Annotated in this window: 56 protein-coding genes, 6 tRNA genes, 1 rRNA gene, 1 other RNA gene, 1 pseudogene and 1 riboswitch; of the genes and pseudogenes, 48 read left to right on the top strand and 17 right to left on the bottom strand. The window is 36.1% G+C overall.

What is annotated here, in order from left to right:
* From J0N78_RS26585 to vrrA, 3 genes are all read right to left on the bottom strand, one after another.
* The coding region (locus J0N78_RS26585) for a transposase (RefSeq protein WP_209125410.1) at nucleotides 1-150 on the bottom strand (150 nt) is incomplete at its 3' end.
* A gap of 98 nt (nucleotides 151-248) precedes the next feature.
* Nucleotides 249-1,190 (bottom strand): 4-hydroxy-3-methylbut-2-enyl diphosphate reductase, encoded by a 942-nt coding sequence (locus tag J0N78_RS22885; protein ID WP_209125403.1) that lies wholly within the window; start codon nucleotides 1,188-1,190, stop codon nucleotides 249-251.
* Nucleotides 1,191-1,272: 82 nt separating this feature from the next.
* On the bottom strand, nucleotides 1,273-1,896 hold the full coding sequence (gene vrrA, locus J0N78_RS22880) for a VrrA/YqfQ family protein (RefSeq protein WP_209125402.1): 624 nt from the start codon (nucleotides 1,894-1,896) through the stop codon (nucleotides 1,273-1,275).
* Nucleotides 1,897-2,086: 190 nt separating this feature from the next.
* Between vrrA and J0N78_RS22875 the strand changes: the two genes are divergently transcribed.
* Together J0N78_RS22875 and J0N78_RS22870 are read left to right on the top strand one after the other, a co-directional pair.
* Nucleotides 2,087-3,400, top strand: a complete 1,314-nt coding sequence (locus J0N78_RS22875; RefSeq protein ID WP_209125401.1) for a DEAD/DEAH box helicase — start codon at nucleotides 2,087-2,089, stop codon at nucleotides 3,398-3,400.
* A gap of 27 nt (nucleotides 3,401-3,427) precedes the next feature.
* On the top strand, nucleotides 3,428-4,318 hold the full coding sequence (locus J0N78_RS22870; protein ID WP_209125400.1) for a deoxyribonuclease IV: 891 nt from the start codon (nucleotides 3,428-3,430) through the stop codon (nucleotides 4,316-4,318).
* Between the two features lie 185 nt (nucleotides 4,319-4,503).
* Here J0N78_RS22870 and J0N78_RS22865 read toward each other — a convergent pair whose 3' ends face one another.
* Nucleotides 4,504-4,776, bottom strand: coding sequence for a DUF2624 family protein (locus J0N78_RS22865; protein ID WP_209125399.1), 273 nt, complete (start codon nucleotides 4,774-4,776; stop codon nucleotides 4,504-4,506).
* A 324-nt stretch (nucleotides 4,777-5,100) separates the two neighbouring features.
* Between J0N78_RS22865 and J0N78_RS22860 the strand changes: the two genes are divergently transcribed.
* On the top strand, nucleotides 5,101-5,856 hold the full coding sequence (locus J0N78_RS22860) for a metal ABC transporter ATP-binding protein (protein WP_209125398.1): 756 nt from the start codon (nucleotides 5,101-5,103) through the stop codon (nucleotides 5,854-5,856).
* Nucleotides 5,856-6,722 (top strand): metal ABC transporter permease, encoded by an 867-nt coding sequence (locus J0N78_RS22855; protein ID WP_209125397.1) that lies wholly within the window; start codon nucleotides 5,856-5,858, stop codon nucleotides 6,720-6,722. The genes J0N78_RS22860 and J0N78_RS22855 overlap by 1 nt, the downstream gene beginning before the upstream one ends.
* Before the next feature lie 80 nt (nucleotides 6,723-6,802).
* On the opposite strand, the gene J0N78_RS22850 is transcribed toward J0N78_RS22855, so the two are convergent.
* Nucleotides 6,803-8,917: an RNA degradosome polyphosphate kinase gene (locus tag J0N78_RS22850; protein WP_209125396.1), complete on the bottom strand. Its 2,115-nt coding sequence runs from the start codon at nucleotides 8,915-8,917 to the stop codon at nucleotides 6,803-6,805.
* Between the two features lie 85 nt (nucleotides 8,918-9,002).
* Nucleotides 9,003-10,541, bottom strand: a complete 1,539-nt coding sequence (locus tag J0N78_RS22845) for a Ppx/GppA phosphatase family protein (protein ID WP_209125395.1) — start codon at nucleotides 10,539-10,541, stop codon at nucleotides 9,003-9,005.
* Between the two features lie 212 nt (nucleotides 10,542-10,753).
* On the opposite strand from J0N78_RS22845, the gene J0N78_RS22840 reads away from it, so the two are divergent.
* From J0N78_RS22840 to J0N78_RS22825, 4 genes are all read left to right on the top strand, one after another.
* On the top strand, nucleotides 10,754-11,536 hold the full coding sequence (locus J0N78_RS22840; RefSeq protein ID WP_209125394.1) for a metal ABC transporter ATP-binding protein: 783 nt from the start codon (nucleotides 10,754-10,756) through the stop codon (nucleotides 11,534-11,536).
* Entirely contained in the window at nucleotides 11,529-12,395 is an 867-nt protein-coding gene (locus J0N78_RS22835; RefSeq protein ID WP_209125393.1) for a metal ABC transporter permease, read from the top strand. The genes J0N78_RS22840 and J0N78_RS22835 overlap by 8 nt, the downstream gene beginning before the upstream one ends.
* 80 nt (nucleotides 12,396-12,475) lie before the next feature.
* A complete protein-coding gene (locus J0N78_RS22830) occupies nucleotides 12,476-13,333 on the top strand; it encodes a metal ABC transporter permease (protein WP_209125392.1) in 858 nt (285 codons plus the stop codon).
* Nucleotides 13,330-13,761, top strand: a complete 432-nt coding sequence (locus J0N78_RS22825) for a Fur family transcriptional regulator (RefSeq protein WP_209125391.1) — start codon at nucleotides 13,330-13,332, stop codon at nucleotides 13,759-13,761. Before J0N78_RS22830 ends, J0N78_RS22825 begins: the two co-directional genes overlap by 4 nt.
* A 41-nt stretch (nucleotides 13,762-13,802) precedes the next feature.
* Here the strand turns inward: J0N78_RS22825 and J0N78_RS22820 are convergent, their stop codons facing one another.
* Nucleotides 13,803-14,378 (bottom strand): hypothetical protein, encoded by a 576-nt coding sequence (locus J0N78_RS22820; RefSeq protein WP_209125390.1) that lies wholly within the window; start codon nucleotides 14,376-14,378, stop codon nucleotides 13,803-13,805.
* A 118-nt stretch (nucleotides 14,379-14,496) separates the two neighbouring features.
* Here J0N78_RS22820 and J0N78_RS22815 point away from each other — a divergent pair, with 118 nt between their 5' ends.
* Nucleotides 14,497-14,895, top strand: coding sequence for a DUF4190 domain-containing protein (locus J0N78_RS22815; RefSeq protein WP_247747498.1), 399 nt, complete (start codon nucleotides 14,497-14,499; stop codon nucleotides 14,893-14,895).
* A gap of 120 nt (nucleotides 14,896-15,015) precedes the next feature.
* Here J0N78_RS22815 and ispG read toward each other — a convergent pair whose 3' ends face one another.
* Nucleotides 15,016-16,095: a flavodoxin-dependent (E)-4-hydroxy-3-methylbut-2-enyl-diphosphate synthase gene (ispG, locus tag J0N78_RS22810; protein ID WP_209125408.1), complete on the bottom strand. Its 1,080-nt coding sequence runs from the start codon at nucleotides 16,093-16,095 to the stop codon at nucleotides 15,016-15,018.
* A gap of 100 nt (nucleotides 16,096-16,195) precedes the next feature.
* Nucleotides 16,196-16,564, bottom strand: coding sequence for a hypothetical protein (locus J0N78_RS22805; protein WP_247747496.1), 369 nt, complete (start codon nucleotides 16,562-16,564; stop codon nucleotides 16,196-16,198).
* A 104-nt stretch (nucleotides 16,565-16,668) separates the two neighbouring features.
* Here J0N78_RS22805 and J0N78_RS22800 point away from each other — a divergent pair, with 104 nt between their 5' ends.
* Together J0N78_RS22800 and J0N78_RS22795 are read left to right on the top strand one after the other, a co-directional pair.
* On the top strand, nucleotides 16,669-17,892 hold the full coding sequence (locus J0N78_RS22800; protein WP_209125389.1) for an MFS transporter: 1,224 nt from the start codon (nucleotides 16,669-16,671) through the stop codon (nucleotides 17,890-17,892).
* Nucleotides 17,893-18,025: 133 nt separating this feature from the next.
* A complete protein-coding gene (locus J0N78_RS22795; RefSeq protein WP_209125388.1) occupies nucleotides 18,026-18,898 on the top strand; it encodes a DUF1002 domain-containing protein in 873 nt (290 codons plus the stop codon).
* 172 nt (nucleotides 18,899-19,070) lie between these two features.
* On the opposite strand, the gene J0N78_RS26280 is transcribed toward J0N78_RS22795, so the two are convergent.
* Complete coding sequence (locus J0N78_RS26280; RefSeq protein WP_280637268.1) at nucleotides 19,071-19,193, bottom strand: hypothetical protein; 123 nt, start codon at nucleotides 19,191-19,193, stop codon at nucleotides 19,071-19,073.
* A gap of 94 nt (nucleotides 19,194-19,287) precedes the next feature.
* On the opposite strand from J0N78_RS26280, the gene J0N78_RS22790 reads away from it, so the two are divergent.
* Complete coding sequence (locus J0N78_RS22790; RefSeq protein WP_209125387.1) at nucleotides 19,288-19,923, top strand: NfeD family protein; 636 nt, start codon at nucleotides 19,288-19,290, stop codon at nucleotides 19,921-19,923.
* Nucleotides 19,924-20,118: 195 nt separating this feature from the next.
* On the opposite strand, the gene J0N78_RS22785 is transcribed toward J0N78_RS22790, so the two are convergent.
* Entirely contained in the window at nucleotides 20,119-20,922 is an 804-nt protein-coding gene (locus J0N78_RS22785) for a DUF1189 domain-containing protein (RefSeq protein WP_209125386.1), read from the bottom strand.
* Nucleotides 20,923-21,423: 501 nt separating this feature from the next.
* Here J0N78_RS22785 and J0N78_RS22780 point away from each other — a divergent pair.
* From J0N78_RS22780 to J0N78_RS22760, 5 genes are all read left to right on the top strand, one after another.
* Nucleotides 21,424-21,499: transfer RNA gene (locus J0N78_RS22780), tRNA-Asn, on the top strand.
* Nucleotides 21,500-21,507: 8 nt separating this feature from the next.
* Nucleotides 21,508-21,584: transfer RNA gene (locus tag J0N78_RS22775), tRNA-Met, on the top strand.
* Between the two features lie 20 nt (nucleotides 21,585-21,604).
* Nucleotides 21,605-21,680, top strand: a tRNA-His gene (locus tag J0N78_RS22770).
* A 5-nt stretch (nucleotides 21,681-21,685) separates the two neighbouring features.
* Nucleotides 21,686-21,762: transfer RNA gene (locus J0N78_RS22765), tRNA-Ile, on the top strand.
* Nucleotides 21,763-21,825: 63 nt separating this feature from the next.
* Nucleotides 21,826-21,918 (top strand) — tRNA-Ser (locus J0N78_RS22760).
* Between the two features lie 58 nt (nucleotides 21,919-21,976).
* On the opposite strand, the gene J0N78_RS22755 is transcribed toward J0N78_RS22760, so the two are convergent.
* On the bottom strand, nucleotides 21,977-22,801 hold the full coding sequence (locus J0N78_RS22755) for an undecaprenyl-diphosphate phosphatase (protein ID WP_209125385.1): 825 nt from the start codon (nucleotides 22,799-22,801) through the stop codon (nucleotides 21,977-21,979).
* Between the two features lie 363 nt (nucleotides 22,802-23,164).
* On the opposite strand from J0N78_RS22755, the gene sodA reads away from it, so the two are divergent.
* The 4 genes from sodA to J0N78_RS22735 all read left to right on the top strand — a co-directional run bounded on the left by sodA (nucleotide 23,165) and on the right by J0N78_RS22735 (nucleotide 27,639).
* On the top strand, nucleotides 23,165-23,776 hold the full coding sequence (gene sodA, locus J0N78_RS22750; RefSeq protein ID WP_209125384.1) for a superoxide dismutase SodA: 612 nt from the start codon (nucleotides 23,165-23,167) through the stop codon (nucleotides 23,774-23,776).
* A gap of 157 nt (nucleotides 23,777-23,933) precedes the next feature.
* Nucleotides 23,934-25,220 (top strand): MFS transporter, encoded by a 1,287-nt coding sequence (locus tag J0N78_RS22745; protein ID WP_209125383.1) that lies wholly within the window; start codon nucleotides 23,934-23,936, stop codon nucleotides 25,218-25,220.
* Between the two features lie 83 nt (nucleotides 25,221-25,303).
* Nucleotides 25,304-25,481, top strand: a non-coding RNA gene (gene ssrS / locus J0N78_RS22740) — 6S RNA.
* A 133-nt stretch (nucleotides 25,482-25,614) separates the two neighbouring features.
* Nucleotides 25,615-27,639, top strand: coding sequence for a peptidoglycan D,D-transpeptidase FtsI family protein (locus J0N78_RS22735; RefSeq protein WP_209125382.1), 2,025 nt, complete (start codon nucleotides 25,615-25,617; stop codon nucleotides 27,637-27,639).
* A 168-nt stretch (nucleotides 27,640-27,807) separates the two neighbouring features.
* On the opposite strand, the gene J0N78_RS22730 is transcribed toward J0N78_RS22735, so the two are convergent.
* Both J0N78_RS22730 and J0N78_RS22725 read right to left on the bottom strand, forming a co-directional pair.
* The gene (locus tag J0N78_RS22730; protein WP_209125381.1) at nucleotides 27,808-28,293 is read right to left on the bottom strand and encodes a hypothetical protein; all 486 of its coding nucleotides are present in this window, start codon (nucleotides 28,291-28,293) and stop codon (nucleotides 27,808-27,810) included.
* A 20-nt stretch (nucleotides 28,294-28,313) separates the two neighbouring features.
* Nucleotides 28,314-28,667: a hypothetical protein gene (locus tag J0N78_RS22725; RefSeq protein WP_209125380.1), complete on the bottom strand. Its 354-nt coding sequence runs from the start codon at nucleotides 28,665-28,667 to the stop codon at nucleotides 28,314-28,316.
* A gap of 336 nt (nucleotides 28,668-29,003) precedes the next feature.
* Between J0N78_RS22725 and J0N78_RS22720 the strand changes: the two genes are divergently transcribed.
* The 9 genes from J0N78_RS22720 (at nucleotide 29,004) to J0N78_RS22680 (ending at nucleotide 37,747) form a co-directional block, all read left to right on the top strand.
* Nucleotides 29,004-30,980, top strand: coding sequence for a glycoside hydrolase family 15 protein (locus J0N78_RS22720; RefSeq protein ID WP_209125379.1), 1,977 nt, complete (start codon nucleotides 29,004-29,006; stop codon nucleotides 30,978-30,980).
* An 83-nt stretch (nucleotides 30,981-31,063) separates the two neighbouring features.
* The gene (gene rpmG / locus J0N78_RS22715; RefSeq protein WP_209125378.1) at nucleotides 31,064-31,213 is read left to right on the top strand and encodes a 50S ribosomal protein L33; all 150 of its coding nucleotides are present in this window, start codon (nucleotides 31,064-31,066) and stop codon (nucleotides 31,211-31,213) included.
* Between the two features lie 395 nt (nucleotides 31,214-31,608).
* Nucleotides 31,609-32,172: a 5-formyltetrahydrofolate cyclo-ligase gene (locus tag J0N78_RS22710; RefSeq protein WP_209125377.1), complete on the top strand. Its 564-nt coding sequence runs from the start codon at nucleotides 31,609-31,611 to the stop codon at nucleotides 32,170-32,172.
* On the top strand, nucleotides 32,169-32,954 hold the full coding sequence (locus J0N78_RS22705; RefSeq protein ID WP_247747495.1) for a DUF92 domain-containing protein: 786 nt from the start codon (nucleotides 32,169-32,171) through the stop codon (nucleotides 32,952-32,954). The genes J0N78_RS22710 and J0N78_RS22705 overlap by 4 nt, the downstream gene beginning before the upstream one ends.
* A gap of 36 nt (nucleotides 32,955-32,990) precedes the next feature.
* Nucleotides 32,991-34,001: a ThiF family adenylyltransferase gene (locus J0N78_RS22700; protein ID WP_209125376.1), complete on the top strand. Its 1,011-nt coding sequence runs from the start codon at nucleotides 32,991-32,993 to the stop codon at nucleotides 33,999-34,001.
* Nucleotides 34,002-34,121: 120 nt separating this feature from the next.
* Nucleotides 34,122-35,081 (top strand): L-lactate dehydrogenase, encoded by a 960-nt coding sequence (locus J0N78_RS22695; RefSeq protein ID WP_209125375.1) that lies wholly within the window; start codon nucleotides 34,122-34,124, stop codon nucleotides 35,079-35,081.
* A 56-nt stretch (nucleotides 35,082-35,137) separates the two neighbouring features.
* Entirely contained in the window at nucleotides 35,138-35,335 is a 198-nt protein-coding gene (locus J0N78_RS22690) for a hypothetical protein (RefSeq protein WP_247747494.1), read from the top strand.
* A 114-nt stretch (nucleotides 35,336-35,449) separates the two neighbouring features.
* Nucleotides 35,450-36,199 (top strand): HAD family hydrolase, encoded by a 750-nt coding sequence (locus J0N78_RS22685; protein WP_209125374.1) that lies wholly within the window; start codon nucleotides 35,450-35,452, stop codon nucleotides 36,197-36,199.
* 6 nt (nucleotides 36,200-36,205) lie between these two features.
* Nucleotides 36,206-37,747 carry a rhomboid family protein gene (locus J0N78_RS22680; RefSeq protein WP_209125373.1) on the top strand — a complete coding sequence of 514 codons (1,542 nt, stop codon included), beginning with the start codon at nucleotides 36,206-36,208 and terminating at the stop codon, nucleotides 37,745-37,747.
* On the opposite strand, the gene J0N78_RS22675 is transcribed toward J0N78_RS22680, so the two are convergent.
* On the bottom strand, nucleotides 37,736-38,611 hold the full coding sequence (locus J0N78_RS22675) for a hypothetical protein (RefSeq protein ID WP_209125372.1): 876 nt from the start codon (nucleotides 38,609-38,611) through the stop codon (nucleotides 37,736-37,738). The two genes, J0N78_RS22680 and J0N78_RS22675, sit on opposite strands and share 12 nt — an antisense overlap.
* 111 nt (nucleotides 38,612-38,722) lie before the next feature.
* On the opposite strand from J0N78_RS22675, the gene J0N78_RS22670 reads away from it, so the two are divergent.
* Nucleotides 38,723-39,778 (top strand): M42 family metallopeptidase, encoded by a 1,056-nt coding sequence (locus J0N78_RS22670; RefSeq protein ID WP_209125371.1) that lies wholly within the window; start codon nucleotides 38,723-38,725, stop codon nucleotides 39,776-39,778.
* A gap of 126 nt (nucleotides 39,779-39,904) precedes the next feature.
* Nucleotides 39,905-41,368, top strand: coding sequence for a spore germination protein (locus tag J0N78_RS22665; RefSeq protein ID WP_247747493.1), 1,464 nt, complete (start codon nucleotides 39,905-39,907; stop codon nucleotides 41,366-41,368).
* A gap of 60 nt (nucleotides 41,369-41,428) precedes the next feature.
* Here J0N78_RS22665 and J0N78_RS22660 read toward each other — a convergent pair whose 3' ends face one another.
* Nucleotides 41,429-41,830: a YueI family protein gene (locus J0N78_RS22660; protein ID WP_209125370.1), complete on the bottom strand. Its 402-nt coding sequence runs from the start codon at nucleotides 41,828-41,830 to the stop codon at nucleotides 41,429-41,431.
* A 108-nt stretch (nucleotides 41,831-41,938) separates the two neighbouring features.
* Between J0N78_RS22660 and J0N78_RS22655 the strand changes: the two genes are divergently transcribed.
* The 13 genes and pseudogenes from J0N78_RS22655 to J0N78_RS26440 all read left to right on the top strand — a co-directional run bounded on the left by J0N78_RS22655 (nucleotide 41,939) and on the right by J0N78_RS26440 (nucleotide 52,306).
* Nucleotides 41,939-42,451 (top strand): hypothetical protein, encoded by a 513-nt coding sequence (locus J0N78_RS22655; RefSeq protein WP_209125369.1) that lies wholly within the window; start codon nucleotides 41,939-41,941, stop codon nucleotides 42,449-42,451.
* Between the two features lie 72 nt (nucleotides 42,452-42,523).
* Nucleotides 42,524-42,742: a YqgQ family protein gene (locus J0N78_RS22650; RefSeq protein WP_209125368.1), complete on the top strand. Its 219-nt coding sequence runs from the start codon at nucleotides 42,524-42,526 to the stop codon at nucleotides 42,740-42,742.
* Between the two features lie 4 nt (nucleotides 42,743-42,746).
* Nucleotides 42,747-43,709: an ROK family glucokinase gene (locus tag J0N78_RS22645; RefSeq protein ID WP_209125367.1), complete on the top strand. Its 963-nt coding sequence runs from the start codon at nucleotides 42,747-42,749 to the stop codon at nucleotides 43,707-43,709.
* Between the two features lie 140 nt (nucleotides 43,710-43,849).
* The gene (gene aspA / locus J0N78_RS22640; RefSeq protein WP_209125366.1) at nucleotides 43,850-45,265 is read left to right on the top strand and encodes an aspartate ammonia-lyase; all 1,416 of its coding nucleotides are present in this window, start codon (nucleotides 43,850-43,852) and stop codon (nucleotides 45,263-45,265) included.
* 219 nt (nucleotides 45,266-45,484) lie between these two features.
* Nucleotides 45,485-46,606: a YqgU-like beta propeller domain-containing protein gene (locus J0N78_RS22635; RefSeq protein WP_209125365.1), complete on the top strand. Its 1,122-nt coding sequence runs from the start codon at nucleotides 45,485-45,487 to the stop codon at nucleotides 46,604-46,606.
* A 72-nt stretch (nucleotides 46,607-46,678) separates the two neighbouring features.
* Nucleotides 46,679-46,783: riboswitch (TPP riboswitch) on the top strand.
* An 81-nt stretch (nucleotides 46,784-46,864) separates the two neighbouring features.
* The gene (gene thiE, locus J0N78_RS22630; RefSeq protein ID WP_209125364.1) at nucleotides 46,865-47,497 is read left to right on the top strand and encodes a thiamine phosphate synthase; all 633 of its coding nucleotides are present in this window, start codon (nucleotides 46,865-46,867) and stop codon (nucleotides 47,495-47,497) included.
* Complete coding sequence (gene thiS, locus J0N78_RS22625; RefSeq protein ID WP_209125363.1) at nucleotides 47,497-47,694, top strand: sulfur carrier protein ThiS; 198 nt, start codon at nucleotides 47,497-47,499, stop codon at nucleotides 47,692-47,694. The genes thiE and thiS overlap by 1 nt, the downstream gene beginning before the upstream one ends.
* 4 nt (nucleotides 47,695-47,698) lie before the next feature.
* Entirely contained in the window at nucleotides 47,699-48,481 is a 783-nt protein-coding gene (locus J0N78_RS22620) for a thiazole synthase (RefSeq protein WP_209125362.1), read from the top strand.
* A gap of 16 nt (nucleotides 48,482-48,497) precedes the next feature.
* Complete coding sequence (thiO, locus tag J0N78_RS22615) at nucleotides 48,498-49,607, top strand: glycine oxidase ThiO (RefSeq protein WP_209125361.1); 1,110 nt, start codon at nucleotides 48,498-48,500, stop codon at nucleotides 49,605-49,607.
* 64 nt (nucleotides 49,608-49,671) lie between these two features.
* On the top strand, nucleotides 49,672-50,469 hold the full coding sequence (thiD, locus tag J0N78_RS22610; RefSeq protein WP_209125360.1) for a bifunctional hydroxymethylpyrimidine kinase/phosphomethylpyrimidine kinase: 798 nt from the start codon (nucleotides 49,672-49,674) through the stop codon (nucleotides 50,467-50,469).
* A 150-nt stretch (nucleotides 50,470-50,619) separates the two neighbouring features.
* Entirely contained in the window at nucleotides 50,620-51,210 is a 591-nt protein-coding gene (locus J0N78_RS22605) for a hypothetical protein (protein WP_209125359.1), read from the top strand.
* 16 nt (nucleotides 51,211-51,226) lie between these two features.
* A pseudogene (locus tag J0N78_RS26445) lies at nucleotides 51,227-51,907 on the top strand (DUF1385 domain-containing protein); the annotation flags it as partial.
* A 72-nt stretch (nucleotides 51,908-51,979) separates the two neighbouring features.
* A complete protein-coding gene (locus tag J0N78_RS26440; RefSeq protein ID WP_307794993.1) occupies nucleotides 51,980-52,306 on the top strand; it encodes an MTH1187 family thiamine-binding protein in 327 nt (108 codons plus the stop codon).
* Between the two features lie 84 nt (nucleotides 52,307-52,390).
* Here J0N78_RS26440 and J0N78_RS22595 read toward each other — a convergent pair.
* Nucleotides 52,391-52,465: transfer RNA gene (locus J0N78_RS22595), tRNA-Gln, on the bottom strand.
* A gap of 128 nt (nucleotides 52,466-52,593) precedes the next feature.
* On the opposite strand from J0N78_RS22595, the gene comGA reads away from it, so the two are divergent.
* The 3 genes from comGA to J0N78_RS22580 all read left to right on the top strand — a co-directional run.
* Nucleotides 52,594-53,652 (top strand): competence type IV pilus ATPase ComGA, encoded by a 1,059-nt coding sequence (gene comGA, locus J0N78_RS22590; protein WP_209125357.1) that lies wholly within the window; start codon nucleotides 52,594-52,596, stop codon nucleotides 53,650-53,652.
* Nucleotides 53,652-54,689, top strand: coding sequence for a competence type IV pilus assembly protein ComGB (comGB, locus tag J0N78_RS22585; RefSeq protein WP_209125356.1), 1,038 nt, complete (start codon nucleotides 53,652-53,654; stop codon nucleotides 54,687-54,689). Before comGA ends, comGB begins: the two co-directional genes overlap by 1 nt.
* 469 nt (nucleotides 54,690-55,158) lie before the next feature.
* Nucleotides 55,159-55,234: ribosomal RNA gene (locus J0N78_RS22580) — 16S ribosomal RNA — on the top strand; the annotation flags it as partial.

Raw genomic sequence — 55,234 nt, 5'->3', positions numbered from 1 at the left:
CTCAATGCCATGATATTCAAATTGCTTAACCCAGTTCATAATCACACTTTCAGATGTCCCAATCGATCTCCCAATAGAAACAAAACTTTCTACACCCTCCAAATAGCGTGTAACTGCTGAAATTTTTACCTCAAGGGTATATTTAGCCATAGAAAAACTGCACCTCCAATTGTTAGATAGTGTCCAACAATTGGGGTGCAGTTCAAATCCATGCGTTTTTTATCTAAGAATAAGAAAGTAAAAATATCTTATTTAGATTTTACTTTTGGCAAGATTTTTTGCAGAGTAACTTTGCGTTCTTTTTCCCAAGTAGTTTCATCTGTAGGATCATACTTTTCTAAGAAATCAATAACCTCTTTTGTAATAGGAGTTGGTGTCGAAGCACCAGATGTTACACCGACAACGTTCACTCCCGCTAGCCATTCTAGATTTAATTCAGATAGGTCAGAAATTCGATATGCTTTTGTACCCGCAATTTGTTCAGAGACTTGTGCTAAGCGATTAGAGTTATTACTTTTTGGATCGCCGACCACTATAACAAGGTCAGCTTCTTTTGCTTGTTTAGCAACAGCTTCTTGTCGTACTTGCGTAGCTAAACAAATTTCATTATGAATCTCTGCATGGGGATATTTTTTTAGTGCATGATTCATAATATCAGCAACGTCCCATTGGCTCATAGTTGTTTGGTTCGTAATAATAATTTTTTCATTAGCTATTTGAAGTTTTTCCACATCGTCAGTAGATTCAACTAAATGAACGATATCGGGTGCGACACCGAGTGCTCCTTCAGGTTCTGGATGGCCTTTTTTTCCGACGTAAATAACGTGATACCCTTCAGCCTTTTTCTCTAAAATTAAGTCATGAGTCTTTGTTACGTCTGGACATGTTGCATCTACAACTGTCAAACCTTTTTCTTTTGCAAGTTTCCGAACCTCTGGGGAGACTCCGTGAGCTGTAAAGATAACAGTACCTTTCTCAACTTGCTTTATGATCTCTAATCGATTTGGACCGTCTAGGGAAATTATGCCTTCTTCTTCAAAGGCTTCTGTAACATGTTTATTATGAACGATCATACCTAATATATATATAGGGCGAGGTAAATCAAGGTTCTGGGCGGCTTGTCTAGCGAGTACCATCGCATCGACAACACCATAACAATAGCCTCGCGGTGATATTTTTAATACTTTCATGCTTGGCCTCCTATCAATTGTGTACTACATAACATTATAATAGAGGAAGGAAGCATATACAATGAACATCACTTTAACACATTTAGATATACATTTTAGGTGCTGGGATTCCGCCAACGGTTGACTTAGCTTTTGATTGTCCTTTTGCTTTAGATTTTGATCCATTCATAGGTGATGGATTTGTTGTACTTTCTGTATTTGTGGACGGATTGTCCTCACTGTTTGGCATAGTTGTATCTTCTTCACTACCAGAATCACTTTTTAAAATTTGATATATTTGAGGCATGCTTCGTAAGAGTGGACCATACTGTTGGATCATTGGGGTAACTTGTTGCACGACACCCATTACACGCTGAGCGTTTTGAAGAATACCCATTAAGTTCATTCCTCCACCTAACGCTCCAGTGCCGGCCCCCATACCTGTACTCATTCCAGCAGCCCCCATACCACCAAACATATTTCCACCGGTACCAGCTCCAAAACCTGGACCGAATCCAGCCCTACCAAAGCCTGAACTAAATCCGGTTGCTCCTCTTCCGAATAATCTCGCTAAAAAATTACCGCCGCCAGTTGGTGCCATCATATTGGGAGCACCAGATGCCATTCCAAACATCCCGGGATTCGCAGATGGAGAAAAGGAAGGGAAATTGAAGGGGCTTGGTGTTGTTGGTGGCATCATCATTTGTTGTTGGTAAGGAAAAAACATCGTTTTCATCCTTTCGTACAATATTTCACTCTCTATGATTAGGTATATGCATGTTAGACGTTTTGGTGCAACGCGTCCTTGTTAGCTTCAAGATGTATGATATAAATTAGCTTTTACACTTTGTTTTTGGTAGAATAAACAATTGCATAGAAATATAACCTTTACAAGGTAAAAGAGGTAGGAGACAGTCATGACAAATTCAAATTTTGCTCGCTTTGATTTACAAGCATTTTTAATAGACGCAATTACGGCCCAAGGTTTTACATTACCGACGGAAATTCAGGAACGCTTAATTCCGGCTATTCGTAATGGCAAGGATGTCATTGGTCAATCACAAACAGGTTCTGGTAAAACGTTAGCATTTTTATTACCAATTGTCGATGTAATCAATTCAGACAATGAAGAAGTACAAGCAATTATTACTGCACCGACGAGAGAGCTTGCTACTCAAATCTTTAATGAATTAAAAAAATTGTTAGATTACCAAGAAGAACAAACGGTTCAAGCAAAGCTTCTTGTTGGAGGAACCGACCGTTCGCGAATGATTGATAAACTAGAAAAAACACAGCCTCATATCGTGGTTGGTACACCTGGTCGCATTAATGACTTAGTTGCTGAACAAGCATTATTTGTTCAAAATACACCCATACTTGTCGTGGATGAAGCAGATCAAATGCTAGATATGGGATTTATCGAAGATGTTGATAAATTAGCATCAAGGATGGCTGTTGATCTTCAAATGCTCGTTTTTTCAGCAACCATCCCAGAAAAGCTACAACCCTTCTTAAGAAAGTATATGAATAACCCGAGACATGTACATGTGAAACCTGAACATGCTACTGCTCCGACGATTGAACACCGATTAATTTCATTAAGACATCGCAATAAAGTAGAGGTGGTTATTGAAGTCGCAAAAGTTGTAAATCCTTATCTTGCGATTGTTTTTACAAACACGAAAGAACAAGCAGATGAGGTAGCGGACGCGATGTTATCTGCAGGGCTAAATGTGGGCCGTTTACATGGGGGATTACAGCCTCGTGAAAGAAAGCAGATTATGAAGCAAGTGAATGATGTTAAAATTCAATATTTAGTGGCGACAGATTTAGCCGCGAGAGGAATTGATATTAAAGGTATTACTCATATTATTAATTATAATTTACCGAAGGACTTGGATTTCTATATTCACCGTGTTGGTCGAACGGCACGTGGCGGTAATGAAGGACTAGCGGTTACGATATATGAGCCTCATGAACAAGAAGCAATTGAGAAGCTTATGAAAAGAGGTATTACTTTCACTTTTACTGATATTAAAAATGGTGAGTTAATTACGTTAGAAAAACCAAAGTTTGGTGGGACTAAACAGAAAAGTAAAAGCACAGTAAGTAGTGGAAAGGCGATAGCAAGGCCGAAAAAGGTAAAACCCGGTTATAAAAAGAAAGCCAGGTATTTACAAGAAAAGCAAGAGAAGAGAGAACGTAGATTAAATCGTAGAAAGAGTAAATAAATCATTGGTTTAAGAGGAGTGGAGAAGATGATTTTAGGATCACATGTTTCAATGAGTGGAAAGAAAATGTTATTAGCCTCAAGTGAAGAAGCAGTTTCTTACGGTGCAAATACTTTTATGATTTATACGGGTGCACCTCAAAATACAAGACGAAAGCCGATTGAAGAATTAAATATTGAAGCAGGTTTAGCGCATATGAAAGAAAACGGTATAAGTGAAATTATCGTTCATGCACCTTATATTATCAATATTGCCAATACGGAAAAACCGGCTACTTTTCGTTTAGGTGTTGACTTTTTACGAAGTGAAATTGAACGAACCGAGGCGCTAGGAGCTAAACAAATTGTTCTTCATCCAGGTGCTCACGTTGGAGCTGGAGCAGAAGCTGGCATTAAAAAAATTATTGAAGGCTTAAATGAAGTGCTAGATAAAAATCAAAATGTCCAAATTGCCCTTGAAACGATGGCTGGTAAAGGCTCTGAATGTGGACGTTCATTTGAGGAATTAGCGATGATCATCGATGGTGTAACTCATAACGATATGTTATCTGTCTGCTTTGATACATGTCATACACATGATGCTGGGTACGATATTGTTAATGATTTTGATGGTGTTTTAGAGGAATTTGATCAATTAATCGGATTAGATCGACTCAAAGTGCTTCATATTAACGATAGTAAAAATGAACGTGGTGCAAGAAAAGACCGTCATGAAAATATCGGATTTGGTCATATTGGTTACGATGCGCTTCACCATATTGTTTACCATCCACAATTAAAGGATGTTCCGAAAATTTTAGAGACACCTTATATTGGGGAAGATAAAAATAATAAAAAAGCACCATATAAACATGAAATTGATATGTTGAAAAGTTCAAACTTTAATGAGCAATTAAAAGAAGTTATTATGAGTTCATAATTAAATGAATGTAAAGAGAGACTGTTGCTAAGGATCTGAAATCTCCAGCATTAAGGAGAATAGAGAACCTATGGAACAGTCTTTTTTAAAATTTAAAGAAAGGATGTCTAGCTGCAGCGCCCAGCGACTAGCGAGACTTCCCTTACCGCCGTACGATAAATCAACATCGACTCAGCGAATGGCATTTATATTTGATTGAGAAGGTGTCCATATTGATTAAGTAGCTGAGAAATTAACCTGGAAACATATGGATCTACCTCGGTTTGTAATCTGTGGATCATCCGATCGAGTTGTTGGCGATTGGCGATGTCGATTGGTTCAGATTGAATCACTTTAATAACTTTACTAGCTTGTTCATCATTAATAGGCATTTGGTGTTGATGAGCTAAAGCCATTAATTCCTTTTTCGTTAGGGAATTAATTTTAAGGTTAATCATTTGTTGAATAAAAGGATTCACGTTGCCTTCCTCCTCCTATAGCACTAATACATTTAATGTATGATCGATTCATAAATGTGTGAAAATTAGTAAACAAAACCAAAATAATTAATTATTAGGCATGTATAGAAAGAAATTTTAAAAAAAATCATTTACAACGTTTCCCCTTAGCTAATATAATTGGTTATAGTATAAAAAGTTTACCAGAGGAAACTTTTTATCACGAATCCGAATTTTTTTCATAAAATGGTTTAGGTGAATTACGGATATTAGTTATTTGACTTAGCCTTTATTCTTTAAAGGTACGGTAGAAACAAAAGACTAAAAATAGAGAGGGGTTTTTAGATGGAACGAATGTTAGAGGTAAACAATCTCTCCGTTTATTACGATAATCTACAAGCCATTAATAATATAAGCTTTAGTGCTGATTCAGGGAACTTAATTGGAATTGTTGGGCCAAATGGCGCTGGGAAATCATCTTTAATTAAAGCAATATTAGGTTTGGAAAAATCCACAAATAACGGTATTACTGCCTTGCAAAAATCAATTAATAAGGCCAGAAGGTTGATAGCCTATGTACCACAACGAAGTCAAATTGATTGGGACTTTCCTGTGCTCGTTGAAGATGTTGTGATGATGGGACGTTTTATTCACCTTCCTTGGTATAAACGGCCTTCTAAAGAAGATAAAGCGATTGTAACCGAAGCTTTAGAAAAAGTAGGTATGGATTCTTTTCGAAAACGACAAATTGGGGAACTTTCTGGAGGTCAACAGCAACGTGTGTTTATAGCTAGAGCTCTAGCACAGCAAGCTACATTGTTTTTCCTCGATGAACCTTTTGCTGGAATTGATATCACTTCTGAAGAAATTATTATTCGTATTTTAAAATCGTTAAAAGCAGAAGGGAAAACGATACTTGTTGTTCATCATGATTTAAGTAAGGTAGAAGAATATTTTGATCAGATCATGTTAGTTAATAAAGAATTGATTGGTTATGGTAAAGTAAGTGAAACATTTAAACCGGAACTGCTTTCGAAAACGTATCAAGGGAAAATTAAACTTTTTAAAGAGAATGACCAAATGATGGTGGTGTGTAGCTAATGCAAGATATTATTTCATTTATTGACCAAGTGTCTCGTTATAATTACCTTCAGCAAGCTTTAATTGCGGCTATTTTAGTTGGGATTATTTGCGGAGTCATTGGTTGTTTTATTATTTTACGTGGGATGGCTCTTATGGGTGATGCAATTTCACATGCAGTATTACCGGGAGTTGTCATCGCTTATATGGTTGGTAGTAGTTTTTTTATCGGGGCTGTCATTGCAGGCGTGTTAACAGCGCTAGGGATTGGCTATGTTTCGCAAAATAGTCGGATTAAAGACGATTCTGCTATAGGAATATTATTTACTGCAGCATTTGCTCTAGGTGTTGTTTTGTTAACAAACCTAAGAGGTACATCTTTAGATTTATGGCATATTTTATTTGGAAATGTATTGGCAGTTTCAAGGAGCGATCTATGGGTAACATTTGGGATTGGATCTTTTGTATTATTGATGATTTTTCTATGTTACCGTCCATTGTTAATGAGTACTTTTGATCCTACAATGGCGAAAGCAGCCGGTATACCCGTTCAGTTAATTCATTATTTATTAATGCTTCTTCTATCTTTGGTTACAGTTGCTTCTTTAAAAACAGTTGGAATTATCTTGGTTGTAGCGATGTTAATTACTCCAGGAGCAACGGCCTATTTATTAACGGACCGGTTACCAGTGATGTTGTTTTTATCTGCATTCTTTGGTTCCATTTCAGCAGTACTAGGCATTTTCTTTTCTGTCCTATACGATGTTGCATCTGGAGCATCGATCGTTCTTGTAGCTTCCGTCATTTTTGGGCTGGTATTTTTCTTATCACCAAAACAAGGTATCGTTACTCGATATTTTCGTTCAAAGGTTCAACGAACAGCTTAATAAACAAAAGAGGTTACTCACATTGAGTTAACCTCTTTATTTTACAATAAGAAAGCATAACTTTTCAGATCATTCGTACTTTAATCTTCTTCACTAAAACGTGCTGCCATTTCGTAAAATGTAAGCTGGCTTTGAATAAGTTTTTCCCCGTTTTGGCGGGGTACATAATGATAACGACCAGTTTTATCTTGTTCCCTAGCTTTTACATTATCTTTTAACGTAATATCTAGAACTTCAATAATTCTTCTTTTAATACTAGGACTATGAATCGGAAACAATATTTCAATTCGCTTTTCCATGTTTCTTGTCATCCAATCAGCAGATGAAAGGAAAATTTTATCTTCTCCTCCGTGATGAAAATAAAAGATCCTACTATGCTCAAGGAAGCGGTCGACAATACTTCGAACTCGAATATTTTCACTCACACCTTCAATGCCTGGACGTAAACAACAAATTCCTCGAACAATTAAATCTATTTTTACCCCGGCTTGAGATGCCTCATACAGCTTTAGAATGATCGGTTTATCTGTAAGGGAGTTCATTTTTGCAATGATACGACCATTTCCTGATTGGAGATGAGTATCAATTTCTTTGCCGATCGCTTCAATAAACGTATCTCTGATTTGAAAAGGCGCTGTGGATATATGATTCCAAACCGGTTTATCACTGTAACCACTTAAGTAATTAAAAAAGTTTGTTGCATCAATTCCGAACCCTTCATCAGACGTAAGAATTCCCATATCTGTGTATAGCTTAGCAGTTGAATCATTGTAATTACCTGTCCCTAAGTGTACGTAACGCTGAATTTGATTGTTTTCATGGCGAACAACTAGTGTGATTTTGCTATGGGTTTTTAATGCCGTGATCCCATAGATCACATGTACACCGGCTTTTTCTAATTTTTTTGCCCACTGAATATTATTCTCTTCATCAAATCGTGCTTTTAACTCTACTAACACGGTGACTTGCTTTCCTTGTTCTGCAGCTCGTGCAAGTGAATGAATAATTGGTGAGTCACCACTGACACGATAAAGAGTTTGTTTAATGGCAAGAACATTTGGGTCATCTGCAGCCATACTCAAGAAATCAAGAATAGGGTGAAAAGATTCATATGGATGATGAAGAAAAATATCTTTCTTATTAATGGCCTGAAAAATGTTATCTTCATTTACTAAATCTTCCGGAGGTTGTGGAATTAAATTTTCATTGGCTAAATGTTCGAACTCAGTCATGAGCTTACCGTAGAGTTTAAATAAAAAAGATAGATCTAATGGTCCTTTAAAGGAATACACATCGTTACTATGAACTTCTAGTACGTCAAGTAAGAGGTTTAACACTTTAGGCTCCATTAACCCTTCTTGCACTTCAAGACGTACAGTAGCACCCCATTTACGCTTTTTTAGTTCTTTTTCAATTTCTCTTAGTAGATCTCTTGACCCCTCTTCATGGATCGTCAAATCAGCGTTACGTGTAATTCTGAATGGTGATACCGAGCTCACGGTATGTCCTTGGAAGAGTTTACCTATAAAGTGGCTAATTACATCTTCAAGCAGTATAAATTGATGTTTATCTCCACCATTTGGTAATTGAATAAAACGGTTCAACACACTAGGAACCTGAACGATTGCCAAGCGTTCTTTATTTTGTTGCATATTTTCCTCTTTTAATAAGACAGCTAAATTTAAACTTTTGTTTAAGAGCATAGGAAAAGGTCGATAGGCATCAATGGCCATCGGTGTAAGTACAGGGAAAATGTAATGAGTAAAACGGTCTTCTAAAAATTCCATTTGTTCAGAAGTGACTTCATCAATAGATAAAAAGTGAACACCTTCGTGATAAAGCATTGGTAACAACGTCTCGCAAAACATATTATCTTGGAGACGGACGAGCTGCTGAGTTTTTTCCGCTATCTTTTTTAATTGCTGTTTTGGAGTAAGTCCAGCTTTATTTTCAGGGCGATTAAACCCAGCTTTTACTTGATCCTTTAATCCTGCAACACGTACCATATAAAACTCGTCTAAATTGGAGCTGAAAATCGCTAAAAATTTTAATCTTTCTAGTAAAGGATTTCTTTCATCAATTGCTTCTTCTAGTACACGTTCGTTAAATGCTAACCAACTTAATTCACGGTTATTATAAAAGGTTGGGTCATTTAAATCGATAGGAGTTTTTTGTTCGATGTGATTTGTCGACATACTATCAACCTTTCCAAAATCAATATTTCTAATCTAGCTATCATCTTATCAATTGATTGTTAATTTTATGTAAAGCCAATGTAAATTAGTCGTTATTTTGGAAGTGAAGTTCAATGTTAAAGTTCAATACTTTTTCGAGATGTTTTTTATATTTTAAGGCTTGTTCTTCCTCAAAAAAATAATCACTATCACAAAGGAATTGTATGGATAAATCTCGTTTTGATGTTTTGCTAATGGAACATTTTTTGACGATGTTTCTTCGTGTTCGGTTCAGTGCATAGGCAAACTTTAGGATTGCTCCGAGTAGTTCATACCGTTTTAATTGTTGCTTCGTCAACAACTCGTTAAATGGTGCTGCAAATTGAGATAAATATGATTTTGACTTAAATGAAGAAATGAGTGCAATAGCAAGGCGCTGCTCATGTGTAAGTCCATCGATCGTCATGTTGGATAATAAATAAAACGTATGTTGGCTACTTGCCTCACTACTTATATATTCCCCGACATAAAGAACTCTAGCGCTATATCTTAACAAACTCATATTAGCTTCATCATTGTATTTTTCAAGGAGGTATGGAGATAACTCTTTATAAATGGCTGAAGCAAGCTTTGATACTTGTTTAACATGATCAATATTGATTTGATAAGTATTAGATAATTGAAAAAAACTTTCCTCTGCGACGTTTGGAAATTGATCAATACCTATTTGTTGCAAAACCTCTTCATAAAAAATTCCATCTCTTAATCCTTTATTGCTCATAATAAAGCGTGGTGCATTAGTTACTTTAACGAGTGAATAAATGGCTTCGATCGCTGGTATAATGATATCTGCTCGGTCTTTTGATAGCCCATCGACGCTTTGCCTTTCCGGAAAAGATAAGTGTAGTAAGTACTGTTGGATTTCGTCAATATTATTTGGTGCTAATTCGAATTGATGAAGCCCTTGTAATGGATAGTTCATTTTTCGTTGATGAATAAGAGATAAGTTTCTGGCTGTCCCACCTATACCAATAACTGGGAGATTAGAGTTTACAATCCAATTTAAAGAAGAGAATTGTTTAACTAAAAAGGTCTTTAACTTGTCCATTTCATCTAATGTTGGAGGGTCATTTTCAATAAATTTTTTCTTTAAGGTGATTGCGCCAAATGGGAAGCTTACATACTCATATAACTTCCTGTTTTTAAAAAGGGTAACTTCAGTGCTTCCACCACCAATATCAATCGTAATCCCGTTTTCAATATTTGTAGAATTGGTCACAGCTAAATAGCCATAATACGCTTCTTCGTAATCACTTAATATAGAAAAAGACAGGGATGTTTTATCTTTGATTATCTCTAATACTTCTTTCTGATTTGGTGCAAGCCTTATGGCTGCTGTAGCTACTCCTTTAATCTGATCAATTTGATGTGTTCTTATGATCTTATTAAATCGAGTTAAAGTATCTACAATGATCTTAATTCCTTTATTTGTTATGCTACCGTCAATTGAAGTATGGCTACTCAGTCTAGCAACCACTTTAAAATTATGTAATTCATGGTAGCAGCCATTGCTCTGTATAGTGTAGATGACGAGTCGAATGGAGTTGGAGCCCATATCAATAATTGCTAATTTTTTTTGAGCCATGAAAATTCACATCCCTTATAAACCTGTTAGTTATTGATTGGAAATCAGCTTTATTTGTTTTATTATATAATTTTCTAGGTTACTTTGCATATGTGTGACTCGTTTATGTAGTGCTGAATGAAATCAACAATTTACTTTAACAAAGTCTAATTAATAAGAACAATTCTTATTTATGCTATAATAAAAGGACAGTATTAATTTGGAGGAAGATTATGATTGATTATCAGAATAATGCGATTGAAGTCGAAAAAGTTTCTTTTCGTTATCAGAACAAAGATGTATTAGAAAACGTCAATTTAAAGGTAAAAGAAGGTGCTTTTTTAGGTTTAGTTGGACCTAATGGCTCCGGAAAATCGACTTTAATTAAATGTATATTAGGGTTATTAACACCACAGACAGGAGAAGTTCTATTATTTGGTCAGCGTGTGAATAAATTTAAAGCATGGGATAAAATAGGCTTCGTTTCGCAAAAAGCAAATAGCTTTAATTCTGGTTTTCCTGCGACAGTGTATGAAGTGGTCTCAATGGGGTTATATGCAAAAATAGGGCTATTTCGATTTATGACAAAAAAAGATAAGAAAAAGGTTCATGAAGCTATAAAAAACGTTGGAATGACAGAATATACGAACCAAAATATTGGCGAATTATCTGGAGGACAACAACAACGAGTGTTCATTGCAAGAGCATTAGTCAGCAACCCTAAATTGTTAATTTTAGACGAGCCAACTGTTGGTATTGATTCAAGCTCAGTCCGATCTTTTTATCAAATGTTAATGGAGTTAAATCGGAATAAAAATATTACGTTACTATTAGTAACCCATGATATAAGTACAATGGTTGAGCATGTGACAGACATCGCTTGCATTCATACAACATTACACTTTCATGGTGACCGCGAAGAATTTGAAAAAAACCATAACCTTTCCTCCTTTTTTGGCCACAATGTCCAACTCTTAAGCCACAATCATTGTGAAGAGGGCTGCAAACATGATTGATGCTTTTCTGAAATATGAGTTTTTACAAAATGCCTTTTATACAGGGCTATTAATTGGACTTATTGCGCCAATGTTAGGAGTTTTTCTTGTTGTTCGCCGATTATCTTTAATTGCAGATACCCTTTCACATATTACGCTAACAGGCATTGCTGCAAGTTTATTATTAGGGAAACATTTTGTATTATTTCAAGGGATTAATCCTCTGTACATGGGGATGGGAGCAGCCGTAGGTGGCTCATTACTTCTTGAAAAACTAAGAAACCTTTATAAATATTATAAGGAACTGGCCATTCCCATTCTTCTTTCGAGTGGTATAGGAATTGGAGTCGTCCTGATTTCTTTAGCTGATGGCTTTAATAATGACTTGTTTAATTATTTGTTTGGAAGTGTTATTACGGTAACTCGTTCAGATTTATATACTGTCCTAGTTATATCCATCGTTGTAATTATCGTTACAATCTTCTTATTTAAAGAGCTCTTTTATTTAGCCTTTGATGAAGAACAGGCAACAGTTTCTGGATTAAATAAGACTTTTATCCATATTGTGTTCATTATAATAGTTGCGCTTGTTATTGCAGCTTCAATGCGAATCGTTGGAATTCTCCTTGTATCTGCATTAATGACACTTCCTGTAGCGACCAGTATGAGAATTGCAAAAGGGTTTAGACAAATGTTTTTTTATTCGATTATCTTCGGCGAAATAGCAGTGATTGGAGGATTAATTGCTGCCTTTCAATTGGACATAGCTCCTGGAGGAACGATCGTTCTCATTTCTGTACTTATATTAGTGATATGCTTATCCATTAAAAAGTTAAAGGAAAAACTTTTTTTAAAACGAAAGCCCAACATTAGTGCTTGAAAATGAGCGAAGTTACATTGTTGTCTTGAGCCTTGTTCTAAAGTAAAATCAATAAGACAGAATAGAGTAGGAGTGCATGAATGTTAGAAATCTTATCAAATTTAACCTTTATTGAACGAGGGATGGTTGCGGCTCTATTAATTGGTTTGGTATGTCCATTGTTAGGATTATTTTTGCTCGTTCGAAGAATTTCAGTTATTTCGGAGTCATTATCCCATATTACGTTAACAGGAATTGCGGCAGGTATTTTACTAACTCAATCGCTTGCTGTTTTTTCAATGGTAAATCCACTATATTTTGGGTTAGTATTTGCATTTATAGGATCGTTAATAATTGAAAGATTAAGACAGCTCTATAAAGATTTTCAAGAAATAGCCATTCCCATTATTCTTTCAACGGGAGTTGGATTGAGTGCAATTATTATTAGTATATCTAAAACGGGTTATAATCAGTGGTTTACGTATTTATTCGGAAGCATTGTCAGTGTAACGTTACAGGATTTACACTTTATGATCTTTACTTCAATCTTAGTGCTTATTATATTGTCATTGTTTTATAAAGAGTTTGTCTCAATTTCATTTGATCAAGAGTTTGCAAAAGTATCAGGAATATTGGTCAAACGCATCAATTTAATATTTTCTTTTTTAATTGCATTAGTAATCGGAGTCTCGATGAAAGTTGTTGGGATATTACTTGTGGGTGCCATGATTGTTTTACCAGCTGCAGCTGCAATTGTCTTTGCGAAAAGCTTTAAAAGCTTGCTGCTCTTGTCTGTTTTGTTTGGACAGTTGTCAATGGTAACCGGTTCTTACTTTTCATATTATTTAAATATTGCAACTGGTGGAGGAATTGTATTGTTTGGTACGATTTGGCTTATTATAGCTCACCTTCTTCATCATCTACTTAAAGGGAAACGAAAGGAGAAAGTTACTTTATGAATGTGTCGCAAGCCCTGGAACGATTAAAGGAAAAAGGATATAAATATACAAAAAAGCGTGAAGAAATGATTCGATTATTTGCTGATGAAAAAAGATATCTTTCAGCTAAAGATGTACTTGAGAAAATGTGTAACGATTATCCAGGTTTAAGTTTTGATACGATTTATCGAAACTTAGCTGTCTTTGCCGATTTGGATATATTAGAAGTAACCGAATTAGAGGGTGAAAAAAAGTTTCGTTTCTCATGCTCCACTTCCCATCATCATCATCATTTAATTTGTTTAGAATGCGGAAAAACAAAAGCTGTCCACAATTGCCCTATGGAGGATTTAAATATTAAATTCCAGGATTTCGAAGTGACTGGACATAAGTTTGAAATATACGGATATTGTAATAGCTGTACACCCGTTCAGACTGAATTACAATAAAAAGGAAAGAGGATCCAACAAGGAACCTCTTTCCTTTCTTATTACTCTTGCTTTAACCATAGGTCTACCCAATGGGTCGCTTCATTCCAGTTTTGTACTCTAATAACATTGTTTGGAACAGAAAGACGATTGTATGGAGTATCAAATAGTAAAACAGGTATTTTGCACTCTTCAGCAATATCACATGCATTATCATGTTTATCTTCAAAGAAAATATCAAGTCTTTGTTCTTTTATAGAGTTGATTTTATTATGACTGCCAATTAATTTAATTTGGTCATATGGAATTTTCTTTGTTTGAAACCATTTTTCGGTTAATTCATACAAATGATCTCCTCTTGCGCTTATGTAAATCATTTTATGGGTATTTTTCCATGTATTAAGCGCATTTTTGGCATAGCTAGCTAAATCAGCTTTTGAATAAATATGACTTTCATGTTCTTTCATCCATTTCCAAAATTGTTCTGATGTTACACCAAGAACTTGGGTTAAGTCATATTCTGTAATATCATTTAAAGTAATATTTTTGTTAAAGTGTTTATTTAAATACGGGACAAATGTAGCGGGATCTGTAATAGTTCCATCGATATCAAAACCGAATACTTTTGATTTTTTCATAATTCACCTCTTAAAAAATAAATCGTTTCCTATGCATGCAATCATTGTCACCTATATTCAATGGCGCGTGAGTCATACTATTAATGCTCCCCCAAATATAGAAAGCGAGGGATTAGTTTTGGCTGATAATAATGATTATAAAGGCTTCAATGAAGATGATCATACCATTGATGTAAGGCCAGAAGAAAGAGACCGTGAAAGACCAGAGACATTTGAAGAGGAAACGGCTGCTGAAGTTACACCAATGACGGGAGCATTTGGTGGACGTACAGAAGAACGGGAAGAAACAGCAGAAGCAAACGATGACGACGCGATCGCTGGTGGTCGTGGAGTCGGAACATTTGCTATTGTGCTTTCCATTCTGTCATTGTTCTTCTTGCCAATCCTTTTAGGAGCAGCAGGGATCATTGTCGGATTCGTAGCGAGAAGGGCTGGGGCAAATGCACTTGGTAACTGGGCTATTGGTATTGGTGCATTGTCGATAATCTTGACCGTCTTTTTCTCGCCATTCTTTTAGTAAGTCAAAGCAGGAATCCATATCACCATCACCTACAATTTTGAAGGGGAGTTATTAAATAAGCACACGCGTCTAGCGTGTGCTTATTACTCCATAATTATCAGGTGATTAAAAAGTTAACTATTCTTGTTTAGCTAGTTTTTCTAAAGCAATTTTATCAATTTCTTTTTTCAATTCCTCGACCATTATTTCCTCGGGAACTTTTCTAACGATTTCACCATGTCTGAACAATAAGCCTTCACCACGCGCACCTGCTATTCCAATATCGGCTTCTCTCGCTTCTCCTGGACCATTTACAGCACATCCAAGAACTGCAACTTTGATCGGTGCTTTAATGGTTGAAATATAATCTTCAATTTCATTTGCGATTTTTATCAAGTCAATTTCAATTCGGCCACAAGTAGGACATGAAATAAGAGTAGCTGCATTTGCAGCTAATCCAAATGACTTCAGCAATTCACGTGCTACTTTTACTTCTTCAACAGGATCAGCGCTTAATGAGATACGAACTGTATTTCCAATGCCCATATTTAGAATTGCACCTAATCCAGCTGCACTCTTAATTGTACCAGCAAATAAAGTGCCTGATTCGGTGATACCTAAGTGAAGTGGATAACTAAACGCTTTTGCGGCTTTTTCATAAGCCTCTATTGCTAAGTTCACATCAGATGCTTTCATTGATACGATAATATCATGGAAATCAAGTTCTTCAAGAATACTTATGTGATGCAATGCACTTTCAACCATGCCATCTGCAGTAGGATAACCGTATTTATCTAAAATTTTCTTCTCAAGGGATCCTGCATTAACTCCAATACGAATTGGAATACCTTTTTCTTTTGCGGCTTTCACAACAGCCTCTACTTTTTCCCGCTTTCCAATATTGCCTGGATTAATTCGGATTTTGTCAGCTCCACCTTCAATCGCCTTTAATGCAAGTTTATAATCAAAATGTATATCTACAACAAGAGGAATATTAATTCTTGCTTTTATTGCAGAAATTGCTTCTGCTGCACGCATATCAGGACAAGCTACCCTAACAATTTGACAACCTGCTTCTTCTAGCCGCTTGATTTCTGCAACAGTTGCTTCAACATCATGTGTTTTAGTGGTTGTCATACTTTGGATAACAACTTCATTATTGCCACCTATTGTAATTCCGCCAACTTGCACTGGCCGAGTTTGTGTTCGGTGAGTGATTTGGGTCATGAATCGTTCGCCCCTTTTATTTTCAACTAATGTGTATAAATGGCACACGTATATATTCTATCAGTCACCTATTTTGTTTGGCAAGGTATTGTTATTCAGAATTTGTGTAAAGGGGAAACAAATATGTTTTTCCAACTTGTATTTTATCTGCAGTGACACCGGGATTTAACTCTTGAAAATCATAAATAATTTGTTGAATGGAGGCGGGTACAGGTCCTTCGTGCAGATGTTCTACAATCGAAAGAACGGTATAGCCATTTTCAACAACAACTTCTTGTGCAGGTAAGGCTTCTTCTTCGATAGCGATATTTACTTGATTTTCTTGTGGAGCTTTGGTTGTTGAACTATCGTTAACTTTGGGTAAAGTACCAGTCGTAAGATCATAATAAAGGCTATAACATGCAATAATAACAATTAAAATTAAAGCAAGACTATGTTTAAAGCTCAATTTGGTGCTCAATAGCTTGTCCTCCTTATTAAAGTAAATATCTTAACAATATATATTCATGTCTTTTAGTAAATATGACTAAAAAATGATTTGTCTTTTGAGGAAGGGGAATTCCATTGAAAAAGTCGTCTTCCACAACAATGATTATCTTAATAATCGGCTTACTTCCATTTGTTATGGTCGTTGGAAATTCAATGTTTATTCCGATTATTCCAAATATCCAGCATGAATTACAATTAACGGCTATAGAGGGGGGACTTATTCTAACGGTATTTTCTATTCCAGCTGCATTGATGATCCCGATCATCGGGGGAATATCGGATAGAGTAGGGAGAAAAAAGGTAGTCATGCTTTCTCTCCTCTTTATCATGATAGGGAGTATCATGTCGGGTCTAGCTCCTGTTTTATTAAAGGGACAAGCTGCTTTCTCATTATTATTATTTGGTCGCTTTTTCCAAGGTGTTGGAGCAGGTGGTACTTCTCCGATGGCCATGGCTTTAGCGGGTGATTTATTTGAAGGAACTGAAAGAAGTAAAGCATTGGGAGCTGTTGAGGTATTTAATAGCCTCGGAAAAGTGATAAGTCCAATTGTTGGTGCATTTATTGCGGTATTTATATGGTTTGGGACTTTTTGGGTTTACTTCTTCTTCGCTTTTTTTGCTTATTGGGGGATAAAAGTTTGGGTGAATGAGCGAACTAGAGATGTAAAGCCAATGCGTATTTCGGAATACCGTCGATCTGTATTTACGATTATTGTAAGAGAGTTTAAATGGTTAATCCCTATCTTTTTGGCAAGTGGTGTTGGTTTATTGCTTTTGTTCGGACTTATGTTCTTTATGTCTTATTATTTTGAAGAGAGCTATGGAATTTATGGGGTTCAAAAAGGGATATATCTAGCGCTTCCGCTTATTGCTTTAACAGTATTTTCATATTGGACGGGTAGAAATATGGGGGACGACCGAGATAAAGTTAAGCGTTATTTATTACTGGGATTAAGTATCTTGTTGATCAGTTTTGCTTTTCTAATCTTTTTCCATGGATTAATCAGTCTGTTGTTGTTAATTTCATTAGCTTCGATTGGCTTAGGTTTTTTTCTTCCTGCTGCAAATACAGCAGTGACTTCATCTGTAGGAGTACATGAAAGAGGATTAGTTGTATCTTTATATTCAATGATCCGCTTTTTAGGGGTCGCTTTCGGTCCAATTACATTTAGTTTACTAATGTATGATGAAACGGAATTGTTTTTCTCGTCATTTTTTTTAGTTGGCATTTCGTTTGTAATTCTAATTTCATCATGGACTTGCATACCTATTTTAAAGGAATGTCATTCCATAATATGAAAAAAGATGGGTATTTTTTATAGTTTTACACAAATAAATAGGTCAAAAGTCACTTTAAATTTTCTTTGAAAAATTGTTTTCTTAAGTTTAGTACGTTAACTTTTTTAAAGAGATCTCAAAGGAGATGAATATTATGAAGTGGTTGCAAAAGAAACTAATTCCATTGTTACTTGTTTTTACATTACTCATACCAAGTATTGTTGCTGCTGATGCAGCGCCTGGTGATATGATTGTTACGCTAGGAGAGAATTTAACAGCAGAACAACAGAAAAGCTTATTAAATGAAATGGGCGCACCAGAAAATGTAGAAATTATTTTTGTAACGAATGAAGAAGAGCATCAATATTTAGGAAACTATGTAAGTGCGAGGCAAATAGGAACAAGATCGATTTCATCTTCAATGATTACATTAACAGAATCTGGATCAGGTCTTAATGTAGAGACAAATAATATTAGCTGGGTTTCAGAAGCGATGTATGCTAATGCACTTGTAACTGCTGGTGTAAAAGATGCTGATATTTATGTAACAGCACCATTTGAAGTATCTGGTACAGCAGGTTTAACGGGCATCATTAAGGCTTATGAAGTTACAACTGAAATTGATATTCCTGAAGAACAGAAGCAAATTGCTAATGAAGAAATGGTGCGTACGGGTAAGCTTGCAGAAAGTATCGGTATGGAAGAAGCAACAGAGTTAATGAACCGTATTAAAGAAGAAATTGCTAAAAACCCTGTTGAATCAGAAGAGGACCTTCGTCAACTCATCCAAAGAGTGGCACAAGAGTTAGGCGTTACTTTAACAGAAGAAGAATTAAACGGTCTCGTTTCACTATTTATGCGTTTAAAGGATTTAAATATTGATTGGAACCAAGTTCAAAATCAAATTGGGAAAATTCGTGATAATTTAGGTGATTTCCTAAATCGTGAAGATACTCAATCCTTTATCGCTTCTTTATTAGATGTACTTCAACGCTTTATTGAAGCAATTAAAGAGTTATTTAAATAAATGAATGGCTGTGTATAATACTATGTGGCCGCCAAGGAGAATAAGTCAGCGAGTGAAAATCACGTTTCACTCGCTAATCAGATATTTAATTAATGAACTTAGTAACTAATATTCATTAACTGAAACCTACTAAAAAATACCTCCTTCTATAATATGTAGTTTTGAAATCACTTTAGACAAGTAGTGCTTTTGTTTTTACTGGTGCAAAAGCGTTTGAAGCAGTAGACTGTTGCTGTTGCAAAGTATGATCTACAGTCTTTTGTGGACCCACACCTTTTTTATTATTTTTTTTCATACTTTTTTCACCTCATAAGTAGTTTAACCAAAAAATGAAATGAAACTTCTTTCGTTTTAACTCGTATATTTTAAATGATTGGGGGTTGAAGTAAATGGAAGTTCTAAATATTGCAAGTATCGGATTTCTCGTTGTATTTTTAGGAACCCTTTTCTTAATTGGCGAGTTACTGGTTAAGGCAAAAGGCATCTTTGGTGTACTAGGAATTGGTATTATGGCTGTTTATTTTTCTTACCATATTGCCGGAGATACAGGAATTTGGGTCATATTGTTGTACATTTTAGGTCTTTTATTAATAATTGTCGATGGAAAAGTGATTAGTGATGGTACAATTGCACTGCTTGGCATTATATTAATGATAGTTGGTTTAGCAGTACCCGCTCCAAACTTTGTGTACGGAGCATTAGTAGCGATGGGATTAGTGCTAGGAGCAGCTGCGTCCTTACTTTTTCTCAAGGTTTTTCCTTCGCGAAAATTATGGTCAAAAATGACATTAAAAGATCAGTTAACTGGGGAACAAGGTTATAATTCGCTAAATACTACGTATAAAGATTTAGTAGGAAAAAGAGCAAAAACAGTCACACCATTTCGTCCGATTGGTACAATTGAAGTGGAAGGTAAGCAATACAGTGCAACGAGTGAGAATAATTGGTTAGCACAAGAGACCGTAGTTGAAGTAGTTTCGGTTGACGGAACTCGTATTGTTGTAAAAAAAATTGAAGATGAATAATTTAATTCATCAGATAGCAAGTACAGAACAAATGACAGCTGTTTCTAATCAACAATTACTTCAAACGAAAGAAAATAATACAATGCAAAAGAGTTAAACCAAATATCAAAAAGTCTCCAAGAATTAACATCAGACTTTAAAGTAGAAGAAGTTTAATAAGAAAGGGGCTGACATAGGTCAGCCCCTTAAAAGCATTCAATCCGTTACTGGAGGAGTAGTTTCTACATCGTTTCGAGGTGTAGGTTTAGGAACATAATGAAGAACCCGGTATAACATGAAGATAGCTATAACCCAATAGAATAAAAATGAGAATGGGATATAAATACCGAAAGCTTCAGTTAAAGCAAAGAGCGCAGTTGCTAATGTTACAGTATAAGCTGATAGTATCCATAAGTGTCGATACTTTAAGTTTTGACCTGCTTTATTTTTTAACATTAATCCAATTAAAGCTAATACAGTAACACCGATGAATTTTAACGCTGTAAAAAATAAGTACAATAATAATAATATAATACTTAGAATAACAGGAAGAACATCAGCAACACCATTAACTAAACCTGAAATTTCTTCTTTTGTTAAATTGAGATTTCCTAAATCTCGATAGCGGACAGTTTCTGCCATACCGTCAGTCATAATGACTGCCTCTCGTTCAAGTAATGCTAAGCCATTATCATATTCATAAATATCATCGACACTTAATTGGCCAGTAGAATCAAGTATAAAAACTGCATTATCATCCCCGTCAATGTATGGCGATGATAAATCTGAAGTCAGTACACCGTTTTGGAAAGCAAAATCAGGAATTTCTTCTTGCAAAGATGTTGCTAAATAGTTGACGCCTTGATAAGCAGTTGTTGATAAACTAATCGCATTTGGTATTGAAATAATCGCCATTAATAAAAATACATAAAAAATCGTCTTTCCAATACCTTGAAATCGAAATGTAGCGATATCTTTAGGAGAATATAAGCTTTTTATCAATTGATTAAATATATTCATTTTAATTAAGTCTACTCCTTTTCCTATAATTAGCAACTACCACCATACATTTTACAAGAGAAAAAAAAATGCTACAAGGGATAACCTACTTTAAAGAATAAGAAATTTCGAGGATGTCTAGCTGCAGGTGTCATCGGCTCGAGGTCGCTTCGGTCCATCAAACGTGTCTAAAAGTCAAGACACTAATTGCTGGCTCTCCAGCGCCCACCGACTAGCGACACTTCCCTCACCTCCGTACGATAAGTCAATATCGGATCGCTAGCGCTTCTTCGTGTTTCCTTTATCTCCTGCGGTTCAGTTCAGTCTGTACATCGGTAAACGGGCGCTTCCGCTTTTCTTGTTAGGGAACAGTTATTTTAAAAATACCTTGTCATAGAAGAAAGTTTATGATATATTACTTTTCGTCACTAACATTTTCATCCTATTACTCATTTACGAAAACGTAATTAGGTATTGACTAAAAAAGATGATTTGATATATAATTAAAATTGTCGTTATTATTCCACAGTAGCTCAGTTGGTAGAGCAATCGGCTGTTAACCGATCGGTCGCAGGTTCGAGTCCTGCCTGTGGAGCCAAACATTTTGGCGGTGTAGCTCAGCTGGCTAGAGCGTACGGTTCATACCCGTGAGGTCGTGGGTTCGATTCCCTCCGCCGCTACCAATTTTAATTTCATAATGATGGCGGTTGTGGCGAAGTGGTTAACGCACCGGATTGTGGCTCCGGCATTCGTGGGTTCGATTCCCATCAATCGCCCCATCAATGGACCCTTAGCTCAGTTGGTCAGAGCGGTCGGCTCATAACCGATTGGTCGTAGGTTCGAGTCCTACAGGGTCCACCATTCTAGTAGTTAGAAATTTGAAGTAAGAAGAAAAATTATTTTTTAATATAATACATCTAAAACGGAGGAATACCCAAGTCCGGCTGAAGGGATCGGTCTTGAAAACCGACAGGCGGGTTAAACCGCGCGGGGGTTCGAATCCCTCTTCCTCCGCCATATTTTATACATATTAGAGCTTATGATTGAAAGGGAATTTTCAGTCATAAGCTTTTCTTTACATTTGTAGGTCGTTTAGAAAGATCCATGTGATTGTACCAAGTCCAATGCAATAGATGGCAAAGTAAGTGAGCTTTGCTTGATTTAACATTTGAATAAGCCACTGTATACCAATAATAGCAAAAATAAATGAAGTGATACATGCGATGAAAAGCTCGAAGCCTACACCTGAAAAAGTGTTTGTTGTAATTTCAGGAATTTTTAAAATAGTAATCCCCGTAATTACAGGAATTGATAAAAGGAATGAATAGCGAACAGCTGTTTTTTTATCTAAACCACACCATAATGATACAATGAGAGTACTTCCGGCTCTTGAAATCCCAGGAATAACTGCTAGAGCTTGACCGAATCCAATGATGACACAATCCTTCCAGGTCATGTCTTTAACAGTACGCTTTCCGATATTTATTCCATGTTCCATTAAAATTAAAAATATTCCGGTTACAATTAAAGAAGCGCCAATCGTTGACGAATTTGTTAGGTTATTTCCGATGACACCTTCAATGCCTTTTCCTACTCCCATTGTAATAATTGTCGCCCCTACAATTAACCAGGCGAAGCGATAGTTTGCCTTTGCCTCCTTATCTTTTGTAAATAAATAATGAAAAAAATCCCTTAAGATCACTAATAGATCTCTCCAAAAAAAACAAATAACTGCTAATAAAGATGCTGCGTGAAGAAGTACTTCAAACGTAAGGCTTCCAGTAGACATACGAATCCCTAATAATTTTTCAGCTATAACTAAATGTGCCGAACTAGAGATAGGTAGAAATTCTGATATTCCTTGGATAATCCCTAATAAAAGTGCTTCAAACCAATGCAAGCTCACACCCTCCTTAGAATATTTGTTCAAAAAGGAGTACAGAACCTTAATAAGAATTTTTACAACTATTTTTCTGCTCCTTTTGAACTCCAGTATATGTACGTAATTCACAATATGGGGTATGTCCGGTAATTATGTATGTTTTGATTATTATTATAAAAAAAAGGGTAATGTATAGTGTGGAATAAGAAACTAGAAAGCGATTAAATCCATAATACATATCAATTGCATGTTCTGGTTTTTTCTGATAATGTAATTATTGAGCAACTTAGTAAACATTTCTGTTGCTTAAATATATTAACTGCATTGTCTCACTTTTCCAAATTATTATGAAAAACAATTGTTTAGGGAGGAAATGAAAAAATGGCAAAGTATGAATTACCTGCATTACCTTATGCTGCAAACGCTCTAGAACCTCATATTGATGAGCAAACAATGAACATCCACCATGGAAAGCATCACAATACGTATGTAACAAACTTAAACAATGCTTTAGAAGGTCATGATGAGCTTTCAAGCAAATCAGTTGAAGACTTAATTAGCAATTTAGATGCTGTACCAGAAAATATTCGTACAGCAGTAAGAAACAATGGTGGAGGACATGCTAACCACTCTTTATTCTGGACTTTATTAAGCCCGAACGGTGGCGGTGAGCCATCTGGTGATTTAGCTCAAGCAATCAACAGTAAATTCGGAAGTCTTGAAAGCTTTAAAGAAGAGTTTGCTAAAGCTGGGGCAACTCGCTTTGGTTCTGGTTGGGCTTGGTTAGCTGTTAACAATGGTGAGCTTGAAGTAATGAGCACTCCAAACCAAGATTCTCCATTAATGGAAGGGAAAACTCCAATTTTAGGATTAGACGTATGGGAGCATGCGTATTACTTAAATTATCAAAACCGTCGTCCTGATTACATTAATGCGTTCTGGAACGTAGTAAACTGGGATGAAGTAGCTAAGCTATATAGCGAAGCTAAATAATATCATAACCGAAAAACACCGCTAATCATGAAATGGTTAGCGGTGTTTTGTGTAAGTAAGAGGAGTGCAGATATTTATGAGCCCCCCCATAATCATAATTATTGTATAACGACCATTTAAAATCGCCAAACTACACTTAAGGTGGTGTAGTGTCGGCATGAAAATGATGCAAAAGTTAGTTGGGGATGTGGAAGTAAATCGAGATTTAATCCTTTTATTAACGATTGGTGGGCTTTATGCTCTAAGTATTGCATTATCTAATACATTTGTTAATGTATATTTGTGGAAGCAGTCTGGAGAATTTCTTGATATTGCACTTTATAATTTATCATCCGTTGTTATGCAGCCGATTACATTTATTCTTGCAGGAAGATGGGCAAAAAAGATTGATCGTGTTATCGTGCTGCGGTTAGGAGTAAGTTTCCTATCCGTTTTCTTCTTTACAGTCCTTTTCTTAGGTGAAAATGCAGCACAGTATTTAATTTTGTTAGGGTCATTATTAGGGATTGGTTTTGGATTTTATTGGTTAGCTTTTAATGTATTAACATTTGAAATTACAGAACCAGAAACAAGAGATTTTTTCAATGGATTTTTAGGGTTATTAACTTCATTTGCTGGAATGATTGGACCAATTTTAGCAGGGTTTATTATCACGCGAATGGAGAGATTTTTTGGGTATAAAATCATTTTTGGAATATCACTAACGTTGTTTGTTGTTGCAGTGATAACAAGCCTATTTTTAAAGAGAAGACCTGCATCAGGCAGCTTTTCATTTCTTGCTATTTTAAAAGAAAGAAAACGAAATGAAAATTGGAAACATATTCTTCATGCTCATTTTTTTCAAGGGCTAAGAGAAGGAACCTTTGTTTTTGTTATCGTCGTTTGGGTATATATAGCAACTGGTAGTGAACTTGCTATCGGTACATATGGACTGGTTGCTTCAGCTGTTTCATTTATCTGTTACTACCTTGCAACTCGCCTTATGAAGCCTTCTTATCGAAAGAAATCGATATTACTTGGAGGGATAATCCTTTATTTAGCTATATTCATCATTATTACGGATTTAAACTTTACTAGGCTCATTATGTACGCCGTTGTTATATCGATCGCCTATCCGATGCTACTCGTACCGTACGTTTCTTTAACGTATGATGTAATTGGGAAAGGATGGAAGGCTGCAGAAATGCGCGTAGAATATATCGTTGTTCGTGAATTATTTTTAAATTTAGGGAGAGTTGTCTCTGTCCTTGCCTTCATTATTACGATTACAGTCTTTAATGAGGAACACGGAATTCCAGCTCTTTTTCTAATACTAGGTGCGGGGCACTTAATCATTTATTTCTTTGTGAGAAAAGTCAAATTTTCTATGAATAAAGGTGGGGAAACGTATAGTTTTTCCCGGCAACAAAAGGGAGAAGGGGACAGTGGAGGCACTACTGTCTAAATTTGTTGAAAAACTGTGGGAAAGCGAAACTTAACTTTAAAAATTATATTTTCATATGGTATAATACTTATACAATCCAAAAACACAACCTGCCGTGTTAGTTAGCCTCTACTTGTTTCGAACCGTGGATTTAAAAAGGGAGTTCTATATTAAAGATTTAACAACATGCCTTATACAAGGACGTTGAAGAATCTTTTGCGAACACCCACCTACGAGTGTAGGTTCTTGAAACAATAGGGCAACGGCATACGCGGGTTCCTTATTTTTAAAATAATAAGAGGCTGACTCATAAATGTCTATGCTCATCTACTTAGGTGCCTGACATTTAATACTGGGTCAGCTTCTATTTTCATGTGAAATAATTGGAAGCTTACTCTATAGAGAGGGAATGAAGATGACAAATCAAAAAAAGAAAAAAAACCATGTCCCGACGCGATTGAATATATTATTTTTTGCTGTATTTATCCTTTTTTCTGCACTTATCTTAAGGTTAGGAGTCGTCCAAATTGTCCAAGGGGAAGATTTTACTCGCGAACTAGAACGTACGAGTCATGTAACTGCTCGAATTGATGCTCCAAGAGGATTAATGTATGATCGCTACGGTAATATCGTTGTTGATAATGAATTAGAACTTTCTCTCACCTACACACAGCCCCCACGCCCATCTGAACAAGAAAAATTAGAAGTCGCTCAAAAATTAGCAAAATTAATTGATTTAGAAACTTCTAGTATTACTGAGCGTGATATGAAAGATTTTTGGATCTTAACTAGAAGAGAACAGGCGCTTGAAAAAGTGAGTGCTGAAGAACGGAGAAACCTAGATAATAATGAGGAGTACCAATTAACTTTAGAACGAATAACAAATGAAGATTTAGCAGAAATAACGGAAGCGGAAAAAAGTGTCCTTGCGATTAAGCGTGAAATGGATCGAGGCTATGCTTTAGCCCCCCAACGTATAAAACAAGGGATCACTTTAGAAGAGGCTCATGCAATTAGTGAACATCTTGATGAATTACCAGGTGTTGATATCTTAAGAGATGCCACAAGAAAATACGTTTATGACGATACGTTTAGGAGCTTCTTTGGACGTACAGGATCGATACCGAGGGAAAGCTTAGATTACTATTTATCAAGAGGCTATGACAGGTCTGATATTGTTGGAACAAGTTTTCTTGAGCTGCAATACGAACAGGCCCTAAGAGGTCAAAAAGCAGTCGTTGAGAATATTACAAGTCGTGGTTCAGTCGTTGGAACAGCGAGTGAACAGATTGGTCAAAGAGGAAATGACCTCGTTCTTACTGTTGATGTAGAGCTACAATCAAAAGTTGAAGACATCCTTCGTAAAGAAGTGGAAAGTAATCGAGGCGTTTATTTACGTGATCCTGCTGCTTATGTCGTCATGATGGATCCAAAAACGGGAGAAATCTATTCTATGGCAGGGTATGAAGGTAGAGATTTCGATCATTTTGGTGTGGTTAATAAGTCTTTTGAGATGGGGTCTACTGTCAAAGGAGCCACTGTATTAGCTGGCCTTCACTCGGGTGTGATCGTTCCTAATTCAGTTATTTATGACGCACCGATCCGAGTCGGGGGGGTTCAGAAACAATCCGTAAGGTCAATGGGGAATATTAATAGCTTAACAGCTATAGAAAGGTCCTCGAACGTTTATATGTTTCACATTGCGATGCGAATCGCAGGCTTCAATTATAGCTCGCAATGTTGCTGGAACGATTTAGAAGGATCCTATCAAGAGTTTCGTAACTATTTAAATCAGTTTGGACTCGGCGTTGAAACAGGAATTGATTTACCTTCAGAATCGTTAGGGTTTAACGGCGGTGTACAATACCCGGGTAATTTACTTGACCTTGCAATCGGACAGTTCGATACGTATACGCCATTACAATTAGCACAATACGTTGCAACGATTGCAAATGACGGATATCGAATGAAACCGCAGATTGTCAAGGAAATAAGGGAACCCAGTTCATCAAAAGAAGATTTGGGAAGAGTTATAACTCAATTTCAACCAACTGTCATGAACCGTGTGGAAATGAGTGATGAGCACATAAAACATGTACAAAGAGGATTCAGGCAAGTTATTGTAGGTTCGCAAGGGACTGGGCGAGCTCTTGCTAATAAACCTTACCAGCTAGCAGGTAAAACCGGTACCGCTCAGGTCTTAAATAAGAGAGGGAACAATCAAACGTTTGTTGCTTATGCTCCGTACGATGATCCAAAAGTAGCGGTTGCTGTCGTTGTTCCTAATGTAAATAGGAATTCAAGTGTTTCAATCTCGAGGAATATTGTTAGTGGAGTTATGGATACTTTTTTTGAATTAGAAGAAAGGCGTCAAAATCCGGAGGTAAACATCCCAGTTGTTGATGAAGTCGAGGAAAACGAAGAAGAAAATGTTGATTAAAAAGAGAGGCTGACTCGCTGTCAGCCTCTTTTGAAGAATAAGAAATTTCGAGGATGTCTTGCTGCAGGTGCCATCGGCTCGCTAGCGCTACTCCGTGTTTCCTTTATCTCCTGCGGCCGAGGCTAGTCCGTACGTCGGTAAACGGGCGCTTACGCTTTTCTTAAGTATTTATTGTGTAATTTCTAATGCAATTTCCTCGACACTCATTGTACTATTTAGCTCAAATTCGCCCGCCTTTATTTGATGAGTTAGCTCATTCTCATGTAGAAATTGGAGAAACTCGGTTGTGTCCTCTAAGACATATACTTTTTCTAAATAGTTTGCTACTTCTGTACTACTCATCCCGCTTTGAATCTCAATAATTGTATAATGGATAGCTTGAGGCTGTGGCTCTACTTCACTATCTTGAGCTTCTTCTGTTTCAGCTTCTTCTTTCCCTTTTAGTAGTACTTGATATTCATCTTCGTCCATGACGATAAAGCCTTGATCTTTTAATATTTCCATCATTTCCTCACTACTTAATTCTATTTCAGGAATTTCAATATCCTCTTGCTCTATTTCTGTTTGCGACGTCTGAAAAAAGTACATATATGCAAAAATACTAGTAGCGAGCAAAATTCCTGCCCCTACTCCTTGCACTGTTTTTTTCGTCATTTTATCCCTCGTTTCTTTCATCATTCCTTACGTTGATAGGCTGCAATCAATCCAAGGACTTCACTATCTGATAGGGTTGTTAATTCTGCAATTTTTTCTATCGAATAACCAGCATCGTAATAGGTAGCTACTTCATTAATAAGTCCACTCGTTGTATTTTTTTTCATTGGACTTAAATAAGGGTCTTCTCTACTAGGTAATAGCTCTTCTTCTAAAATCGTTATTTTTTTCTTTAGCTGGTAAATTTCCTGCATAAAAGTCATTGTAAACCCTTCTAATTGATTTTCAAGGTCTTTTGTACGGTCCTTCATAAAAAAAGAAGCTATTAGTAAAATAATTGCTAAGACGAAAAGTGTAATGATGATGACCTCCATATAAATCCCCTTTCTCGCCTTCTAAATTTAAAAATTTTTGTGCCTCTTTTCATTATACATGCCTTTGTCAATACATCTTTTCAAGTTTTCCCATAATAAACCAAAATTCTTCATAAAATCAAGGATTTAGTTGCAAAAATGGAAGAAAAACTTTTTTTGTGCTCGGTAACCCTTGAAACTTCGATGTGTGACAAGATAAGACAAAATAGACTGCTTGTTTGAAGAAAAGATGGACAGTAAGATAAGGAAAGATGTATGAGAATAATAAGTCGACGTATAGAACTTGCTGATATGCTAAGTCTTTAAATAAACATACATAACAGGGAGGTTTTTATTTTGCCTAGAGAACTTGTAGTAGGGAACGGTAAACTACTCGTTAATATTGATAAGGATTTACAAGTAAGAGATATTTACTTCCCGTATGTCGGTCATCAAAATCATGTCCAAGGACATCCGAATAGGATTGGAGTCTGGATTGACAATGCCTTTTTTTGGTTGAACTCTAATCAATGGACCATTCAAACCGACTACCATGATGACTCTTTAGTAACGAATAGTCAAGCCGTATTACCAGAACAAAAAATAGCAATTCGAGTAGAAGAAGGTGTGCATCAACGGGAAATGGTGTTTATCCGTAAATTTTCCATCGAAAATTTGTCAGAGGAAGAGCGCGAAATTAAATTGTTTTTTCACCAAGACCTCGCTATATACGAAAATGAAGTAGGCGATACAGCCTTCTTTTCACCTCAGGACCGAACGATGATCCATTATAAAAGAAATCGTTACTTTTTGTTTAACGGTTGTTTTGGTGAAGAAGGTATTAAGCAATACACAACAGGTGTTAAACGTTTTCATGCACAAGAAGGAACTTTTCGTGATGCTGAAGACGGAAAGCTGCATTTTAATCCAATCGCACAAGGTTCTGTTGATAGTACATTTTCATTAGAGGGAGTACTTACACCTAAATCGACACAAGAAGCTTATTATTGGATGACTGTAGGTAAATCGTTAAAGGATGTACAAGCATTAAATGAGTACGTCGTTGAAACTGGTATTCAACAAACATTAAATAAAATTCATACGTATTGGAAAAGTTGGGTTAATAAAGGGGAAGTGTTAGCAGCTAACTTTTCTCCCGAGATGATTAACTTATACAAGCGAAGTCTTCTCGTTATTCGTACGCAAACCAATGAAAATGGCTATATTATTGCTGCCAACGATTCGGATATCCTTCAATATAATCAAGACCATTATAGCTATATGTGGCCAAGAGATGGAGCACTGATTGCACAAGCAATGGTTAAAGCGGGGTATCACGGAATGGTTCGTAATTTCTTTCGACGGTGTAGTGAAGTGTTATCAGATGATGGTTATTTATTTCATAAGTACAACCCTGATGGTTCGATTGGTTCAAGCTGGCATCCGCTTATTGGTGCTAGTGGTGAGGAGCAATTGCCTATACAAGAAGATGAAACAGCTCTTGTATTATGGGCGTTCTGGGAAGATTATGCGGCTACTGGTGATATTGAATTTGCGCAATCTCTTTACCGACCACTCGTTCGTCCTAGTGCCGAATTTTTATTATGCTTTATTGATGAAGAGTTAAGTTTACCTGCCCCTTCTTATGATTTATGGGAAGAGCGTCGGGGTATCTTTACATTTACTGCAAGTGCTGTTTATGGTGGTTTATTAGCTGCTTCTCGTTTTGCTAACCTTTTAGGTGAAGAAGAGAGTGCTGAGCGGTATGAACAAGGTGCTAAACGAATAAAAGAAGGCATAGAACAACATCTTTTTGATACGAAAATTGGGGTTTTTTATAGAGGGATTTATAAAGATGAAGCAACTGGAGAAATTGAACGAGATCAAACTCCTGAAAGTAGTCTTTTCGGTCTTTTTGCTTTTGGACTATATGATGCAAAGGAAGAGAAAGTAAGGAAGACGATGAGTCTAGTTAGTGAACAGCTTAGATTAAAAACAAAAGTTGGTGGATATGCCAGGTATGAAAATGATACGTATTTTAAGCAATCAGATGATGTAAAAGAGGTACCAGGAAACCCTTGGATTATTTGTTCGTTATGGGTGGCTAAATGGCACATTCTTCAAGCAGAAAGCTTAGATGAGCTACAGCCAGCTTATGAAATCTTTCAATGGGTGTGTGAACATTCATTAAGTAGTGGTTTATTGCCTGAACAAATCCATCCCTATACAGGTGAACCACTGTCAGTAGCGCCGCTTACGTGGTCACACGCAACCTTTGTAGATGTGATGAACGACTATAACCAAGTGTTTAAAAGGTTATCCTATAAAGTGTAAAAAAGATACACTTGCTACCTTGGCTTATCTTTGCTATCATTTAAAGGTATGAATGAAAACATGAGATTTGGAGGGAGAACATAATGCGCGTACAAGTAACTTTAGCTTGCACTGAAACTGGTGATCGTAACTACATCACTACTAAAAATAAACGCACAAACCCTGAGCGTATTGAGCTAAAAAAATATTGCCCAAGACTTAAGAAACATACTTTACACCGTGAAACGAAGTAAGGTAATCAAATGAGACCGCAAAAACCCTATAATTTTAGGATTTGCGGTCTTTTTTGCACTTTCGACTAAAGTGCAAAAGTCGTGGTTTTCTAAATAAAAGGCTCTTTCCTAAAGGCTCTTTTCTAAAAGATTGTTGCTTTTAGCTATTGAACCGTTAACCAAGCGGATGCTTGGTTCTTCACGCTTTGGCGTGAAGCCTTTGAACATAAATCAGCCAGATGGACAAATGAATTTGTCCATTAGGGGTGATTTATGTTCAAAAAACGGTCCAATAGCAACAAAGTTTACGAAGACAGCTTTCCTAAAAGATTATTGCTATTTGTTTTTTGGACTGTAGCCAAGCGGATGCTTGGTTCTTCACGCCAAATAAAATGAATATGACTGGAGGTGTGAGCATGCATGAAAAAAAAGAATTACGATCACTGGTCAAAAGTAAATTAACGAAAATGAGTACAGAAGAATATAAGAGCAAAAGTGATAAAATAAAAGAGCATTTATGTTCAACTGCATTATGGAAAGAGGCAAATACGATCGCCATTACAATTTCAAAAGGAAATGAAGTTAATACATATGAGATCATTGAAAGAGCATGGGAAGAAGGGAAAACGATCGTTGCCCCCAAAACTTATCCCGAAACAAGTGAAATGGTTTTCTTTCAAATTAATGATTTTAATGACCTTGAAAGTACATATTTTCAATTAAAAGAACCTAATGTACAAGTTTGCTTACCTTATGAACGTGACCGTATCGATTTGATCATTGTGCCAGGGGTAGCTTTTGACACAAGTGGGAATCGTTTAGGGTATGGTGGAGGTTACTATGATCGATACCTAGTCGATTATCAAGGTCATACCTGTGCACTTGCTTTTGAACAACAGTTAATTCATGGTATACCCCTTGAGCCATTTGACATTCCTGTTCAAATGATAGTTACAGAAGATCGGGTGTACGTAAGTTGATTTTGTCTGTAATAGGTGTCGTGTTACTCGCTGGGATAGCCTACTGGTTTGATAAGCTATCCTGTTCAGGTATGGTGGCTGCAATTGGTATTGGAAGTTGTATTGCGTTAGGGTTAGAAATAGGTGGACTTCTCGTATTAGCTTCCTTTTTCATATCCTCTACTTTTTGGAGTTCCTACAAAAAAAGCGCTAAAAGAAATGAGGTTGTTGAAAAAGGAGAGCGAAGAGATGCAATGCAAGTGGTTGCAAATGGTGGTATTGCTGCGTTGATTTCACTATTGTTTTTCTTTACTAATGATCTAGTTTGGATTGGTGCTTTTATCGGTGCTTTAGCCGCTGCAAATAGCGATACTTGGTCTTCTGAAATTGGTGGTTTAAGTAAAGGGTTGCCTTATCATATTTTAAAGCAAAAACGTGTAACACAAGGAACTTCAGGAGCGATTTCGACAGCTGGGACTCTAGCTGGCATATGTGGTGCATTATTGATTTCAAGTATCGGTACATGCCTGCTATTATATGATCATTACGCTAATGGTATATTAATGGTAGGTCTCCTTATGATTGCTGGAATAATTGGAAATTTTTCTGATACATTCATCGGTGCACTTTTTCAGGTCGAATATCAATGTAATATATGTCAAATAACGACTGAACAATTGTTTCATTGTCAACAGAAAACGAAGCAGATAAAAGGATTACGCTTGATAAATAATGATGTAGTTAACTTCGCCTGCACGTTAGTCGGCAGTATTTTTGGTGCACTTTTTATCATGTTATTCTAATCATTATAAAGCTATAGAAAAGTAAGGTGAGAAAAAATGAAGGGAAACGAACGCTATTCTAGACAAATGCTGTTTTCACCAATTGGTGAAGAAGGGCAAATTAAACTGTCGCAAAGTCGTGCTCTTATTGTTGGAATGGGGGCACTTGGAACGGTACTCGCTAATCACCTCGTTCGAGCTGGAGTTGGTTTTGTTCGAGTTATTGATAGAGACTATGTTGAAATGAGTAATTTACAAAGGCAAATGCTTTTTACTGAAAAAGATGTGGTAGAGGCGCTTCCGAAGGCGATTGCTGCTGAACAAAAGTTAGCACAGATTAACTCAAATGTAAAAGTTGAAGGAATAGTTAGTGATGTAACATTGCAAAATATAGATGAATTCATTGAAGGTATGGACATTGTTCTTGATGGGACCGACAACTTTCAAACCCGCTTCCTTTTAAATGACATTTGTTTTAAAAAAGGAATACCTTTTGTCTATGGAGGTGCAGTCAGCTCAAGAGGGATGTCGGCTTTATTCGTGCCGGGTGAAACCCCTTGTTTACGTTGTTTTATTAAAGAAGGAGAAACGGGTGGGCAAACATGTGATATGATTGGTGTTATTTCTCCTGTTGTTGACATAGTTGCTTCTTACCAAGTGGTAGAAGCTATGAAGTACTTAGTTGGAGCAAAAGAACAACGCCGAAGTCTCATGACATTTGATGTTTGGCGAAATCATACATATGAGCTTAAATTTACTGCAGCAGATAAAGAATGTCCAACTTGCCAACAAAAAAAATATCCTGCTTTAGAAATGGGTAAAGACCAAGTAACTTCTCTGTGCGGGCGTGAAACGGTACAATTCCATATGAGGAAAGTCTTTGATTTAAGTGAGTGGGAAACACGGTTAAGTAAAGTAGCGTCCGTCCAAAAAACACCCTTTTTATTACGAGCTCAATTAAATGATGGTGGAAAAATCGTACTATTTTCAGACGGTCGTGCACTTGTACAAGGAACTGAAGATATAGCAAAGGCGAAAGCCATTTATTCGAAGTATATTGGCTTATAGTTCCTTAATATAGTATTGTAACAAAATTGCCATGAATGCAACGTTTTCAAATCCCTAAAAAGTTTGTGAAATAATATACAATCAAAGTGTATGGTAATCCAAATGAAGGGTGGCATTTTAATGAACAACTCAAAAAGCAGTCGCGTAGTAATTATTGGTACAGGTTTTGTAGGATCGAGTTATGCCTATGCACTCCTTAATCAAGGTGTTGCTGATGAAATGGTATTAATTGATCTCAATAAAGAAAAGGCTAAAGGAGATGCGATGGATTTAAACCATGGCTTACCTTTTTCAACACCGATGAAAATCTGGAGTGGAACATACGCTGATTGTAAAAATGCCGATTTAGTAGTCATTACTGCTGGAGCAAACCAAGCACCTGGGGAGACAAGACTTGATTTAGTAGAAAAAAACACTGCAATCTTCCATAAAGTTGTTACTGAAGTGATGAAATCTGGGTTTGATGGTATATTCCTTGTGGCTACAAATCCAGTAGATATATTAACCTATGCAACGTGGAAGTTTTCAGGCTTACCAAAAGAGCGCGTAATTGGTTCAGGAACGATTTTAGATACAGCGAGATTCCGCTTTTTGTTAGGGGAGTATTTCGATGTTGATTCAAGAAATGTTCATGCTTATATTATGGGGGAACATGGAGATACTGAATTACCGATCTGGAGTCATGCAGACATTGGTGGAAGATCGATCTTGGGCTATGTAGAGGATGACCAATCGAATATAACGAAAGAAGGATTGGATGAAATCTTTGTCAATGTTCGAGATGCTGCTTACCATATTATCGAACGAAAAGGTGCAACCTATTACGGGATAGCGATGGGGCTTGTTCGATTAACGAAAGCTATTTTGCGAAATGAAAATTCAATCTTAACTGTATCAGCCTTACTAGAAGGCCAGTACAATTTAAATGATATTTATATTGGTGTACCTGCTGTAGTCAATCGAAACGGAGTTCGAGAAATAGTTGAATTAGATTTAAATGTGGAGGAGCAAGAGAAGCTTCATCATTCTGCTACGGTATTAAGGATAGCGATGGAACCGGTCATTAACTTCAGTAAATAGAAAGAGAATAAGTTCAACGTGAAATAGGCAAATTATGAGCGAAGGAGGAGATTTACTTGATATCTAGAATATTCATGCTCATTATTGTCTATATTGCCTATCGTTTTCGATATCGAATTTTAAACGTATTACTTGGACAAAGGTGGATTAGAAAGACTGCAGTGCAGTTGACGATGAAAATTCCAGGTTTAAGAAAAAAGTTTATGTCAGAAATGATGTTTGGCCCAAAAACAGGAGCCATGAATAACTCATAATTTATAGTCATACGAGGCACTGTCAAGAGCGGCAGTGCTTTTTATCATATTTATGTAAGTGCTGAAGGAATAGATTAAAATTGATATAATATGGAAAGAAAGGGGGGCGTGTTTTTGCAGTGGAAAACAATTTGTTTTGATCTAGATAATACATTATTCAGTCATGAAGAGGCTTTTGAAAAGGCCATTTGTTATTGCTTTGAACAGCTACAGCAGAAGTGGTTAGAAAAAAACGTGATAGAAAATCAACTTGATCTTTCGACGTGGTTTAATTCTTTTAAGAGATATAGTGATATATATTGGAAAAAATTCGAAACCAAAAAAGTTGATGCGAAGACATATCGTCGTTTACGTTATCACGATACGATGAAGGAGTTTGCATTACCGTATACTGATGAAGAAGCAGATGCATTTCATGCCCATTATTATGATATTGTGGATACTTTTAGTGAACCTTATGAAGGATTGTTCGAACTAATGAGTGTACTGCAACAAAGTGGGATTATCGTTGGAATTATAACGAATGGTACTGCAGATACTCAATATCGAAAAGTAGAAAAGATTGGCTTAGCTAGCTTCATTAGTAACGACCAAATTTTTATATCCGAAGAACTAGGAGTGGCTAAGCCAAGCCGGAAAATTTTTGATATAGCTTTACAAAAACTTGGGGAAACTAAAGAAAAATTATTTATTGGGGACTCTTGGGAGCATGATATCTGCGGTGCTATTGATGCGGGGTGGGATGCGATTTATTTAAATACAAGAGATAAGCCATCTGCTACAAACCATCAACCGCTGGCAACTTGTCAGAAGCTAACGGAAGTATTGAATGTACTAAGAGATGACCAATCAATGAAAGGGTGAGGGGAAATGGACGCTTTGCAGCAGGATTTTTTTTATTGGCAACTTGTCCACCATCTTGTCATCCAAAAAGGAATGCGAGTTATTGAAGTAAACCCAAGGTATAATGAGGTTTGGTTGGAAGAAGAAGACGATAAGCTCCCTAAAGTCATACGAGTGCTTCGAGTAGACATGAACTGGAGTAATCGATTAAAAGATGATATGCAAGCCACTCTAGTGAAGTTCAATGATTTACGTAGACAACTCAGCTTTCGTAAAATGGTAGCGGAAAATATTTATGTCTCTACTTATGGTCCTGTTGACTCATGGGAACATTTATTTTTGGAACCGTTAACGGTAGGTCAACACAAAACGGTCATGCATTCCTATTTAATTGAAGCGGATTACGATAAGAAAGCTAGAGAACTTAAACGGTTGCACCTTTTTTTAATGAATACTAAACCGATAGAAGATATGTTTATTGAAGAAATTGAAGTTGAGATTAGACGTTTGAGAACTGAGGTTTTAACTAAGGCAGAAGAGCGATTACATGCTGAACAATCGATTTTTACATATGGAAAGCCGGTACTTACATATTTCTTCTTACTTGCAGTTGCCATCATGTTTGGAGTTCTTGAATGGAATGGTGGCAGTATGAGAATTGCAACTTTAATAGAATATGGGGCTAAATATAACCCTCTGATTGAAGCTGGAGAATATTGGCGACTTATTACAGCCATGTTTTTACATATCGGTTTTATTCATTTTTTTATGAACTCATTAGCACTTTTCTATTTAGGTAGTGCGGTTGAGAAGATTTTCGGAAGCTTGCGTTTTTTATTTATCTATATGATTGCAGGCATATTTGGTTCAATATCTAGCTATGCCTTTAACGAGCAAGTGGCTGCGGGTGCATCAGGTGCTATATTTGGTTGCTTTGGAGCCTTGCTGTTCTTTGGTGTAAACCACCGAAAACTATTTTTTCGAACAATGGGAATGAGTGTCATTGTTATACTTATTATTAACATAAGTTTAGGATTTCTAGTCCCGATGATAGATAACAGTGCACATATAGGAGGGTTAATTGGTGGATTTCTAGCTTCTTTTGTCGTGCAGCTTCCTAGTCAAAACGTCCGAATGAGACAATTTCTTTTTTTTATAATTGTCGTTATATTAGGGTATGGCTTATTTACGTTTGGAATGATAAATGATCAAAAGGCGGGAGAACCAATGATACACCTGCAGTTTGCTCAAGAATTGTTGGAGGAAGAAGAGTACGAAGAAGCCTATTCGTTATTATTATCTTTGGAAGAGAGAAATCTTGACTTACCTGAATACTATTTTTTGTTAGGATTTACAGAAGTACATTTAAGAAATCTTAAAGATGCTGAAAAGAATTTTATTCGTACTGTTGAGTTACGACCTGAATTTCATGAAGCACATTATAATCTTGCACTTATATACGTACAGATAGATGAAACTGAAAAGGCCTTTCAAGCTGTGAATCAAGCATTAATATATTCACCCGAGAAAGAGCCTTACGTTCAATTAAAAGAAAAATTAAAACGGTAAGATTTTTAGATGGTGTACCTTTTCTCCTTTTAAGGTTTGGAAAAGGATGATAAAGTGATCATTGTTGTTAGATAGTAATATGAGTGGCATGGTACTTCCTGCTGGCTGTATTCCTAAGTGATGTTGGTCTTGTACACCAGCAAAGTATTCATTATAAATGCTCTCCCAAATCTTATGAATAACAAGTCTCGATTGATCTTCAGAAAGATTTGGTAGAGGAATCTCTTTATATTTACAAATGGTAGTTAGTGGAAATGTCATATAGTGATCCGTATTAATATTATATTCACTTAACATGTCATTCCAAATATAGGTTAATTGTTGTTCGACAATATAATCGAGAATTCTTTTTCCCTCCCACTCCTTCTCATCTGAGGGCTCTTTGAATGATTGAATAGGAGCTAGTGGTGAATCAATTACGTATAGTTCGTCACAACTAATCGATAATCGACTTTTTATATCATCATTTGGGTAATGAACTTCAGAATGGTGGAAAGTTACGGCTTGGAAATGACCGCTATCTTCCCCATTGATCGTTTTTCTATTATTCATATCTTGTTTATTCTTATCCCATTTGGACATGACTTGAGTCAACCTACCATCTTCAAATAAAAAAGAGAAGTCTTTCCTAAAATATGCTTCTTTAGTTAATTGTGAAGAAACACTCCAATCGATGAAGTATTCATCTTCATCTTCAATGGTAAGAAATCGCAGAGATGTACTAGCGTTTATATATTCTACTTGCTCATCAATTGGTTCAAATGTAAGTGTTTCAAGAAATGTTGGTTTTCTGTCGAGAAAACTAATAAATAGAATGACAAAAATACTGAAGAAAATAAAAATAGCAATTCGTTTTTTATTCATATGCTACCTCCGGTGGACAGCCTATTATTCAGTTATGTTTATGTAAGAAATTTACTGAATATGTTAAAAAAGTTTATGAATACTGCCTAAAAAACGAAAAGGAGTTTAACGATGGAAAAATTTAATGTACAAAATGTGATCAAAACACTTGAGGAGCTTGTTAACATTCCTAGTCCTTCCGGAAATACACAAAAAGTGATTACAGCTGTAGAAAATTGGTTAAGACCATTAGGAGTAGAGATGAAGAAAAATCGAAAAGGTGGATTAATTGTGACACTTCCTGGAGTAGATGAAACGATGCATCGAATGTTAACTGCTCATGTCGATACGTTAGGAGCAATGGTTAAAGAAATAAAAAATGATGGACGTTTAAGCTTAACAATGATTGGTGGATTCAGATGGAATGCAGTTGAAGGTGAATATTGCAAGATCGAAACAAGTGATGGAAAAGAATATACAGGAACAATTCTAGTTCATCAGTCTTCTGTACATGTTTATAAAAATTCAGGTGAAGTAAAGCGCGATGAGAAAAATATTGAAGTTCGTATAGATGCACCAGTTAAAAATGTAGAAGGAGTTCGTAAGTTAGGGATTGAAGTTGGAGACTTCGTTTCATTTGAACCAAGATTCCAAGTCACGGATCAAGGTTTTGTGAAATCACGTCATTTGGATGACAAAGCGAGCGTTGCAATTTTAATGAATATTATTAAAGATGTTATCGAAGAAAAACGTCCATTACCTTATACAACCCATTTTTTAATTTCAAATAATGAAGAGATCGGCTATGGTGGAAATTCAAACATACCGCTAGAAACCGTCGAATATATAGCAGTGGATATGGGAGCGATTGGTGATGGACAAGCAACAACTGAATATTGTGTTTCGATTTGTGCTAAGGACTCTAGTGGACCTTACCATACAGGACTTAGAAAAAAACTAGTTCAAATTGCAAAAGATCAAAAATTAAACTATGCCGTTGATATTTATCCATTCTATGGTTCTGATGCGTCGGCAGCCATTCGATCTGGTCATGATATTATTCACGGCTTGGTTGGTCCAGGCATTGATGCTTCTCATGCCCATGAGCGTACCCATACTGACTCATTAGAAAATACGTCAAAATTAATCTATCATTATTTATTTTCAACAATGAATGAAAACAATTAATAATGGAAATATGCAATATTGATTTACGAAATAATGGTGTCAGGCATCTCCAAGTGCCTGACATATTTTTTTTGCATGAAAGTCGCTATATTTGTGAAAAATATGCAGGAAGTGGAGGCGATTTCCTTGGCAAAAAAGAAAGTAATACACCCTGTTTCGAAAAAGATCGAGGAAAATATTAAATATTTGAAAGAAGCGCTTGGTGTAGATAAAAGTTTTGACATCATTCACCTTGACTTAGAGTATGCAGAAATTCCGATGGCGCTTTTTGTTGTTGATGGATTTGCAAAAGATTTCTCATTAACACAAATTCAAAGAGAACTCCTTTTACTTAAGCCTGAAGATTTACAGGGAAACGCATTAAAAGCGCTTACGCATACACATATCCCGTATGTCGAAATTGATACAAATGATGATCTAGATGCCATTGTTGACGATGTGTTAGCCGGACAAGCTGCTTTAGTAGTAGATGGATTAGATCAAATTATATTATTGGACACGAGAACTTACCCAGTAAGAGGTCCTGAAGAACCTGATACAGAACAGGTGATACGTGGGGCGAAAGACGGCTATGTTGAAACATTAGTACAAAATGCTGCATTGACTCGTAGAAGAGTTCGAGACCGAACGTTACGAATAGAATATAAGCGTGTCGGTAGAAGGTCAAAATCAGATTTGTGTATTGCCTACATAGAGGATATTGCTGATCCTCAAGTTGTTAATAAAATTAGTCAAGCACTTGATAAAATTGATACAGACGGGTTGCCTATGGGAGACAAAACAATCGAAGAATTTATTTTTGGACAGCATTTAAACCCATATCCTATGGTCCGGTATTCTGAGCGTCCAGACGTCGTTGCTGCCCATTTGTTTGAGGGGCATGTTGTGATTATGGTAGATGGGTCTCCAAGTGTTATGATTACGCCGACAACGTTTTGGCATCATTTACAACATGCAGAGGAATATCGACAAAAACCAGTTATCGGTGCAGCATTAAGAGCTGTTCGCTTTGCAGCTGTGTGGGCTTCGATCTTTTTGCTGCCTCTTTGGTATTTATTTGCAACCAATCAACATCTATTACCGGAAATGTTTGCTTATATTGGACCGAATGATGTAGGACAGGTTCCTATATATGCCCAATTTTTATTAGCTGAAGTTGGCATTGAAATGTTGAGGATGGCTGCTATCCATACGCCAAGTGCACTAGCGACTGCGCTTGGATTAGTCGCAGCGATATTAATCGGAGAAGTCGCTATTAATGTCGGGCTATTTTCTCCAGAGGTAGTTTTATATTTAGCGGTTGCTGCAGTTGGCTCCTTTGCCACTCCAAGTTATGAATTAAGTCTTGCCAATCGTTTAATTAGAGTTCTTTTATTAATTAGTACAGCCATATTTGGTTTAGGAGGTTACTTAGTAGGAACAGTATTATTTATACTATTACTAGTTAGGATGAAAGGGTTTCAAACACCATATTTATGGCCGTTTCTTCCTTTCTCCTACCAAGGGTTTCGTGATGTTTTGTTACGTTCACCGATACCTCTCAAGGACCGTAGACCACCTGCTATACACCCACTTGATCCGGATCGATAAATCCTTATAATAATGTAAAAATGTATAAGAAAAAAAAGTAAGCTAAGCTCTGTGCTCAGCTTACTTTTCATTTATGTGGAACTCCATTTCATAGAAGCTATCTTTTATAAAAATGTCTGATTTATTAATGGCTTGATTTTCAGTTGCTATGACGAGACCGATCGGTGTTTGTTCATTCGCATTGACAACTGTAAATGGAATATTATGTTTATTTGCTTCTTTCACATAGTTCGAATAAAGTGAGTAAGATAGATTTCCATTAATATATAGATGGATATTATTTGATTTACTTAAGAGAGTAACGGCCTGGTCATACATCCCTTTATGAATAACTTGTTTTTTTGTTAAAGCGAGATGAATTCTTTCAATAATAGTTGTAAGAAAAATATTTCGTTCTTCTGGTTTAATTTCAGGATTACCGTAAAGTCCACGGTTAATAATATCCTTTAGTTTGTCTTCCATAATACACTCCTTTTTGTTCCTCCAATGTGTTTGGTGTCTTTTTCACTTTTTTCTTACATATAGTGATAAAAACAGCTTGTTTCACTAATTGTAGAAGGAGGATTTATAATGATTAATGGGATGATAGCGATATTTTACAGTGTATTCATAGGGATCGCGATTGGCGGTTTAATGATATCTAAAAGGCTTATGCCAACTCAATTGCAAGTGTTTCTCACAACGGTATTCTTTGCATTTACGGTTTATTTAGGTTTTCTTGTTGGCCGTTATTTTGAGACCATTTTAGCTCTTCGATTTATTGAAATTTTAGTAGGCATTGTCCTTTTAGCAATAATAATCCTTGCGTTTATGAACTTTCATCCGATGATGGGCTATTTTCATAAGCAATCTCGAGTATTGTGGAGCATTTTATTTTTATTATTTTTTCTTTTTGGTATCGAGTGGAAAATTCGTGAAGTAAGCATATGGCTTCATGTAGTTTCAGTCATCTTCTTTTATTTTGCCATCCTCTTAGGTCAAATTATTCAATATATTGTGTTACAAAAAACCAGGCGAATAGAGTTTGTGTCTTATTTACCGCTAGTTTATTTTCTCATCATTGCGATAATTAAATTATTTTAGGTTTTTTTGATGTGACAAATTAATCAACAATTGTATAGTGAACTACTTGTTGATTAGAAAGAAGTTGATATAATGAGGAAGGTAGGTGAAAAGATGAAAACATTTTATGATGTTCAGCAATTACTAAAAAAGTATGGTACTTTTATTTATACAAAAGACCGTAGTGTTGATGCGCAGATGATGGAAGACGAAATACGAGAGCTGTATGAGTTAGGTATGGTTGATAAGCAATCTTTTCAAGAAGCATTACTTATTTTAAAAAAAGAACAACGGGAACATCAGAAAGGGTGATTCGATGACTACTCAATGGTATGTAGGAGTAGACCTTGGTGGTACAACGATAAAGTTAGCTTTTGTTGATTCATATGGTGATATTGTCTATAAAGGAGAAGTGCCTACAAACACCGATAATGAAGGTAGTGAAATTACTACAGATATTGCGAAATGGATTGACCAATCATTAGTGCATCTTGGTGAATCTAAAGATCGATTACATTCAATTGGCATGGGTGCGCCAGGCTTTATTAATATGGAAACAGGTTATATTTATCAAGCAGTAAATATTGGGTGGAAAAATTTTCACTTAAAAGATCGTTTGGAAATGGATGCGGGTCTCCCTGTCATAGTTGATAACGACGCTAACATTGCCGCATTAGGAGAAATGTGGCGTGGTGCAGGGGACGGAGCTAAAAATTTACTTTGTGTCACATTAGGGACTGGAGTAGGCGGCGGTATTATTGCGAATGGTAATATCCTTCATGGTGTCAATGGAATGGCTGGTGAAATTGGTCATATAACTGCGGTGCCAGAAGACGGTTATCCATGTAATTGTGGAAAGACAGGATGCCTGGAAACTGTAAGTTCGGCAACGGGAATTGCAAGAATTGCAAAAGAATTGGTAACAGATTTCCCCAATAGTTTGTTAGCCAATGAATATAAAAAAGAGGACAAGATGACAGCCAAAATAGTATTTGAAGCGGCTGAGAACAACGATGAATGTGCATTATTGGTTGTTAATAAAGTTACATATTATTTAGGTTTTGCACTTGCCAATTTAGCAAATGCGTTTAATCCAGAAAAAATAGTCGTTGGTGGTGGTGTTTCGAAAGCAGGGGAAACATTAATTAAACCATTAGAAAAAGCATTTCAACAATTTGCCTTACCCCGTGTTGCCGAAGGAGCTTCTATTGTAGTAGCAACATTAGGAAATGATGCTGGTGTTATTGGGGGCGCATGGTTAGCTAAGACACAAAAATAGACAAAGACTGTAGTAAGCTAATTAACGATCAATCAACCACTAACATATAATAATATTAACCATATAACAAAATGGTGCATTGAAATGTACTTGAGAAAGAAAACTAAAAGTAATTTAGATATATTTAAAGGGGAATTTACATGGAGAATTATCGAGTTGAGCGTGATTTAATTGGTGAGAAAAAGGTTCCTACTGAAGCATATTACGGTATACAAACGATGCGTGCAAAAGAAAATTTTCCGATCACAGGCTATCCGCCTCATCAAGAATTAATCAGAGCTTTCGGTTTTGTAAAAAAAGCAGCCGCATTAGCCAATCGGGATGTAGGGGCGTTAAACCCACAGATCGCAGATGCGATTGTCCAAGCAGCGGAAGAGGTTATAGAAGGGAAGTTTAACGACCATTTTATCGTTGACGCTATTCAAGGAGGAGCAGGCACATCTTTTAATATGAACGCAAATGAAGTGATTGCCAATCGGGCAATTGAATTTTTAGGTGGAAAAAAAGGTGAGTATTTAAAAGTTAGTCCAAATACTCATGTGAATATGGCTCAGTCAACAAATGATGCTTTCCCAACCGCTATTCACATTGCCTGTTTGAACTTGGCGAAAGGATTAACCAAGGAGTTAGAAGAATTAATCGAAGCCTTATCCAAAAAGGAACAGGAATTTGACAATGTTATAAAAATGGGTAGGACTCACCTTCAAGACGCAGTTCCTATTCGTCTCGGTCAGGAATTTGGTGCATATCGCAGAGTAATCAATCGGGATTTACGACGGTTAAGTGGCTCACTAAGTGAGTTATATAAAATAAATATGGGAGCAACAGCTGTAGGAACTGGATTAAATGCTATGCCAAAGTATATCCAAAAAGTGGCCAAGTATTTAGCGGATATAACGGAGTTACCGTTTGAAACCGCAGAAGATTTAGTCGATGCTACACAGAATACAGACGCATACACAGAATTGTCCAGTGCATTAAAGATATTAGCCATCAACTTATCAAAAATGGCAAATGATTTAAGGTTGATGAGCTCTGGTCCACGAACAGGAATAAATGAAATTAATTTGCCAGCACGTCAACCCGGTTCTTCCATCATGCCTGGGAAAGTAAATCCGGTAATGTGTGAAGTTATCAATCAAATTTCATTTCAAGTCATTGGAAATGATCATACGATTAGTCTAGCTTCTGAAGCTGGGCAGTTGGAATTAAACGTAATGGAGCCAGTTTTAGTATTTAATTTACTTCAATCGTTATCGATCCTACAAAATGGCATTAAAGTATTCAAGGAATTTACGATTGAAGGGATTACAGCGAATATTGAAAAGTGTAAGGAGATGGTTGAGCGTAGTGTTGGTATTATTACTGCGATTAACCCACATGTAGGGTATGAAACAGCAAGCAGAATAGCGAAAGAGGCTATACAAACAAATCGACCTGTAAGAGAGATTTGTATCGAAAGAGGAATTCTTTCAGAAGAAGAATTAAATGAAATTTTAGACCCTCGAGAAATGACCAATCCTGGAATAGCAGGAGCAAAATTTATATATAATTAAAAGATCTCCTTCTTCACTTAACGGATGAAGGTCAAGGGAGTAACAAAGCTTAGAATCAAAAAGGAATAAATAATGAAGTCAAGGGGTGCTTTGGCATCCCTTTTCCTGTCGATTAAAAAACTAGAGCAATAGTTCATTAAATAGTTGTAAAAAACTTGTAATATTGGATGTTATTACATGTTAATATATATTTAAATATGAAATTAAACGGAGGTTCAAATGAAAAGTAAATCTCTGTTTTTCGTGTTAACTTTCCTTATCTTACTTTCTATCGGATGTACTACGAAAGATAAAGACATATTAGATCACCCTAAAAAAAATTATAATTTGATTCAAAAAAAGGTAAATGTATTGACTGAAACGACTTTTCAAACGCCGCTTCAAGTTAATCCTTATAGCTTTGTTGAAATAAGTGATTGGTACGATAGTGAATCTGTTCTGCTATTAAGAGATGAGAATGCGATATCTTATATTGATCAAGTTAACTTAAAGACAGGAGCAACAACTGAATTTTTTCAAATTGATGAGCCAATTCTTTCAGTAGAAGCTAATTATGATTATTCCTATTTTGCTGTTCAAACGTCAACTTATGAGTTAACTTCGCCACTTTACTTTATAGGTAAAGATGGAGAAGTGGTTTATAAATTAAGTGAGATTGGTGAAGATTTTTCGCTTTTCTGGAATCCTTACAAACATGATGAACTTATTATTATTTCTTTTCTTCCTGATTGGGAATTCGATGTGTATCAATTGAATCTAAAAGATAAAAAGTTAGATCAACTTGATCAAGAAAAGATGTACTTTCAATGGCTGAATGAAGATGAAGTCGCCTTTCTTGAATGGTCATCTTTAGCTCCAAGCTTTTTTGCACCAATATATAGTTATAATTTTAATACGAACAATACAGAAAAGTATCTAGATGAAGTTATTGCATTTTTCACATTCCCCGAAAATATTTTAATTGCAGTTCATGTAGATTCAATTGATGCTGAGAATTCGCTGTATCAAATTTTTCAACACCAAAAAGTGATCGGAGAATTGGAAGTTCCAACGTTAAATACGTACTCAGAGCAATGGTGGATTCCGTTTCACCAATATGATGCAAATGAGCACTTCTTTTATTACTTAAAACCATTAAGTAGTGGAGATTTTTTTAGTTATGACAATCCTTTTGAATTGACAAAGTATAACGTGGAAAAGGGGACGGAACAAAAGATTATGGATGTCGACCTTCAAGCCCCAATAAAACTTTCTCCTGATGGAAAGTGGATGTTATATGGAAATCAATATGAATGGTTAATCGATCTTACGAATAAAACGATTCACTCCTTAATAGAATGAACGTTGTCTTATGTGTTGTAATCTATAAAAATTATGTCATAATGAAAAAGAGAACATTTAATAAAAGTTTATATGAGTGACTAGGGGTGCCTATTTTTGTAGGCTGAGAAAAAGGAATCCTTTTACCCTCGAACCTGATCTGGTAATCCCAGCGTAGGAAAGTCGAAGAGTTGATAACTATCAATATCTAGCCGTAATCCGTCGTTGGGTTACGGTTTTATTTAAATATTTACGTTGAGGAAGGGAGACGATTAGAGCATGAAAGATTTTAAGTTATATACAATTACTGGCGAAGAGTTTCATCCAGGTAGAGATTTGTTGACCGTGATGGAAAAAGCCATACTTGGTGGTTCAGACATTATTCAATTACGTGATAAAACAAATTCAAAAAAAGTAGTCTTTGAAAAAGCGAAGAAACTTAGAGAGTTAACGCGCAAATATGAGGTAACTTTTATTGTAAATGATCATATTGATGTTGCGTTAGCAGTAGATGCTGACGGCATTCATATCGGACAAGATGATTTACCTATTGAAGAGGCGAGAAAGATAGTTGGTAAAGATAAAATTATTGGTCTTTCTACACACGCAATCGAAGAAGCGCGTGAAGCTGAGCGTGCTGGTGCAGATTATATTGGTGTAGGTCCTATATTCCCGACCAAAAGTAAAGTCGACGTCGTTGACCCAGTAACTACGGATTATATCCGCCAAGTCGTAAAAGAAATAACGATCCCTTTCGTTGCTATCGGTGGCATAAAGCTTCATAATGTTGATCAAGTATTAGAGGCTGGAGCTACCCGTATTTGCGCAATTAGTGAAATTGTTGGAGCAGACAACGTTGAATCTGTTTGTCAACAATTCATAGAAAAAATTAAGCAAAAGGTGAATATATAATGAAGCTTTATATTAACGGAGAAATGGTGGAATTAGAAGTTAAAACGCTAGTAGATATTGTGAAACATTACGGATTAGAAGAGAATTTAGTTGTAACTGAAGTGAATGGAGAAATCGTAGATCGCAGCAACTGGGATGATACAGCGATCGAACCGGAGATGAAAATAGAATTAGTTCATTTTGTTGGAGGAGGATGATCATATGAACAGTAAAGATAAATTAATCATCGCAGGAAAAGAATTGTCATCTCGCTTCTTTATTGGGACAGGGCGGTATCCTAATCCATTTGTACAAAATGAAGCGATTAAAGCATCGGGTTCAGAAGTACTCACATTTGCGATTCGCCGTGTAAATTTAGAAGCTCCAGATGAAGATGCGATCTTACAGCATTTAGAAGGACAAACATTTACATACTTGCCGAATACGTCAGGAGCAAAAACAGCAGAAGAAGCGATTCGAATTGCCCGTTTAGCAAAAGCGAGTGGCTTAAGTGACTGGATTAAAGTAGAAATTAGTGTCAATGAAAAAACGTTATTACCTGATCCAATTGAAACATTAAAAGCAACAGAAGTTTTAGCGAAAGAAGGTTTTGTTGTCCTACCATACACTTCTGACGATCCTGTATTATGTAAAAGATTAGAAGAAGCGGGAGCGGCTGCAGTAATGCCTGGTGGTGCTCCAATTGGAACAGGCTTAGGTATTTTAAACCCTTATAATTTATCGTTAATCGTTGAAGAAGCAAATGTTCCAATTATTGTTGATGCCGGACTAGGTTCTGCAAAGGACGTTGTTCAAGCAATGGAATTAGGTGTTGATGGAGTGTTAATGAATACACCTGTTGCTAAAGCAAAAGACCCAGTGAAAATGGCGACAGCGATGCGATATGCCATTGAAGCTGGCCGAATGTCGTATTTAGCAGGTCGAATTCCACAAAAACGGTATGCAACAGCAAGTAGTGCTTATGAGTCATTGATTTTGAAATAGAAAGAGTTGAATTTAAATGGGAGAACGGATTGTTGTACTAGGTGGGGGAATTATTGGTCTTGCAACTGCTTTTGAATGTAAAAGAAGAGGACATGAGGTTACTGTTTTAGAAAAAGTTGCATGTGGTGGACAAGCTTCAGGAGCAGCTGCTGGAATGCTTGCACCGTTTTCAGAAATTGGAGAAGACCCTGATGACTTTTTTAGGTTGTGCCTTGAAAGCTTGAAATTGTATCCGAAGTGGCAACAAGCAGTTAAAGAAATATCGGGGATTGACTTTGAATACAGTAATTCTGGAAGTTTACATTGTGTATATCATGAAGCTGATCTTTTAGCTCTTGAAACGAGACAACAATGGCAAGGACAGTTTGGGGCAACGGCTGAAATCCTTTATGGAGAAGATTTATTTAAGCTTGAAAAAGAGCTTTCTCGAGATATGATTGCTGCGATGTATTACCCTGAGGAAAGTCATGTATATGCACCAGATTACGTAAAAGCGCTAGAAGAAGGTTGTCGAAAGTTAGGTGTGCAAATATTTGACCATTTAGATGAAGTAACAGTGGATTGTTGGCAGTCTGAAATTTATGTGCGTGCAAAAGATGGAAAAACTTTTTCTGGTGATCGTCTAGTGATTAGTAACGGTGCGTGGGCAAAGGAGTTAGAAAATGTATTTGATCTGAATATCCCAGTCTATCCGATTAGAGGTCAAATTTGTGCCTACAATGTACCGGTAGGAAAAGTAAAACACATTATTTATACGAGTCAAGGGTATTTGGTTCCAAAGGGGAACGGAACACTTGTCAATGGGGCCTCTGAAGATATTGCAGGATTTGACACGACAGTAACTGAGAAAGGGATTCGTAGATTAACGAATTGGAATAAAAACGTATTACCATTTTTAGAAAATGAAGTTCCTTTTCACACGTGGGCTGGGTTAAGACCGGCGACTCAAGACGGATATCCGTTAATCGGTAGTCTGTCGAATGCTTCTCAAATCATATTTGCAGCTGGACATTACCGCAATGGAATTTTACTAAGTCCAGTGACTGCACATATTGTTGCCGACTTGCTCGATAAAAAACAAGCGATTGTACCACTAAAATCGTTCGCACCTGAACGTTTCAGTTAAATGTGTTTAACTTTTTGAACACCCTTATTATGTAAGAACAACCTCTAAGAAAGGATAGATCGTCATGAACAAAGCACTAACAATTGCAGGCTCTGACAGTGGAGGTGGAGCTGGGATCCAAGCTGACTTAAAGACATTTCAAGAATTAGGAACGTTTGGAATGAGCGTCATTACGGCGTTAACAGCTCAAAATACGTTGGGAGTCCACGGTGTATTCCCGCAATCCATAGAAGCAATTGAAGCTCAATTAGATGCGGTTCTTTCTGATATTGGAACGGACGCAGTTAAAACAGGAATGCTATTTTCTGCAGAGATTATTGAACTAGTGGCTGAAAAGCTAAAACAATATCATGTTAATAACGTTGTCGTTGACCCTGTAATGATTGCAAAAGGTGGAGCATCATTATTGCAGGATGCGGCTGTGGAAGCACTTATTTCTAAATTGCTTCCACTTGCTACTGTGATTACACCTAACTTACCTGAAGCGGCCAAAATATTAAAAATGAAAGAAATGACTACGTTGGCTGAGATGGAAAGTGCGGCTAAAAAATTACATGAACTTGGACCAAAGTATGTTGTTTTAAAAGGTGGGCACTTAGAAGGTAATACAAAATCAACAGATATTTTATATGATGGCCAGGAAATTATCCTTTTAGAAGCTGAACGTATTCGTACAAAAAATACGCATGGAACAGGTTGTACTTTTGCAGCTGCTATTGCGGCCCAATTAGCAAAAGGCGATGACATAACAGCTGCTGTAAAAACAGCAAAGGAATTTATTAGTGCAGCTATTACGCATTCATTATCGATTGGTGGAGGAATAGGTCCAACCAATCATGCGGCATATCGATTGTATCGTTAATTTCATTTGTTTGGCTGATCTGATGGAGGATATCCAATTGATCAGCCTTTATTTTTTAGTAAAGGATGGACAAATAATTAAAACTTAGAGACAATAAAACTGTTGAGCTACTATTTATTGAAAGAAGGAAGAGGAATAAGGTGGTCAGTTATGTATAAAGGAAATGCGGTAGTCATCGTATTACCACTACTATTAATGGGCTTTATTTTTTTCGGAGGTTATCATTATTTAAATACTTCCAATCAAATGACGAATGAAGACCTTGATAATGTGATAAGTTTTGCTATTGACGCGACTTCTAATGGAAGTACTCATACCATTATTGGAGATTGGGATTGGCAGAAGATGCCGGTAGACGGGGTATTAGGTGATGATTATATTGGAGTTAAATTAGTTGAAGAAGGACAAGAGCCATTTGATTTTGAGCTAATTAAAGGATCACACCTTGTTTTAAAGCATGGTGGTAATGAAATTTATGAAACTGAAGGAACGATCGTTAATGATGGAATTGTATTTACATTCCCTAATGAAATGCAAGAGCACATGGGATATGGCAATATGGGTTCCTTTGAAGTCGTAATCGTAGGTGAGGAATTTATTGGTCAGGAAATCTCGATTAGTTACCTTCACACATGGGATGTGCATGATGATGTTTCCTTTGATCGAGCACGTTTATCGAATGTAGATATAGATATTAATCATTGGGTTATTGAAAGATTTACGGCGATTCCACAACCATGAGAAAGGATAAGACAACATGATTAAAGGTTTGTCCTATCAAAATGGGATATTTTTTATTGGAAAAGAATATGTTGCTTGTGCTTATAACAACAATGGAAGAATTTCGGATTGGGTAAAACCACTTAATGTAAAAACGATTCTTCTTATGGTAAGTCAAGTTTTTACGTCGATGCCATGGCTGTTTAAATTGTTTACAATTATTTTCATGAGTCTTATTTTTGTGCCGAAATTATCCCCATTCTTTTTCGGGTTTACTATTTGGGATGGCTTACCTTATTATTTTCTGTTTTATTACATGTTTGGTACGCATTTTATATTTCCAAAGACGTTAAAAAAATATCATGGGGCTGAACATAAAGTTTTTAGTGATCGAGGGATAATAAAACAATCACGACTTTATCAAATACGAAAAGCGGCTATTACAAATCGATATTGTTCGACGAATATAGTTGTCATTTATTTTAGTTCGGTTATTTTAGTTTCGCTATTACTTTTTCCTTTTTTTACAGCAACTAAGGCCATTATGTGGGCTTCTTATCTTGCAGTTGTTCTTGTTATCTTAATAAATCTAACTTTTAATAAAAGGCCTATGCGATTGATAAGGCGGTTTGTCATTACTGTTTCTTATTATTTACAAAAGCAAGTGACAACAACTGAACCTGAACGAGTTCATTTAATGACGGCGATACGCTCTTATCGAAAATTAGCTAAACAAGAATTTCCTCATCTTATAGAGGAAAAGAAGATCGTAAAGAGGGAGGCGAAGAAATTGGCTATAGTCGATGTTACGATTATTCCGATTGGAACGAATTCACCGAGTGTTAGTCATTATGTTGCTGATATCCACCGAATATTAGAAAAATATGGTGATAAAATTAAGTTTCAATTGACACCTATGAGTACGATTATTGAAGGTGAATTACCAGTTCTTTTTGAGGTTATTCAAGCGATACATGAAGTGCCTTTTGAAGCTGGTGTCCAAAGAGTTGCGACCAATATTAGAATTGATGATCGTCGTGATAAGACAACAACACTTGCTGGAAAAGTAGCTTCTGTTAATGAAAAATTACAGACAAATAGCACTATTCAAGAATAGAAAGATAAAATTTAAATCGAGATAAAAAACACCCACTAGATCGCATGATTCACTTAACGATTTAGGGGTGTTTTTTTATATGTATGGCTGGGCTAGCAGGATTCGAACCTACGCATGACGGAGTCAAAGTCCGTTGCCTTACCGCTTGGCTATAGCCCACTGAGTTAACAGTTTTATTGTGTACGTTACGCAATGAAATATACAATTTTTTTATAAAAAATTTACTTTAATTGAGGGAGAATTAGTAGTATCTTAAAAATAACAGATAAAGCTAAGGTGGTGTTTATTTGAACGAGATTGAACAAAAAAGTTTACTACTTCTCGTTAAAGCTGCTAAACGGAAGGCTAGTGACATTCATATTGTCCCCAATCGAAAAAATGCTAGTATATATTTTCGGGTTCATCAAAATTTGCAGCTTATTGAAGAAGTATCAAAATCGATGTATGAGAAGCTTGTTAGCCATTTCAAATTTTCAGCCTCCATGGATATTGGAGAAAAAAGAAAGCCTCAAAGCGGTTCGATGGAATTTACATTTCACTCTGAACTCATTAGTTTACGTCTTTCTACTATTCCTACCCCGTTTCAGGAAAGCTTAGTCATTCGACTTTTACCTCAAAATGAAACATTAGCTCTTGAGCAGCTCCCTTTATTCTATAACGATTCTGTATTACTAAAGCAGTTAATTCAAAAAAGAAATGGATTAATTATCATAACAGGGCCAACGGGTTCTGGAAAAACGACCACTTTATACTCGATGCTAATGGCAGCTAAACAGTCAGAGCCATTGCATATTGTCACACTAGAAGATCCAATTGAAAAAAGGACAGAAGGCTTTATACAAATGGAGATTAATGATAAAGCTGGAATAACGTATAATGAAGGGTTGAAAGCGATCCTCCGCCATGACCCAGACATTATAATGGTCGGTGAAATTAGAGATAGCAGTACGGCTCAACTCGCTATTCGTTCCGCTATGACAGGGCATCTCGTTTTAACTACAATGCATACAAAAGATACCGTTAGTGCTATTTACCGATTATTAGAATTAAATATACCTTCACATGATATCGAACAAACTCTTGTTGGTGTTATCGCGCAAAGGTTAGTAGAAAGGGAGTGTCCATTCTGCAAAGAAAAATGTCAACTTTTTTGTGAAAAAGTAAATCGTAAAATAACCGCTATTTATGAAATGTTGCTGAGTGCTGAATTAGAAAAGGTGAAAAAAAGTATATTTCATATGAAGCCTTCATCTGTTTCATTTAGAACATTGCAAAAGCAATTGATTAAGGCATATGCTCTTGGATTTATAACCAAACACTCTTTAGAGAGGTGGGGCGAAAAGTAATGAAATGGGATAGGGATTTTAATGGTATTAAAAAAGCTGAATTTCTGCAACGGCTTGGCTATTTATTACAACAAGGTTATAGTCTTTCTGCTGGATTAGAACTTCTGCAGTTATCTCAAAGAGAACAAGTAAAAGTAAAAATAAGCGAAGTACTTCAGTGTCTAAAAGAAGGACAAGCAATATATCAAGCGATGGAAGGTTTGAAATTACCAAATGATATTAGTTCATTTATATATTTTTCAGAACAGATTGGCAGTGTACCTGATGGATTAATTGAAGCGGGAAAGTTGTATTTAAAACAAGAACAAATTAAAGAAAAAGTTAGTAAGTTAGTAAGGTATCCATTGTTTCTATTTTGGTTACTTTTAATTGTTATGATCATTATGGTCATATACTTGTTTCCTCATTTCAAATACTTATTTGAAACGATGTCCATTGAACTACCATTTGTAACGATTTTATTTCTTCGTTTTATCGATAGCATTCCTTTTCTGACACTACTGTTTCTCGTTTTCTTACTTATTGGATTTTCTTACTATATAATAAAATTTCGTCATTTCACTCCCCACAAAAAAATGACTTTGATATTAAGCATTCCGTTTCTTTCTTCGTTTGTTTCTGCAATTACTACTTATTATTTTTCCGTTCAATTAAGTAGCTTATTAAAAGGTGGATTGTCTATTTCACAAGCACTGAATATTTTTAAAAATCAAAGTGTTATTTTATTTTTTCAAGATGAGGCATCGTGGTTAATTCAAAGACTGAAGGAAGGAGAGGCACTTGTAGAAATTTTGAAAAGAAGGCCATTCTTCGAAGCTGAATTATCACTTGTGATAGAACATGGTCAAAAAAGAGGAGCACTTGAAGTAGAGCTACAACATTATAGTGATCATTTGTTTGTGTTAATAGAAGAACAAACAAAGAAGATGGTGATGATAATACAGCCGAGTATGTTTTTTGTTATAGGGCTCATTGTTTTATTGATGTTTTTATCGATACTAGTTCCTATGTTCGAGTTAATTAATTCTTTGAGTTAAGCTAACAAGAAGGTGATGGACGTCATTCGTTACCTTTTTCATATTTATGAAGGTAAAGTATTTTCTTCAAATCGTTTTATGTACATTACTAATAATGAACAAAAAACGATCAGTATTTGTTATCAGATATTATCCCAAAAATAGTCTTAAATATTTTTAAGAAAAAGACTTGAATAAAACTAATAAAAATGGTATATTATTATTCGTCGCTGATGAGAGATCGAAAAACAAGCTTAAAAAAATCCTTGACGATCACTTGTTAGTTTGTTATTATGATAAAGTTGCTGTTGAGCAGTGGATAAGTTCTTTGAAAACTGAACAAAAAGCCAAGCGAAACAAAGAGATACATGATATCTCGTCAATGTTTTAAAACGTCACAGTGATGAATGATCTTCGATTAAGAACGCGAATGTCCTGTTCGCAACATCGAAGCCACCACATCCTGTGGAAGTGAGCTTAATCAAACACTTTTATGGAGAGTTTGATCCTGGCTCAGGACGAACGCTGGCGGCGTGCCTAATACATGCAAGTCGAGCGGACCAATT

This window comes from Alkalihalobacillus sp. BA299 (assembly GCF_017745675.1).
In the GTDB taxonomy this organism is placed as follows: Bacteria; Bacillota; Bacilli; order Bacillales; family Bacillaceae_F; genus Alkalihalobacterium.
Note: the sequence above shows the minus strand (reverse complement) of the source record. Positions and strands in the feature narration are given on the sequence as shown.

Excerpts from the sequence above, each read along its gene's own strand:
- J0N78_RS22885 (WP_209125403.1), bottom strand. The coding sequence starts at position 1,190 with ATGAAAGTATTAAAAATATCACCGCGAGGCTATTGTTATGGTGTTGTC.
- vrrA (WP_209125402.1), bottom strand. The coding sequence starts at position 1,896 with ATGTTTTTTCCTTACCAACAACAAATGATGATGCCACCAACAACACCA.
- J0N78_RS22875 (WP_209125401.1), top strand. The coding sequence starts at position 2,087 with ATGACAAATTCAAATTTTGCTCGCTTTGATTTACAAGCATTTTTAATA.
- J0N78_RS22870 (WP_209125400.1), top strand. The coding sequence starts at position 3,428 with ATGATTTTAGGATCACATGTTTCAATGAGTGGAAAGAAAATGTTATTA.
- J0N78_RS22860 (WP_209125398.1), top strand. The coding sequence starts at position 5,101 with ATGGAACGAATGTTAGAGGTAAACAATCTCTCCGTTTATTACGATAAT.
- J0N78_RS22855 (WP_209125397.1), top strand. The coding sequence starts at position 5,856 with ATGCAAGATATTATTTCATTTATTGACCAAGTGTCTCGTTATAATTAC.
- J0N78_RS22850 (WP_209125396.1), bottom strand. The coding sequence starts at position 8,917 with ATGTCGACAAATCACATCGAACAAAAAACTCCTATCGATTTAAATGAC.
- J0N78_RS22845 (WP_209125395.1), bottom strand. The coding sequence starts at position 10,541 with ATGGCTCAAAAAAAATTAGCAATTATTGATATGGGCTCCAACTCCATT.
- J0N78_RS22840 (WP_209125394.1), top strand. The coding sequence starts at position 10,754 with ATGATTGATTATCAGAATAATGCGATTGAAGTCGAAAAAGTTTCTTTT.
- J0N78_RS22835 (WP_209125393.1), top strand. The coding sequence starts at position 11,529 with ATGATTGATGCTTTTCTGAAATATGAGTTTTTACAAAATGCCTTTTAT.
- J0N78_RS22830 (WP_209125392.1), top strand. The coding sequence starts at position 12,476 with ATGTTAGAAATCTTATCAAATTTAACCTTTATTGAACGAGGGATGGTT.
- J0N78_RS22825 (WP_209125391.1), top strand. The coding sequence starts at position 13,330 with ATGAATGTGTCGCAAGCCCTGGAACGATTAAAGGAAAAAGGATATAAA.
- J0N78_RS22820 (WP_209125390.1), bottom strand. The coding sequence starts at position 14,378 with ATGAAAAAATCAAAAGTATTCGGTTTTGATATCGATGGAACTATTACA.
- J0N78_RS22795 (WP_209125388.1), top strand. The coding sequence starts at position 18,026 with ATGAAGTGGTTGCAAAAGAAACTAATTCCATTGTTACTTGTTTTTACA.
- J0N78_RS26280 (WP_280637268.1), bottom strand. The coding sequence starts at position 19,193 with ATGAAAAAAAATAATAAAAAAGGTGTGGGTCCACAAAAGACTGTAGAT.
- J0N78_RS22790 (WP_209125387.1), top strand. The coding sequence starts at position 19,288 with ATGGAAGTTCTAAATATTGCAAGTATCGGATTTCTCGTTGTATTTTTA.
- J0N78_RS22785 (WP_209125386.1), bottom strand. The coding sequence starts at position 20,922 with ATGAATATATTTAATCAATTGATAAAAAGCTTATATTCTCCTAAAGAT.
- sodA (WP_209125384.1), top strand. The coding sequence starts at position 23,165 with ATGGCAAAGTATGAATTACCTGCATTACCTTATGCTGCAAACGCTCTA.
- J0N78_RS22745 (WP_209125383.1), top strand. The coding sequence starts at position 23,934 with ATGAAAATGATGCAAAAGTTAGTTGGGGATGTGGAAGTAAATCGAGAT.
- J0N78_RS22735 (WP_209125382.1), top strand. The coding sequence starts at position 25,615 with ATGACAAATCAAAAAAAGAAAAAAAACCATGTCCCGACGCGATTGAAT.
- J0N78_RS22730 (WP_209125381.1), bottom strand. The coding sequence starts at position 28,293 with ATGACGAAAAAAACAGTGCAAGGAGTAGGGGCAGGAATTTTGCTCGCT.
- J0N78_RS22725 (WP_209125380.1), bottom strand. The coding sequence starts at position 28,667 with ATGGAGGTCATCATCATTACACTTTTCGTCTTAGCAATTATTTTACTA.
- rpmG (WP_209125378.1), top strand. The coding sequence starts at position 31,064 with ATGCGCGTACAAGTAACTTTAGCTTGCACTGAAACTGGTGATCGTAAC.
- J0N78_RS22710 (WP_209125377.1), top strand. The coding sequence starts at position 31,609 with ATGCATGAAAAAAAAGAATTACGATCACTGGTCAAAAGTAAATTAACG.
- J0N78_RS22700 (WP_209125376.1), top strand. The coding sequence starts at position 32,991 with ATGAAGGGAAACGAACGCTATTCTAGACAAATGCTGTTTTCACCAATT.
- J0N78_RS22695 (WP_209125375.1), top strand. The coding sequence starts at position 34,122 with ATGAACAACTCAAAAAGCAGTCGCGTAGTAATTATTGGTACAGGTTTT.
- J0N78_RS22680 (WP_209125373.1), top strand. The coding sequence starts at position 36,206 with ATGGACGCTTTGCAGCAGGATTTTTTTTATTGGCAACTTGTCCACCAT.
- J0N78_RS22675 (WP_209125372.1), bottom strand. The coding sequence starts at position 38,611 with ATGAATAAAAAACGAATTGCTATTTTTATTTTCTTCAGTATTTTTGTC.
- J0N78_RS22670 (WP_209125371.1), top strand. The coding sequence starts at position 38,723 with ATGGAAAAATTTAATGTACAAAATGTGATCAAAACACTTGAGGAGCTT.
- J0N78_RS22660 (WP_209125370.1), bottom strand. The coding sequence starts at position 41,830 with ATGGAAGACAAACTAAAGGATATTATTAACCGTGGACTTTACGGTAAT.
- J0N78_RS22655 (WP_209125369.1), top strand. The coding sequence starts at position 41,939 with ATGATTAATGGGATGATAGCGATATTTTACAGTGTATTCATAGGGATC.
- J0N78_RS22650 (WP_209125368.1), top strand. The coding sequence starts at position 42,524 with ATGAGGAAGGTAGGTGAAAAGATGAAAACATTTTATGATGTTCAGCAA.
- J0N78_RS22645 (WP_209125367.1), top strand. The coding sequence starts at position 42,747 with ATGACTACTCAATGGTATGTAGGAGTAGACCTTGGTGGTACAACGATA.
- aspA (WP_209125366.1), top strand. The coding sequence starts at position 43,850 with ATGGAGAATTATCGAGTTGAGCGTGATTTAATTGGTGAGAAAAAGGTT.
- J0N78_RS22635 (WP_209125365.1), top strand. The coding sequence starts at position 45,485 with ATGAAAAGTAAATCTCTGTTTTTCGTGTTAACTTTCCTTATCTTACTT.
- thiE (WP_209125364.1), top strand. The coding sequence starts at position 46,865 with ATGAAAGATTTTAAGTTATATACAATTACTGGCGAAGAGTTTCATCCA.
- thiS (WP_209125363.1), top strand. The coding sequence starts at position 47,497 with ATGAAGCTTTATATTAACGGAGAAATGGTGGAATTAGAAGTTAAAACG.
- J0N78_RS22620 (WP_209125362.1), top strand. The coding sequence starts at position 47,699 with ATGAACAGTAAAGATAAATTAATCATCGCAGGAAAAGAATTGTCATCT.
- thiO (WP_209125361.1), top strand. The coding sequence starts at position 48,498 with ATGGGAGAACGGATTGTTGTACTAGGTGGGGGAATTATTGGTCTTGCA.
- thiD (WP_209125360.1), top strand. The coding sequence starts at position 49,672 with ATGAACAAAGCACTAACAATTGCAGGCTCTGACAGTGGAGGTGGAGCT.
- J0N78_RS22605 (WP_209125359.1), top strand. The coding sequence starts at position 50,620 with ATGTATAAAGGAAATGCGGTAGTCATCGTATTACCACTACTATTAATG.
- comGB (WP_209125356.1), top strand. The coding sequence starts at position 53,652 with ATGAAATGGGATAGGGATTTTAATGGTATTAAAAAAGCTGAATTTCTG.